At 57.0% G+C, this 56,074-nt stretch carries 53 protein-coding genes, 2 tRNA genes and 1 other RNA gene (1 of these 56 cut by a window edge); 31 read left to right on the top strand and 25 right to left on the bottom strand.

Annotated elements, in window-relative coordinates:
- From HMPREF2854_RS02815 to HMPREF2854_RS02800, 4 genes are all read left to right on the top strand, one after another.
- A protein-coding gene (locus tag HMPREF2854_RS02815; RefSeq protein WP_148130876.1) for a hypothetical protein crosses the window boundary here: on the top strand, positions 1–674 show its 3' portion. It extends 118 nt beyond the left edge of the window; 674 of the gene's 792 nt are visible here — the last part of the coding sequence; its start codon lies beyond the left edge, outside the window; it ends in the stop codon at positions 672–674.
- An 87-nt stretch (positions 675–761) separates the two neighbouring features.
- Positions 762–1,535, top strand: coding sequence for a hypothetical protein (locus HMPREF2854_RS02810; RefSeq protein WP_070665054.1), 774 nt, complete (start codon positions 762–764; stop codon positions 1,533–1,535).
- Positions 1,525–2,691 (top strand): TadA family conjugal transfer-associated ATPase, encoded by a 1,167-nt coding sequence (locus tag HMPREF2854_RS02805; RefSeq protein ID WP_070618678.1) that lies wholly within the window; start codon positions 1,525–1,527, stop codon positions 2,689–2,691. Before HMPREF2854_RS02810 ends, HMPREF2854_RS02805 begins: the two co-directional genes overlap by 11 nt.
- Positions 2,692–3,738: a type II secretion system F family protein gene (locus HMPREF2854_RS02800; RefSeq protein WP_070618675.1), complete on the top strand. Its 1,047-nt coding sequence runs from the start codon at positions 2,692–2,694 to the stop codon at positions 3,736–3,738.
- An 11-nt stretch (positions 3,739–3,749) separates the two neighbouring features.
- On the opposite strand, the gene HMPREF2854_RS02795 is transcribed toward HMPREF2854_RS02800, so the two are convergent.
- The 5 genes from HMPREF2854_RS02795 to HMPREF2854_RS02775 are packed head-to-tail and all read right to left on the bottom strand — an operon-like array spanning position 3,750 to position 8,705.
- Complete coding sequence (locus HMPREF2854_RS02795; protein ID WP_070618672.1) at positions 3,750–4,565, bottom strand: DeoR/GlpR family DNA-binding transcription regulator; 816 nt, start codon at positions 4,563–4,565, stop codon at positions 3,750–3,752.
- Between the two features lie 10 nt (positions 4,566–4,575).
- Positions 4,576–5,622: a zinc-dependent dehydrogenase gene (locus tag HMPREF2854_RS02790; protein WP_070618669.1), complete on the bottom strand. Its 1,047-nt coding sequence runs from the start codon at positions 5,620–5,622 to the stop codon at positions 4,576–4,578.
- Complete coding sequence (locus HMPREF2854_RS02785) at positions 5,619–6,410, bottom strand: class I fructose-bisphosphate aldolase (protein WP_070618666.1); 792 nt, start codon at positions 6,408–6,410, stop codon at positions 5,619–5,621. Before HMPREF2854_RS02785 ends, HMPREF2854_RS02790 begins: the two co-directional genes overlap by 4 nt.
- A gap of 8 nt (positions 6,411–6,418) precedes the next feature.
- Complete coding sequence (locus HMPREF2854_RS02780) at positions 6,419–7,213, bottom strand: aldo/keto reductase (protein ID WP_052038999.1); 795 nt, start codon at positions 7,211–7,213, stop codon at positions 6,419–6,421.
- 13 nt (positions 7,214–7,226) lie between these two features.
- Positions 7,227–8,705 (bottom strand): FGGY-family carbohydrate kinase, encoded by a 1,479-nt coding sequence (locus HMPREF2854_RS02775; RefSeq protein ID WP_070618663.1) that lies wholly within the window; start codon positions 8,703–8,705, stop codon positions 7,227–7,229.
- Positions 8,706–8,860: 155 nt separating this feature from the next.
- Between HMPREF2854_RS02775 and HMPREF2854_RS02770 the strand changes: the two genes are divergently transcribed.
- The 4 genes from HMPREF2854_RS02770 to HMPREF2854_RS02755 all read left to right on the top strand — a co-directional run bounded on the left by HMPREF2854_RS02770 (position 8,861) and on the right by HMPREF2854_RS02755 (position 10,980).
- On the top strand, positions 8,861–9,724 hold the full coding sequence (locus tag HMPREF2854_RS02770; protein WP_070618660.1) for a Cof-type HAD-IIB family hydrolase: 864 nt from the start codon (positions 8,861–8,863) through the stop codon (positions 9,722–9,724).
- 183 nt (positions 9,725–9,907) lie between these two features.
- On the top strand, positions 9,908–10,147 hold the full coding sequence (locus HMPREF2854_RS02765) for a DUF4244 domain-containing protein (RefSeq protein WP_102218256.1): 240 nt from the start codon (positions 9,908–9,910) through the stop codon (positions 10,145–10,147).
- Positions 10,140–10,484 (top strand): TadE family type IV pilus minor pilin, encoded by a 345-nt coding sequence (locus HMPREF2854_RS02760; RefSeq protein WP_146002528.1) that lies wholly within the window; start codon positions 10,140–10,142, stop codon positions 10,482–10,484. Before HMPREF2854_RS02765 ends, HMPREF2854_RS02760 begins: the two co-directional genes overlap by 8 nt.
- 19 nt (positions 10,485–10,503) lie before the next feature.
- Positions 10,504–10,980 carry an Rv3654c family TadE-like protein gene (locus tag HMPREF2854_RS02755; protein ID WP_070618654.1) on the top strand — a complete coding sequence of 159 codons (477 nt, stop codon included), beginning with the start codon at positions 10,504–10,506 and terminating at the stop codon, positions 10,978–10,980.
- 28 nt (positions 10,981–11,008) lie between these two features.
- Here HMPREF2854_RS02755 and HMPREF2854_RS02750 read toward each other — a convergent pair whose 3' ends face one another.
- Genes HMPREF2854_RS02750 through HMPREF2854_RS02740 form a run of 3 tightly spaced genes read right to left on the bottom strand, consistent with a single transcriptional unit; the run spans position 11,009 to position 14,447 of the window.
- Positions 11,009–13,471: a DEAD/DEAH box helicase gene (locus tag HMPREF2854_RS02750; protein WP_083309378.1), complete on the bottom strand. Its 2,463-nt coding sequence runs from the start codon at positions 13,469–13,471 to the stop codon at positions 11,009–11,011.
- 23 nt (positions 13,472–13,494) lie between these two features.
- Complete coding sequence (locus HMPREF2854_RS02745; RefSeq protein WP_070618649.1) at positions 13,495–13,965, bottom strand: YbjN domain-containing protein; 471 nt, start codon at positions 13,963–13,965, stop codon at positions 13,495–13,497.
- Positions 13,962–14,447: a YbjN domain-containing protein gene (locus tag HMPREF2854_RS02740; RefSeq protein ID WP_186822474.1), complete on the bottom strand. Its 486-nt coding sequence runs from the start codon at positions 14,445–14,447 to the stop codon at positions 13,962–13,964. Before HMPREF2854_RS02740 ends, HMPREF2854_RS02745 begins: the two co-directional genes overlap by 4 nt.
- Before the next feature lie 133 nt (positions 14,448–14,580).
- On the opposite strand from HMPREF2854_RS02740, the gene HMPREF2854_RS02735 reads away from it, so the two are divergent.
- Positions 14,581–15,471 (top strand): phosphatase PAP2 family protein, encoded by an 891-nt coding sequence (locus tag HMPREF2854_RS02735; protein ID WP_070618645.1) that lies wholly within the window; start codon positions 14,581–14,583, stop codon positions 15,469–15,471.
- 49 nt (positions 15,472–15,520) lie between these two features.
- Here the strand turns inward: HMPREF2854_RS02735 and mgrA are convergent, their stop codons facing one another.
- On the bottom strand, positions 15,521–16,606 hold the full coding sequence (mgrA, locus tag HMPREF2854_RS02730; RefSeq protein ID WP_070618642.1) for an L-glyceraldehyde 3-phosphate reductase: 1,086 nt from the start codon (positions 16,604–16,606) through the stop codon (positions 15,521–15,523).
- Positions 16,607–16,939: 333 nt separating this feature from the next.
- On the opposite strand from mgrA, the gene HMPREF2854_RS02725 reads away from it, so the two are divergent.
- The 3 genes from HMPREF2854_RS02725 to HMPREF2854_RS02715 all read left to right on the top strand — a co-directional run bounded on the left by HMPREF2854_RS02725 (position 16,940) and on the right by HMPREF2854_RS02715 (position 20,566).
- Complete coding sequence (locus HMPREF2854_RS02725) at positions 16,940–18,820, top strand: ribonucleoside triphosphate reductase (protein ID WP_070618639.1); 1,881 nt, start codon at positions 16,940–16,942, stop codon at positions 18,818–18,820.
- Positions 18,820–19,548 carry an anaerobic ribonucleoside-triphosphate reductase activating protein gene (locus HMPREF2854_RS02720; protein ID WP_083309333.1) on the top strand — a complete coding sequence of 243 codons (729 nt, stop codon included), beginning with the start codon at positions 18,820–18,822 and terminating at the stop codon, positions 19,546–19,548. The genes HMPREF2854_RS02725 and HMPREF2854_RS02720 overlap by 1 nt, the downstream gene beginning before the upstream one ends.
- Positions 19,549–19,615: 67 nt before the next feature.
- On the top strand, positions 19,616–20,566 hold the full coding sequence (locus HMPREF2854_RS02715) for a variant leucine-rich repeat-containing protein (protein ID WP_070618636.1): 951 nt from the start codon (positions 19,616–19,618) through the stop codon (positions 20,564–20,566).
- A gap of 11 nt (positions 20,567–20,577) precedes the next feature.
- Here HMPREF2854_RS02715 and HMPREF2854_RS02710 read toward each other — a convergent pair whose 3' ends face one another.
- Positions 20,578–21,441, bottom strand: a complete 864-nt coding sequence (locus HMPREF2854_RS02710) for an SIR2 family NAD-dependent protein deacylase (RefSeq protein WP_261666640.1) — start codon at positions 21,439–21,441, stop codon at positions 20,578–20,580.
- 213 nt (positions 21,442–21,654) lie between these two features.
- Here HMPREF2854_RS02710 and HMPREF2854_RS02705 point away from each other — a divergent pair, with 213 nt between their 5' ends.
- Positions 21,655–23,040 carry a uracil-xanthine permease family protein gene (locus HMPREF2854_RS02705; protein WP_070618632.1) on the top strand — a complete coding sequence of 462 codons (1,386 nt, stop codon included), beginning with the start codon at positions 21,655–21,657 and terminating at the stop codon, positions 23,038–23,040.
- Between the two features lie 63 nt (positions 23,041–23,103).
- Here HMPREF2854_RS02705 and HMPREF2854_RS02700 read toward each other — a convergent pair whose 3' ends face one another.
- On the bottom strand, positions 23,104–23,802 hold the full coding sequence (locus HMPREF2854_RS02700) for a LytR C-terminal domain-containing protein (RefSeq protein WP_070618629.1): 699 nt from the start codon (positions 23,800–23,802) through the stop codon (positions 23,104–23,106).
- 142 nt (positions 23,803–23,944) lie between these two features.
- Here HMPREF2854_RS02700 and HMPREF2854_RS02695 point away from each other — a divergent pair, with 142 nt between their 5' ends.
- Together HMPREF2854_RS02695 and HMPREF2854_RS02690 are read left to right on the top strand one after the other, a co-directional pair.
- Positions 23,945–25,090 (top strand): acyl-CoA dehydrogenase family protein, encoded by a 1,146-nt coding sequence (locus tag HMPREF2854_RS02695; RefSeq protein WP_070618624.1) that lies wholly within the window; start codon positions 23,945–23,947, stop codon positions 25,088–25,090.
- Between the two features lie 109 nt (positions 25,091–25,199).
- Complete coding sequence (locus HMPREF2854_RS02690; RefSeq protein ID WP_070618621.1) at positions 25,200–26,417, top strand: arginine deiminase; 1,218 nt, start codon at positions 25,200–25,202, stop codon at positions 26,415–26,417.
- A 24-nt stretch (positions 26,418–26,441) separates the two neighbouring features.
- Here the strand turns inward: HMPREF2854_RS02690 and HMPREF2854_RS02685 are convergent, their stop codons facing one another.
- Positions 26,442–27,761: an MFS transporter gene (locus HMPREF2854_RS02685; protein WP_261666639.1), complete on the bottom strand. Its 1,320-nt coding sequence runs from the start codon at positions 27,759–27,761 to the stop codon at positions 26,442–26,444.
- Positions 27,762–27,832: 71 nt separating this feature from the next.
- Here HMPREF2854_RS02685 and HMPREF2854_RS02680 point away from each other — a divergent pair, with 71 nt between their 5' ends.
- Together HMPREF2854_RS02680 and HMPREF2854_RS02675 are read left to right on the top strand one after the other, a co-directional pair.
- Positions 27,833–28,429: an ArsR/SmtB family transcription factor gene (locus HMPREF2854_RS02680; protein WP_070618615.1), complete on the top strand. Its 597-nt coding sequence runs from the start codon at positions 27,833–27,835 to the stop codon at positions 28,427–28,429.
- A 226-nt stretch (positions 28,430–28,655) separates the two neighbouring features.
- Entirely contained in the window at positions 28,656–29,948 is a 1,293-nt protein-coding gene (locus HMPREF2854_RS02675) for a Fic family protein (protein WP_070618612.1), read from the top strand.
- A gap of 131 nt (positions 29,949–30,079) precedes the next feature.
- On the opposite strand, the gene ffs is transcribed toward HMPREF2854_RS02675, so the two are convergent.
- The 4 genes from ffs to HMPREF2854_RS02655 all read right to left on the bottom strand — a co-directional run bounded on the left by ffs (position 30,080) and on the right by HMPREF2854_RS02655 (position 33,095).
- Positions 30,080–30,175: signal recognition particle sRNA small type (gene ffs, locus HMPREF2854_RS02670), an RNA gene on the bottom strand.
- 89 nt (positions 30,176–30,264) lie between these two features.
- Complete coding sequence (locus HMPREF2854_RS02665; RefSeq protein ID WP_070618609.1) at positions 30,265–31,056, bottom strand: ABC transporter ATP-binding protein; 792 nt, start codon at positions 31,054–31,056, stop codon at positions 30,265–30,267.
- A gap of 4 nt (positions 31,057–31,060) precedes the next feature.
- On the bottom strand, positions 31,061–32,050 hold the full coding sequence (locus HMPREF2854_RS02660; RefSeq protein ID WP_070619517.1) for an ABC transporter substrate-binding protein: 990 nt from the start codon (positions 32,048–32,050) through the stop codon (positions 31,061–31,063).
- 22 nt (positions 32,051–32,072) lie between these two features.
- The gene (locus tag HMPREF2854_RS02655; RefSeq protein ID WP_070618606.1) at positions 32,073–33,095 is read right to left on the bottom strand and encodes a FecCD family ABC transporter permease; all 1,023 of its coding nucleotides are present in this window, start codon (positions 33,093–33,095) and stop codon (positions 32,073–32,075) included.
- Between the two features lie 326 nt (positions 33,096–33,421).
- Here HMPREF2854_RS02655 and HMPREF2854_RS02645 point away from each other — a divergent pair, with 326 nt between their 5' ends.
- From HMPREF2854_RS02645 to HMPREF2854_RS02635, 3 genes are all read left to right on the top strand, one after another.
- Positions 33,422–35,152 carry an ABC transporter ATP-binding protein/permease gene (locus tag HMPREF2854_RS02645; RefSeq protein ID WP_261666638.1) on the top strand — a complete coding sequence of 577 codons (1,731 nt, stop codon included), beginning with the start codon at positions 33,422–33,424 and terminating at the stop codon, positions 35,150–35,152.
- A gap of 6 nt (positions 35,153–35,158) precedes the next feature.
- Positions 35,159–36,886: an ABC transporter ATP-binding protein gene (locus tag HMPREF2854_RS02640; RefSeq protein WP_070618597.1), complete on the top strand. Its 1,728-nt coding sequence runs from the start codon at positions 35,159–35,161 to the stop codon at positions 36,884–36,886.
- Positions 36,887–37,221: 335 nt separating this feature from the next.
- The gene (locus tag HMPREF2854_RS02635) at positions 37,222–38,229 is read left to right on the top strand and encodes an ADP-ribosylglycohydrolase family protein (RefSeq protein ID WP_070618594.1); all 1,008 of its coding nucleotides are present in this window, start codon (positions 37,222–37,224) and stop codon (positions 38,227–38,229) included.
- Positions 38,230–38,283: 54 nt separating this feature from the next.
- Here HMPREF2854_RS02635 and HMPREF2854_RS02630 read toward each other — a convergent pair whose 3' ends face one another.
- The 3 genes from HMPREF2854_RS02630 to HMPREF2854_RS08510 all read right to left on the bottom strand — a co-directional run bounded on the left by HMPREF2854_RS02630 (position 38,284) and on the right by HMPREF2854_RS08510 (position 41,513).
- Positions 38,284–39,201, bottom strand: a complete 918-nt coding sequence (locus HMPREF2854_RS02630) for an Abi family protein (RefSeq protein WP_070619514.1) — start codon at positions 39,199–39,201, stop codon at positions 38,284–38,286.
- A 328-nt stretch (positions 39,202–39,529) separates the two neighbouring features.
- Positions 39,530–39,682, bottom strand: coding sequence for a hypothetical protein (locus HMPREF2854_RS08715; protein ID WP_016444323.1), 153 nt, complete (start codon positions 39,680–39,682; stop codon positions 39,530–39,532).
- Between the two features lie 232 nt (positions 39,683–39,914).
- A complete protein-coding gene (locus HMPREF2854_RS08510; protein WP_261666637.1) occupies positions 39,915–41,513 on the bottom strand; it encodes a zinc-ribbon domain-containing protein in 1,599 nt (532 codons plus the stop codon).
- 623 nt (positions 41,514–42,136) lie between these two features.
- On the opposite strand from HMPREF2854_RS08510, the gene HMPREF2854_RS02615 reads away from it, so the two are divergent.
- Entirely contained in the window at positions 42,137–43,582 is a 1,446-nt protein-coding gene (locus HMPREF2854_RS02615; RefSeq protein WP_070618586.1) for an ATP-binding protein, read from the top strand.
- Positions 43,583–43,929: 347 nt separating this feature from the next.
- Here HMPREF2854_RS02615 and HMPREF2854_RS08505 read toward each other — a convergent pair whose 3' ends face one another.
- Positions 43,930–44,139: a helix-turn-helix transcriptional regulator gene (locus tag HMPREF2854_RS08505; protein WP_083309331.1), complete on the bottom strand. Its 210-nt coding sequence runs from the start codon at positions 44,137–44,139 to the stop codon at positions 43,930–43,932.
- 515 nt (positions 44,140–44,654) lie between these two features.
- Here HMPREF2854_RS08505 and HMPREF2854_RS02605 point away from each other — a divergent pair.
- Positions 44,655–44,921, top strand: coding sequence for a hypothetical protein (locus HMPREF2854_RS02605; RefSeq protein ID WP_148130875.1), 267 nt, complete (start codon positions 44,655–44,657; stop codon positions 44,919–44,921).
- Positions 44,922–45,242: 321 nt separating this feature from the next.
- Here HMPREF2854_RS02605 and HMPREF2854_RS02600 read toward each other — a convergent pair whose 3' ends face one another.
- From HMPREF2854_RS02600 to HMPREF2854_RS08710, 3 genes are all read right to left on the bottom strand, one after another.
- The gene (locus HMPREF2854_RS02600) at positions 45,243–45,641 is read right to left on the bottom strand and encodes an Aca2/YdiL-like domain-containing protein (RefSeq protein WP_070618577.1); all 399 of its coding nucleotides are present in this window, start codon (positions 45,639–45,641) and stop codon (positions 45,243–45,245) included.
- A gap of 209 nt (positions 45,642–45,850) precedes the next feature.
- Positions 45,851–46,060 (bottom strand): transcriptional regulator, encoded by a 210-nt coding sequence (locus HMPREF2854_RS08500; protein ID WP_083309330.1) that lies wholly within the window; start codon positions 46,058–46,060, stop codon positions 45,851–45,853.
- Positions 46,053–46,223 carry a hypothetical protein gene (locus HMPREF2854_RS08710; protein WP_158237819.1) on the bottom strand — a complete coding sequence of 57 codons (171 nt, stop codon included), beginning with the start codon at positions 46,221–46,223 and terminating at the stop codon, positions 46,053–46,055. Before HMPREF2854_RS08710 ends, HMPREF2854_RS08500 begins: the two co-directional genes overlap by 8 nt.
- A gap of 662 nt (positions 46,224–46,885) precedes the next feature.
- On the opposite strand from HMPREF2854_RS08710, the gene HMPREF2854_RS02595 reads away from it, so the two are divergent.
- Positions 46,886–47,098: a hypothetical protein gene (locus HMPREF2854_RS02595; RefSeq protein WP_146002530.1), complete on the top strand. Its 213-nt coding sequence runs from the start codon at positions 46,886–46,888 to the stop codon at positions 47,096–47,098.
- A gap of 212 nt (positions 47,099–47,310) precedes the next feature.
- On the opposite strand, the gene HMPREF2854_RS02590 is transcribed toward HMPREF2854_RS02595, so the two are convergent.
- Positions 47,311–47,395 (bottom strand) — tRNA-Ser (locus tag HMPREF2854_RS02590).
- A gap of 125 nt (positions 47,396–47,520) precedes the next feature.
- Here HMPREF2854_RS02590 and ybaK point away from each other — a divergent pair.
- The 6 genes from ybaK to trxA all read left to right on the top strand — a co-directional run bounded on the left by ybaK (position 47,521) and on the right by trxA (position 54,168).
- The gene (ybaK, locus tag HMPREF2854_RS02585; protein WP_083309377.1) at positions 47,521–48,012 is read left to right on the top strand and encodes a Cys-tRNA(Pro) deacylase; all 492 of its coding nucleotides are present in this window, start codon (positions 47,521–47,523) and stop codon (positions 48,010–48,012) included.
- Positions 48,013–48,079: 67 nt separating this feature from the next.
- On the top strand, positions 48,080–50,587 hold the full coding sequence (locus HMPREF2854_RS02580) for a DNA polymerase III subunit gamma and tau (protein ID WP_070618566.1): 2,508 nt from the start codon (positions 48,080–48,082) through the stop codon (positions 50,585–50,587).
- Positions 50,588–50,589: 2 nt separating this feature from the next.
- The gene (recR, locus tag HMPREF2854_RS02575) at positions 50,590–51,189 is read left to right on the top strand and encodes a recombination mediator RecR (RefSeq protein WP_016444312.1); all 600 of its coding nucleotides are present in this window, start codon (positions 50,590–50,592) and stop codon (positions 51,187–51,189) included.
- Between the two features lie 147 nt (positions 51,190–51,336).
- The gene (locus HMPREF2854_RS02570; RefSeq protein ID WP_070618563.1) at positions 51,337–52,653 is read left to right on the top strand and encodes an aspartate kinase; all 1,317 of its coding nucleotides are present in this window, start codon (positions 51,337–51,339) and stop codon (positions 52,651–52,653) included.
- A complete protein-coding gene (locus tag HMPREF2854_RS02565; RefSeq protein WP_070618558.1) occupies positions 52,650–53,705 on the top strand; it encodes an aspartate-semialdehyde dehydrogenase in 1,056 nt (351 codons plus the stop codon). Before HMPREF2854_RS02570 ends, HMPREF2854_RS02565 begins: the two co-directional genes overlap by 4 nt.
- Before the next feature lie 82 nt (positions 53,706–53,787).
- On the top strand, positions 53,788–54,168 hold the full coding sequence (trxA, locus tag HMPREF2854_RS02560; RefSeq protein WP_070618555.1) for a thioredoxin: 381 nt from the start codon (positions 53,788–53,790) through the stop codon (positions 54,166–54,168).
- Positions 54,169–54,258: 90 nt separating this feature from the next.
- Here the strand turns inward: trxA and HMPREF2854_RS02555 are convergent, their stop codons facing one another.
- On the bottom strand, positions 54,259–55,002 hold the full coding sequence (locus tag HMPREF2854_RS02555; RefSeq protein ID WP_070618552.1) for a TetR/AcrR family transcriptional regulator: 744 nt from the start codon (positions 55,000–55,002) through the stop codon (positions 54,259–54,261).
- Between the two features lie 61 nt (positions 55,003–55,063).
- On the opposite strand from HMPREF2854_RS02555, the gene HMPREF2854_RS02550 reads away from it, so the two are divergent.
- Both HMPREF2854_RS02550 and HMPREF2854_RS02545 read left to right on the top strand, forming a co-directional pair.
- Positions 55,064–55,519, top strand: coding sequence for a (deoxy)nucleoside triphosphate pyrophosphohydrolase (locus tag HMPREF2854_RS02550; RefSeq protein WP_070618549.1), 456 nt, complete (start codon positions 55,064–55,066; stop codon positions 55,517–55,519).
- A gap of 41 nt (positions 55,520–55,560) precedes the next feature.
- A tRNA-Gly gene (locus HMPREF2854_RS02545) sits at positions 55,561–55,634 on the top strand.
- The last annotated feature ends 440 nt before the right edge of the window (positions 55,635–56,074 follow it).

Raw genomic sequence — 56,074 nt, 5'->3', positions numbered from 1 at the left:
GCGGCTGGGAGGCCGCGCGGGCGGAGGCCGGTGTGCAGCTCGCCCACTATGAGGCGGCCCTGGTGGGCGCGCGCACGGATTTAGCGCAGTTACGTTTGGCCACAATGGGACGTGTATTGGCGGAGGATCCGGCGCTACTTGCGGCGCTCGATATTTGGAAGGCACACCGCCTGGCCCAGCAGGATTGGGCGCCGTTGAACTCGCGGCAGCCGGTAAAAACCGTGGGACACCCGCTACCGCAGGTTCTTACGGCAACGCACAAGGCTCTAACCGCGCGTCTTTGTAGCGCGGGCGTGATCGCTGAGGATGACGTTGCCACCCTTAGAGATCCGCGGGCGCTCACGGCCGTGCGGGCTGTGTTGGCGGCCAAGTTGCCGGCTCCTATGCGTGCGGGTCTGCTCATTTGGTTGTTTGTGAATCGGCCGCTGTTTGCTACTCATTCGGAGCAGCTCGGCCGCGTCCTTGCCCGCCATCACCTGGTGGTGAGCGGGTTTGAGCCCAGTGGCACGCTGTTGATTTCACGCCAGCTGATGGGGGACGCACAGGCGAGCCTCGCCCTCAATAATGAGGATGTGGAGCCCTGGCTGTACGCCTATTGTGAGGCTATGGCCGCGGCGATTGACCCCACGTTGGACATGATTAGGGGCATTCAGGCCGGAAAACTGCCGCAGTAGTTTCCACAGGTTCGGCGCAGCGCGTCTTACCCACAACACTGCGCAAGTGAGCCGGAAGCTTTCACGCCCCCGCATTTTCATGGCTCTATGCGCGTGTTTTTGAAAGTGGAAGACCAGGCCAACGAGGTTGTTCGCGTCCTGCAGTTGATGGGGCATACGTTCGAGTGGTTTGGCGAAAGCGTGCCGAAACCGGGCGATTTATTGATTGTTGAGGACGAATCGGGACCCACAGGGGTGCGGCCCGGCGTGAATGTGGTGCGCTTGGGCGTGGATGTTGTGCTGCCCGGGGGAGAAGCCCAGCTGATGAGGATCATTGACGCTGGTTTTGCCTCTGGCAGGTTTGCGACGGTCGTTTTTGCAGGGGTGCGCGGAGGGGTAGGAACAACAAGCGCGCTGGCCCGCACTGCAAAAGGGCTGAAGCATGAGTCGGTTTTTGTGCTGGATTTGGGTGATGATCCAACGCTACGCGTAGCTTTGGCTGATACGCGCGTGACGCTGCTGACGTGGGATGACGTGAATATTTGCGAGGACGTGGTGCTATCGCGCTTGCCCCGTGGAATCCTCGCAGTTGTGGGGGCTAATGGTTGCACCCCTCCTCAGATAGCGGAGGTGGCGCCGCTTGTACGCGCCTTGCGCCGCGTGGGTCCGGTTCTGATTGATGCGGGTAAATGGACCCGTCAGGCGGCCCAGTTTTGTGCGCGTGAGGACGCCCGCCCGGTGCTACTAGGTAAGGTCCGGGCCGCGCGCATTCAGGTTGAGGCTGCGCGGCAGCGCCTGGTTGATTTCGGCCTTGCAGACCGTGCGGTTTGGCTTCCAAAAAACCCGAAGCTAAAGGATTTGGAGGTGGCTTGTGCGCGCTAGGGATCTACAAAACCGGATTGCGCGCGGAGAAGTGCCTGCCAAAGCGGTTGGACAGGCGGCCTCCCCGCTGGCGGGGGCGAGCGCATTGGTTAGCTCCGCGTGGACCTTGGACGCAACTATCGCCGGGCCCGGCCCAGCTCTCATGGAGTTGATCTCGCAAGAGGGGGTTAGCGACGTCCTCGTGAATGGAACCTCGGTGTGGGTGGATCGGCGCGGACGTATGGAGCGGGCGCAGGTTGATTTCTCTTCTTCGGCGCAGGTGCGGGAGTTAGCGGTGCGCATGGCGGCAACTGCGGGCACGCGTTTGGATGAGGCCATGCCGATTGCGGATGGCACCCTGCCCGACGGCACGCGCTTGCACGCGGTTTTGTCTCCGCCCGCGGTTGGCGGGCCACTGATCTCTTTGCGCACAAAACGGCGCAAGTCTTTCACCTTGGAGGAGCTACGCCAGAACGGCACGTGCACGGGGCCAATGTTTGACGCGATTGTGGGGCTGGTTGAGGCGCGCGCAAACGTATTGCTGTCAGGCGCCACGGGCACGGGCAAAACAACGCTGCTGTCTGCGATCTTGTCGAAGGTGGATGCGGGCCAGCGCATCATTTGTATTGAGGAGGTGCCAGAGCTTTCTCCCACTCACCCGCACGCGGTAACGATGTGTCAGCGCGGGGCGAATGTGCAGGGTGAGGGCGAGGTGAGCCTGGCGGATTTGGTGCGCGCCGCGATGCGGATGAGGCCGGACCGGTTGGTGCTTGGCGAATGTCGCGGGGCAGAGGTGCGTGACGTCCTCACTGCTTTCAATACGGGCCACGAGGGCGGGTGGGCAACGATCCACGCGAATACTGCGGCGGATGTGCCAGCGCGCTTGGTGGCTCTTGGAGCGCTCGCAGGGATGACTGACTCAACCGTGCACGCCCAGGCGGCCGCCGCGCTAGATGCGATTATTCACGTGGAGCGCCGCGCTGATGGCAAGCGCGAGGTCGCTCAGATAGCGGTGGTGGAGCCTGGCACTCCACTGCGGGTGCTGCCGGCTTTAACCCTTGCGGGCAGGGGGTCGGGGTTCGCGGCTCTGCAGGCGCGTCTTCATGCCGGTGGAGTATCTGGTCTTGGATCAGTCCTTATGACGACGGATATGGCGACGCCCGGCGGAGTCGTTTAGATGAGTACGCTGGCCGCGTTGGCGTGGACGCTTTTGTTCGTGCTTTTTGCTTCATCGTTGGTGGTTCGCAGGCGTAGGGAGCAGCGAGCGTTCACCGCTTGGAAGGGCGCGAGGAAGGTGGAACGAAAGCTCGCGGCGGACGTATCTGCTGCGATGCTGCTTGCGGACGTGGTGGCGCGTTTGCGTTCGGGAGCGGGTGTAGAAGCGGCTTGGCGCGGCGCGATTCTAGACGCGGGTTTGCCGTGGGGCGGGATGGATAGTCGGGGCGTTCCACAGTTGCCAAAGCAGTTGCGCGGATCGGCTCCGTCGGTGGAGGCGGCGTGCCGGTTGACGCATCAGATTGGGGCGCCGCTGGCCCAGATTTTGGAGTCGATTTTGGAGACGATTGATGAGGTCGATACGGCGAATCGGGATCGGGAGGTGGCGCGGGCTGGCCCGGAAACCACGGCGAAGTTGCTGACCGCACTGCCTCTTTTAGGCGTGGTGGCGGGGTTTGCGGTGGGTGTGGATGTGGTGGGGCTTTGGTTTGCGGGCGGCGCGGCAACGGTTGGCCTGATTGTAGGGGCCGTGTTTTGGGTGGCGGGCGTGGTGTGGGCGAAGCGGTTGATTGCGGCGGCGTCCCAGGAGGGGGAGCAGATTGACCCGGTGGTGCTGGTGGATCTGCTGGTTGCCAGTTTGAGTTCGGGAGCATCTATTCCGCATTCGTTGGATGCGCTGGGGGTGGCTTGCGGGGAGTCTCAGTTTGAGCGTTGCGCAGCTTTGCTTCGTATTGGCGCGCCTTTTGATGCGTTGCAGGAGCAGGTTAGCGAGGATGCGCTACCTATCGTTGCGGCGTTGCGTCCGGCGTGGACTTTGGGGGCGTCGCCGATTCCAATGTTGCGGCTACTTGGCGGGCGGATTCGGGCGACGAGGGCAGCCAAGGCGCGCGGTGAGGCGCAGAGGCTAGCTGTGCGCCTGGTCCTTCCGCTTGGGTTGTGCCTGCTGCCCGCGTTCGTGGCAATCAGCGTGGTGCCGATAGTGGCGTCAATAACCCTGCCCGGATTTTAGGGAGGCTACCCCTACGCGTCGGCCGAATCGTCCTTGTCGTTTTGCTCGGCAGTTTGGGGCACGACGATCAGTTCGGTGTTGGATTCGCGGCAGATTTCCAGTACGGAACGCGATGGTTCAACGTCGGTAATCAGGTAGTCGAAGTCGCCAAGTTCAGCCGTTTTGCACAGTGCGCGGCGAGTGAACTTCGTGTGATCAGCCACCAGAATCCGAACCTGCGCGGCCTGCAGCATCGCCTGTTTCGTTTCCGCAACGTAATCGTACGGGTTGTACACCGCTCCGTCGGTGATGGCCGTGTCGGACATTAGGCAGAAGTCGGCACGGAACCGCTCCACCTCGGCAACTGTGCGCGCCCCATAAAACGAGTTTGACCACGACGAATAGCGTCCACCCAAGCAATGTAGCTCCACCATGGGGGCTCGCCCCACCGCCTGCACCACGGCCAGAGAATTTGTGATGACCGTAAGCGGAGAGCGCCCCGTCAGTTCGTGAAGCGCAGGCAGGCACGAGGAGGAATCGTCAATCAATAGGGATGAAGCACGCGGAATCAGTTCGCTAATCACCGGGGCAAACGATTCCTTAACCTCGGTCAAAATGCCGGATCGGAGCATGGAGGAAAGGTCTACAACCGTTGACTCCGCAGGCTCCACGTACCCGCGGCCCAGACTAACCAGTCCTTCGCTGACCAACTGGGAGACGTCGCGGTAGACGGTGACAACGGAGACGTCGAGGAGCTCTGCAAGCTCCTCGACGTCTAGGCCGCCAGCTTCGAGCACGGCGCCTACAAGCCGAGCTTTCCGGCGCTCTTGTGCACTTAGCTTTTTCAAACAGTCCTCATTACTTCTTGTGCGGGACTACCGCCACCTTGATTCCGGTGCCATTAGCCGCCACGGTAATAGCTTCATGAACGTCCGCAAGCTCAAACGTGTGAGTATGCAAAGACTTCACATCTATTTTACCCTCACCGATAAGGCGTAGCGCTTTTTCATGCGCTGCACGGCCCGCGTTGGACGCGCCGGTGATAACGAGTTCGCGATAGTGAATGAGGTTCGGATCGATCTGCGCTTTTGCGACCTTAGAGAAGCCCGCGAAAGCGTTTACGTGACCGCCCTTGCGCATGCACAAAAGCACGTCCTCAACAAGTTCAGGCCTGCCAATGCAGATCACGCCAATGTCTGCGCCTTCTCCGTCGGTCAGGTTTTTACAGAACTCAGCGAGGTCCGTCTGCGTGGGGTCCACAGTGTGCGTGGCACCCATCTTCTTGGCGAACTCGCGCCTCGACTCTGACGGGTCAGAAACAATGATGTTGCTGGCTCCTGCCAGGCGGCACACCTGAGTGTGTAGCAAACCGATCGGCCCAGCACCAGCAATGAGAACGGTGTCTCCAATGCCGGGCTGGTAGTTGTGCGCGCCATTAATCACGCAGCCAAGTGGTTCGGCCAAAGCAACCTCAACGGCACTTAGATGCGAGGGCGCTTTAAACACGCCACCTCGTTGCAGCGCCTCGGCGGGGATGCGAATGTATTCAGCCAGGCCGCCGTTAATCCCGTATCCGAAGATTTCAGAGTCGGTGCACAGGTGTTCCATTCCGCGGCGGCAGTAGTAGCACTGCCCACACGGCACGGTTGGGAGGACGCCTACCAGGTCTCCAACTTCGAAGCCTTCAACTTCGGAGCCAACCTCTTCAACGTACCCAGAGATTTCATGTCCGAGGACGATGCCAAGGTCGATGCCCGCGGTCTTCTCACCGCGGAGAATGCGCCCATCCGTGCCGCACACGGTGTTTGCTCCCACGCGGAGAACGAGGCCGTCGGTACCTGCGCTAGGCTTCTCAATTTCTCTTAGTTCGAGCTGTCCAGGTCCTGCAAAAACCGCGGCTTTCACTTGGCATCACCGTGAACAATCGCAGAGAGTTCCTTCATGACGCCAGCCATATCTTCTACCTGCCAGACGTTGCGGCCGTAGATCAGGCCGCGAGCGCCCGACTCGATGGCCTCGCCAGCTAGGCGGCTAACTTCACTGCGGTCAGCTGCGGAGCCGCCGAGAGTAAGAACAGGAATGTTACCAACCTCTTCAATCAAAGTGCGTTCAGCTTCAACATCGCCCACGTATTCGGTCTTGATAGCGTCAGCACCGATCTCAGCGGCAATGCGGCACATCTGGCGCAGGAGCTTGGGGTCCTTTTGGTCTTCGTTTTGCAGGCCCCACAGGGTTGCTTCAACAATCACGGGCAGGCCAATCTGGTGAGCTTCCGCGATGAAATGAGCAACTTCCTGCACGTTGTCGTAGAACATGCCGTCAGCAGCGGGGCGTCCGATCAGGTACATGCATACGGCGGTGGCGCCAAGTTCAAGGGCCTCTTGAGGAGTGGTGAGAACCCGGTAGGCCTCTCCCATCTCCTTCTTCATGTTCGGGTCCAGGGTGGTCCAGTCTACGCGCAGGATCGGTTCGGGGCCGCCGCGCCGGCCAAACAGGTGTGCTCCCTGCTCAAGCATTCCGCGGTTTAGGAGGATACCCTCGGGGTTGCCCTCAACGATTTTCTCTAGCAAATCTACGGGATTGCCCAGCCCGTCGGGGATTGGCAGAGACTGGCCGTGGTCGAATGCCACAATGAATGACCTGTTGGTATCGCTGTCAAAAATTCGTGATAGTCGAATGTTCTTGCCGGTCATGTTTTCTCCTAATATTCTTCGTCTACTTCGGGGTCTTTACCGAGTCGGCCAACTGCGATCTGATCGAGCGTGCGCATGTTGTTCTCGCTAAGTTTGATGCGCGGGGCCGAAAGATTGTCTTTCCATCTGTCTGGGTTTGCGGACTTAGCTACCGATGAGATTCCGCGGGCAGAAGCCCACGCGATGCACACTGCCGCGGGCGAGCAAGAGTGCTCAGCGGCAATCTTCTTGACGTCAGGGTGTTCAAGAAGGCCTTTGCCTCGTCCAATAACTCCCCAACCTTGCGGTGCAATGTCGTTTTCAAGGCAGAAATTCACGAGGTCGATTTGCGCAAACCCAGGGTGTACCTCGAACTGGTTCACTGCCGGGTATTCGCCGAACTCCTCGCGGATTTTTTGTAGGTGCGCGATGGGGAAGTTGCATACGCCAATGTTCTTGATGAAACCTTCTTCACGTAGCTGCATGAGCGCCTCGTAAGACTCGAGGTAGAGCCCTAGGCGCGGTAGGGGCCAGTGAATGTGGTACAGGTCGATGTAGTCCAGCCCAAGGTTTCGTAGCGTGGCAAAAAATGCGCGTCTAGCTTGCTCTAACCCTTGGTCGCCACCGCGCAGTTTCGAGGCAACAAGTACCTCTTCTCGCTCCACGCCGGAGTTTAGGACGCCTTGCCCTACTCCATATTCGTTGTGGTAGCGCTGCGCGGTGTCGACCATACGGTAGCCGTCGCCAATTGCACGTGCTACGCAAGTGGCTGCGTGCGCGTCATCTAGCTTCCATGTGCCATACGCAACGGCTGGAATTTTCATACGGGTTTTCTCCTTATCGACGCTGAATGTCGGCAAGCTTGTGGCTCATCGGAGCCGTTGCCGGGTACAGGTCGAGGTAGGTTTGGAACATTTCTGAGTAGAGCTCGAGGTTGTCCTCATTTGGCACGATTTCGCGCTCGGCTCGGTTCCAAACGGTGGTTTCATCTACGCATCCGGCTGCCATTGCGGCTAGTAGTGCGTCACCGTAGGAGGCGCCGATCGTTACCTCGGGGATGTACTGCTTAATGCCGATAATGTCGGACATGATTTGAGGCCAGAGCCCGCCGGTGGTTCCGCCGCCAACAGCCCAGTATTCGGTTGCTTGGCCGCCGCAGCCCCGGATCGTTTCCAGCAGGTGGCGAGAACCAAATCCGGTAGCTTCAAGCGCGGAGCGGTAAATGTCGCCCTGCTTGTGTGTAAGGTTCAGGCCGGCCAGAAGGCCGCGCGCGTCCGGATCTGCAATAGGTGTGCGTTCGCCCGAGAAGTAAGGCAACATGATCAGGCCGTTCGATCCGGGTTTGGACTGCGCGGCCATCTCGGAAAGCTCGTCATATCCGAGGCCGGTGAGTTCGCTGATCCACGTGGTGAGAGAGCCGGTGGTTGACATGCCGCCCGATAGGTTCGAGGTGCCTTCGAGCAGGCCTGCGCAAGACCACAGCGACGGGCCCTCGAGAGCACGGTCCGAGATCTGTACTGCCACCATGGTGGAGCCGTACATCAGCATGACTTGACCCGGCTGGCGCACGCCTACCGACAGTGCTTCAACGAAGGCGTCAACGGAGCCTACGGCCACGGGTGTTCCGGGGCGGAGGCCGGTGATGCGAGCAGCGTTATCGGTGATGCGGCCGGCAATCTCGTTAGACCACATCAGGCGCGGCATTGGAAGATCGCCGCAAATGTCCTCGACCCACTCATCTACCCAGTCGTTGGTAAACGGCGAGTAGAGAGGCTCGCACATGGATGCGGCCAGGTGGTCTAGTACGTATTCGCCCGTCAGGTGGAACACGCAGTAGGTGTGTGCCATCAGGAAGCGGCGAGTCTTGGCCCAAACCTCGGGCTCGTTGCGCTTAACCCATTCGATCTTCGGACCCACGGACTGGGACGTCATGCCGTTGCCACACTTCTTCAGCACGGCCTCTTCGCCGTAGCGTTCGGTGAGCTCGTCAATTTCCTTAGAGGAGCGGGTGTCAACGCCGTAGAGGATTGCGTTGCGCAGCGGCGTGCCGCGCTCATCAGCGGCGAGGAACACGGGGCCGATGCCCGAAATACAAAGACCTGCTACGTCGCCCTTCGCGCGGGTTGCGAGTTCGCGGCAAATTTTAACAACGTCGGACCACCACACTGCGTCCGCATCGTGTTCTGCCCATCCGGGCTTGGGGAATGAGGTTTCGTGCCTAACTACTTCCGAGTAGAGCACGTTGCCCTTGGTGTCTGAAAGCACGCCTTTAGTGGAACCGGTGCCAATATCAATGCCTATAACTAGATCTGCCATGGCTTTAATCTCCTTTGACCTTGCCAGCCATCGTTGATCGCTTGTTGCATTCAACGCCACTAAGTTATCAAGAAAATGATATATGCGATACTACTTTTGAGAAAAAGCTTTAGAACTTTCCAATTCGTTGCCAAATTTCACCTATACTCGGCGCTATGAAGCCTGATACCCCATTTGTTGGATCCGACCTAGACTCTCTGATTCGTCTGGCCCGCGCCATGGGGCGCGTGGACGCGATGGCATTTGACGTGGACGGCACGCTTGCAGACGCAAGCTCGTACGTTCCAAAAAGCACGATCAGCGCGCTGGCCCGCCTCGCAAATGCCGGTGTTCAGCCAGTAATCATCACCGGACGCGTGTACCCGGCCGCCTCGGAGATTCTTCATGACGCGCACTGCCCGGGCATTGTCGTAGCCTCAAACGGGGCGGTAGTGGGCGACTGCGAAACAGATGAAATCTTGTACCAGCACCCTATGGAGCCGGAGTTTTCGCGCGGCCTCATAGATCTTGGCCGTAAGCACGACCTGTCGATCACGCTGTTCCTGTTCGATTCCATGGTTTCTGATCGCGACGACTTTTCTGCCCGGTTCTTGAAGGATGCGAATGAGGGGTTGGCCGTGCGGATTGAGGACATCGATCAGATTGATCCGGACCTCATTTTGAAAATCATGTACGCCCATCCCGATCCGCAGGTGCTTGACCAGCTGACTCCGGAGCTTCTTGAGCGTTTCCCGGATTTGCAGCGGTCTTTGAATAACTACTTTGAGATTGTTTCGCCCGGCGAAGGCAAGAAGAAGGCGCTACACATTGTGGCGGACAAGCTGGGTTGGGACCTGGAGCGTGTTGCTGGATTTGGTGACGGCGGCAATGACGTGCATTGGATGCCTGAAACCGGCTGGCCCATCGCGATGGAGAACGCGCGCGATGAGGTGAAGGCGATCGCTCGCGGCGTCATTGGCCACCACAACCACGGGGGCGTTGAAAACTTCATTGACGCCTACCTGCACGTGCACGGCTAAACGTAGTTTTGATTGTTGAGGCCGCCTCGAGCATCTGCCGGGGCGGCCTTGCCGTGTCCCTAGGTTGAAAGCTACCCACAGGTCCGGCAAACCGGGGCGTGTCCACAGCGCCTACAAGGTGGCCTCGAATCCGGATTAAGGGTGCGAGAAAGTTCCGGTGACATATCGAGAAGGAGGGAAAATATGTCACCACAAAAACGAATTTCCATGCGGATGTTCGCGCCCTATTGGCAGGGTCGTTCTATGCGCGGAGACATTGATGGCGCGCGGCGTGATTTTGATGAGGGTGGTTTTGTTACCGCGGAATACGCGGTGGGTATTTTGGCAGCGGTCGCGTTCGCTGGAGTTTTGCTGGCGGTACTGAAGTCCGGGGCAATCAAGTCGATGCTCACGTCAATCATCCAGTCGGCGCTCAGTGTCTAGGTTGAAGGGCGAGGCGGGGATGGTGACGGCTGAAACCGCGGTTACTATCCCCGCACTTCTCGCAGTTTTTGCTCTGATGATTGCAGGAGTGTCAGCCGCTACTAGCCAGGGTCAGGCATGCCACGCGGCGCGAACAGCTGCTCGGGCAGTGTCCGTTGGCATGAGTGACGCGCAAGCGTCCAGCTTGGCAGTCCAGTCGGTTTCACGCGAAGCAAGCGTGTCGATCGCGCACGCGGGAGCCGGCGCCACGGTAACCGCGGCGATGTCTGCGGGCACCCTAGCAGTGCCGGTTCGGTGTGAGGTTTCCGTGCAAAAAGAGGCCAGCTTTGCACCGTGATGAGCAGGGAGGGGCGGCTATGAAAGCGGCGAACACGGCTGCGCTCACACGGGGCGGTAGCCAGCGTGTGGCCCGCGGATTACCTGCTGCGGCGCAACATTGGGCTTCTAAAAGGCGTGCGCACAGCGAGGCGGGCAACGCCACTGTGAGGGCGATTGCGGTTGTGACAGCTCTGGTAATGATTGCGGCCGTGGCGGCACTTGCACTTGACGTTTTGGCCGCAAAAACTAGGGCGCAGGCGGCTCTAGACCTAGCCACGTTAGCTGGCGCGTCGGCATTGATCGATTCAGTTGGCGCTACCTACGGGGCTGATCCGTGCGCGGTGGTGAGCAAAGTGTGTGCAAGCAATGGCATCGCGCTGACCAGTTGCGTCGCTGACGGGCTCGACGTTGTTACCGCAGCCAGTGTGCGGGTGTCCTCGTGTGACGTACATGTGCGCTCGCGGGCGGGCCCCAAGAATCCGCAGGTGATTAGCCAAGTTCAGTTTGACCGTTGATGATGCGGCTTAGGCAACGCGGGACCGGCTAGGTGGGGCAGTGCTCGATCAGATAGCGCAAGAGGGTGCGGGCTCCTGATTTAGACAGGGGTTCGTTGCGGTTGCCGCACTTGGGTGATTGCACGCAGGAGGGGCAGCCGTCCTCGCAGGGGCAAGCCTCAATCACGTTGAGGGTTGCCCGCACCCACTCGTAGGCATTCTTCCAAGCGTGCTCGGCAAAACCAGCGCCCCCGGGGTAGGCGTCGTGTACAAAAACCGTGGGCATGCCCGTTTGTTCGTGGTCGGCCGCCGATAGGCCGCCTAAATCCCAGCGGTCACACGTGGCTAGCAACGGCAAAATACCGATAGAGGCGTGCTCTGCCGCATGCAGAGCGCCGGGCAGGTCCGCGGCTGACACTCCGAGCTTCGCGGCCACGGCCTCGTCGATCTGCCACCACACGGACATGGTCAGGAGCTTTTGTACCGGCATGTCCAACTTGGTGTTCGAGATGAACTGCAGGCCGGGCAGACGCAGCGTGTCAAAGTCGGTGACTTGGGAAGACACTTCCACTTCACCAAAACTCCACGTAACCGCACCATCGCTCCAGGTATCCGCGGCGTTCAGGATCTGCACGCGCGACTGCACGGTTGGGCGAGTGCGCAAGTCGGTCACCACCGGGCGCACCAAAGCCACGCGGGTGCCGCCCGTAGCTGCGCTGGTTGCGCCCGAACCAGTGCCGCGCAAAGTACCACCCGCAACTGCGGGCTGCGAAGTCAGCTCGGTGACTTGGAAGGTGCGGCCTTGATGCACGTAAATCGCCCCCGGATGCACTTGCGCGCTAGCCTGGTCTGATGCAACGGTGCCAATCACGGTGCCCGTAGCTTCTTCCACCACCTGCACCTCCATTGCGCTGCCGCGCAATTCCGTCAGGTCGTGAGCGCGCATCGGTAGCGCCACGTTCCAATACCATCCGCTTGGGCGCCTACGCAGGTAACCCTGCTCCGCCAGCGCGTCAAAAACCGTTGTCGACTCCAGCCCAAACAGTTGCAAATCCGCCTCGGTTAGCGGTAGTTCGCTCGCTGCCGCGCACAGGTGCGGTGTCAACACGTACGGGTTTGCCGGGTCAAACGTGGTGGCCTCGGCTGCCTCTAAAATCAGGTTGGGATTGTGGATGATGAATGAATCAAGCGGATTATCCGAGGCAATCAGCACCGATACTCCGTGTGCGCCGGCCCTGCCCGCACGCCCCACCTGTTGCCACAGCGATGCGCGCGTGCCCGGCCAACCGGCCGTGATCGTCGCGTCCAGGCCAGAAACGTCAACGCCGAGCTCCAGCGCGTTAGTGGTTGCCAGCCCGGCCACCGCGCCCGTGCGAAGCGAGGTTTCTAAAGCGCGACGCTCCTCGGGCAAATATCCGCCGCGATAAGACGCCACTTTAGACATCAACTGCGGCGCCCGCGTTGACAGTACATCCCGCGCCTTAGCCGCAACAGATTCCGCGGCCGCCCGCGAGCGCACAAACGTCAGCAGTTTTGCGCCGCGTTGCACCATTTCGGCCATCAAGATAGCGGCCTCCGAGGTAGCAGACCGGCGCTGCATGCCCGCTAAGAGCACGCGGGTTTCCTCCCCCTCGGCCTCGATGGCAGCAAGGAAGTCTTCAATCGGAACATCTTTCGGGGCCATGAATGCCGGCTGCCAGAGCACCAGGTCTTTCGGGCCGGACGGTGAACCGTCTTCCGTCACCCACACGACCTCGCCCTCGTGAACTCCAATCAGGTTCGCGGCAGTGCGTTCGGCCTCGGACACGGTTGCCGAAAGCATGATCACAGTTGGATCCGCGCCAAGGTGGCGGGCAATGCGTAGCAGGCGGCGCAGAACGAGGGCGATGTGGGCTCCGGTAACGCCGCGCCAATAGTGCATTTCGTCGATCACTATGAACCGCAGACCAGAAAGCAGGCGCGTCCACCGCTCGTGACCGGGCAGGAGGACGTGGTGCAAATAGTCCGGGTTTGTGAGGATTACGTCGGCAAACCCGCGGGCCCAATCCTTCGCTTCGCGAGGCGTGTCCCCGTCTGCCGTGCCGATGCGCACCGAAAGAGGCTCCTCGCCACCTGCAATCACGGCCTGCAAATGCTGCAACTGGTCCGCTGCCAGCGCCTTCGTTGGCGCCAAGTACAGGGCGGTCGGTCGGTGTCGCATCTGCGAAAGCCGGGTGCCAGAGCCCTCCTCGATGGCCGAAATAATCGGTAGCCAAGCGGCAAGTGACTTGCCCGAGCCCGTGCCCGTAGAAATCACGGTATGCCAGCCCTCGTAGGCGGCTGTGGCGGCCTGTGCCTGGTGCGACCACGGCCGCCTAATTCCCATCCGCTCATAACTGGCCACCACGCGCGGATGCGCCCACTCGGGCCAATCAGTTAGACGCTCCTCGCGCCCCGGTACGGTCAGGGTGGAAACCAGGCGGTCGCTGTTGCCCGCAATCGAAGACAGTGCGCCCAGCAGGCGCTGCGCCATTGACTCCGCCTGCCCGCCCATCACTAATTCGCTAACTGCGTTGCAACGCCCCTAGCTATCGACTGCATGAAGTTGATGCCATCCATTCCAGAGGCCACGCCAGCGGAAATGTTATCCACCAGTTGCTCCTCGTTCATGCCCGCATCCACCGAGCAAATGTAATCCGCACAAACCTCAATCATGCCGTCGTTTACAAGCGTGTAAATCGTGGGGAAGTAGCGCTCCCGGTTCCACTGGTCCGTAGCCGTGAACAGCGTTGCCATCGCCTGCATCGACATTGGCAGATCCGTCTTCCACAAAATCCGAACCGACAAGAACTTACCCGCGGTGGTGAAAGCAAACTGGAACGGGAAGCCCGAGAAGTTCGCCAGGCCAAAGCCCTCCTCCTCGAACACTTCAAACGAGGTGCCCATCGACTCAACCGCGTGCCCGATGCGCTCAAACGTTACCGGTGAGGGAACCTTCGGGTCATCTGATACCACGTGCAAAGTCATCGGCCTACCTCCTCTTCATCGCGCGGTACATCAACGAGGTGAGGAAGCGCTTTTTCTAAATCCTGGAAATAGCCGAGCACCATGGTCAGCGCCGTCTCGTAAAAATCTGTCAGTTGCGCCTTTGTGGCACCCTTAGAAATCACGAGGCTGGCCTCTGCTCCCACGCTGAACTCGGCGGCCTCCTTTATAGGAACCAGATAGGCTTTTGGGCCAGAACGCTGCACGTTACACGCGTGCACCTGCTGAGTTAGTAGCCCAAAATCGTCCTCGGACTTTGAAACGCCGCGCCAAAGTCCGCGAATCTGCAGGATTGACGGCGACGAGAAGTTTACAAAAATGAGGCCCGTCTGCGCCGCAAACACGAACTCGTGCTCACCATTTTTGTGAATGTCGAACCCATCTTCTGAGTTATCAAGCTCGCACAGGAAATGTCGGACGCGTTCTGGTGTCACTAGCGATGGGATTTCCGCCGTCACTGCCACTCTCCTCGTATAAGCCTCAAACTCTTTGATCTGATAACAGGTTAGGTGAGGTGGATCGCTCGCGCGCGTCGAATCGAATCAAATGGGGCGGGATGAGATTATTATTCACTGGTAACACGTGGAGGGAACAAGAGTGAGCGACCAGGGGCAAACCCCGATATTCACAGCGAATAGTCGGCGCACACTACGCGTCGTACTCACTTTTGGTGCGCTCTTAGCGCTACTTCTGCTGGCCATCGGGGGCTTATATACGAGCACGGGCCAACTTCTGGATCAGGCGGCTTTGGACGTTGCGATGCAGCGCGCCTCCAGCTTCGACTGGGTTAACGGCATACTGACCAACTCGATCTCGCTGTACACCGTCGCGATTGCCGCGGGCGTAATCATGCTGATTGCGGCCGTGCGAGGACGCTTCGCACTCGCGCTGCGTGCCGGCGTGATGATACTCGGCGCAAACCTAATGACACAGGTGCTGAAAACCTACCTGCTACACCGCCCCTACCTGGGGATAGGTTTTGACCTGCCCAACTCGTTCCCATCGGGACACACCACACTCCTGGTGTCACTAGCGTTGGCGCTCGCGGTCGTGCTGCCGCGCGAAATCCGCTCAATCACGGGGTTCGTACTGTCGTTTGTTGTGGCCGGCCTGGTCATTTCAATAGTTATCCTCGGCTGGCATAGGCCCCTCGACGTCATCGGAGGCATCCTGGTGGCGTTCATGTGGGCGATGGCGCTTGCGCCGCAGGAGGAACCCAGCCCGCCCTCGGACCGCCTAAATACCGGGGCAATCATCGGTTCTTTGGTAGTCCTCGTTCTGTTGATTACCGCGTTTGTGATTAAGCGCGATCAGTTGGCGGCAACTCTTACGCACGTCTCGCAGGGCGTGCCGGTAGAGGCGTTAGCCGCTGGATCTCGCGCGCTTGCCCACATTTACACCGCCGGCACGTGCGCGATACTTGCCGCCCTGGTTGTATTAGCCATTAACCTCGTGGTCTACCTTCAAACCGGGCGCAAACGCGCATAAAACGAGGCCGGGACGCGCCCGGCCTCGCTCATGTTATCTGGATCAACTGCTACTTCTTGGTTGAATCTGTAGCGCCGCGCCAAATGTTGATGCCGGCTTCAACCGCGTACTGGTCGATCTGCTCGATTTCTTCGTCGCTGAACTCCAGGTTTTCGGTGGCCTTGAGGTTTTCCTCCAGCTGTTTCACCGAAGAAGCACCAATCAGGGCTGAATCCACGCTGTAGCCATTCTGGTCGCGGAGCACCCAAGAGATCGCCATCTGGGCCATCGTCTGGCCGCGCCGCTCGGCGATCTTTGACAGTTTGCGTACATGATCCAGGTTCTCTTCGCGAAGCATGTCGCGGCTGAGCGATTTGCCTGCCGCCGCCCTCGAATCCGCAGGAATGCCGTGCAGGTAGCGGCCAGTAAGCAGGCCCTGCGCCAGCGGGCTGAACACGATCATGCCCATGCCTTCGCGCGCGCACGTCTCGATCAGGTTCGGCTCGCCCTCCTCAACCCACCTGTTCAACATCGAGTAGGACGGCTGGTGAATAGCCAGCGGCGTGCCCAGGTCACGCATGATTGCCTGCGCCCGCATCGTATCTTCTGGCGAGTATGAAGAAATGCCCACGTATAGTGCTTTGCCAGCTTTGACCGCGCTATGGAGTGCAAGCATGGTTTCTTCAAGGTCGGTGTCGGCGTCGGGGCGGTGAGAATAGAAAATATCCACGTAGTCCAGGCCCATGCGCTGTAAAGACTGATCCAGCGAGGCCGTCAGGTACTTACGCGAACCGCCGTTGCCGTAGGGGCCGGGCCACATGTCCCAGCCGGCTTTGGAAGAAATGATGAGTTCGTCGCGATAGGGAAGCAGGTCTTCGTGCAGGATGCGACCAAAGTTCTTCTCTGCGCTACCAAATGGAGGTCCGTAGTTGTTGGCGAGGTCGAAGTGGTTAACCCCCAGGTCGAATGCGCGGCGAACGATGTCGCGCTGGGTTTGTAGCGGCTTGTCGTCGCCGAAGTTGTGCCAAAAGCCAAGTGAGACGGGAGGAAGTCGCAGACCGGTCTTGGCCAGGCGACGGTATTCCACGTTGTTGTAGCGGTCCGAAGCTGGCGCGTACTCGTCGATGCCGTAGTTTGGGATTCTGGAATTCCTCATGTGTCCCTCTCTGCGCGTTTTTGTGATGCATTGCACATGCGCGCGACGCAGAAAATAACGAATGTGTCCTCATTAATCGTACCCAGGGATCGAATGGATTTTGGGCGGGGCCGAGAATTGCCTGAAATGTTAGGAAAAGTAGCGCCTGCCTCGCCTCGAAAATCGGTTTAGAGTCCGCGCCACGCCGAAACGATATACAAATTGACACCCTATCTAGTAGTTGCAATAGTGTAACTACACAACATGTAGGGGTTGTGGTGCGTTTTCGATCTCATGCGCCAACTCTTACGTAACGATGCGAAACCCCAACCCAAAAGGAAGCAGTGAGCGAGTATGCACTCAGAAAATGGCGCTGTGCCGGTTTACAACGTGGACGCAATCTCCACCATCGACGAGTACCTGGATCAGTCTGACTGGCGTGTAAACGCGAACGCGAACCAGGATTACTCCGTGGGCGGCCTCATTCTCAATACGGCTGGGAAAATGGTTGCAAACTACTGGCTCACGCGTGTTTTCAGTGCCGAGGCCGGCGCTGCGCACCGCGAGGGTGACATTCACATTCACGACCTCGACATGCTGTCGGGCTACTGCGCCGGATGGTCCCTCAAACAACTCTTGCAAGAGGGTTTCAACGGGGTTCCGGGTGCCATCGCATCCGCGCCGCCCAAGCACTTCTCGTCCGCCTGCGGCCAGATTGTGAACTTCCTGGGCACCTTGCAGAACGAGTGGGCCGGAGCGCAAGCGTTCTCCTCGTTTGACACCTACATGGCGCCTTTCGTGCGCCTGGACAACATGAGGTACGAGGACATCTTGCAAAATATGCAAGAGCTTATCTACAACCTGAACGTTCCCTCGCGCTGGGGTTCGCAGTGCCCGTTTACGAACCTGACGTTTGATTGGACCTGCCCGGAGGATCTGAAGAACGAAACGCCCCTCATTGGCGATGAGCTGTGCGACTTCACCTACGGTGACCTGCAGGCGGAAATGGACATGATTAACCGCGCGTTCATGGAGGTCATGACGGGCGGTGACGCGGACGGTCGCGTGTTCACGTTCCCGATCCCTACCTACAACATCACGCCCGATTTTGATTGGGAGGGCGAGAACACAGATCTGCTGTTTGAGATGACCGCGAAGTATGGCCTGCCCTACTTCCAGAACTTCTTGAACTCGGACCTTGATCCGGGCATGATCCGTTCGATGTGCTGCAGGCTCCAGTTGGATCTGCGCGAACTGCTCAAGCGCGGCAACGGCCTGTTTGGATCGGCAGAACAGACCGGTTCGATTGGCGTTGTAACGATCAACATGGCCCGCCTCGGATACCTGTTTGCGGGTGATGAGGACGGCTTGTACAAGCGTTTGGACCAGCTGATCGACATTGCCTCTGACACGCTGGAGAAGCGCCGCAAGGTTGTGCAGCACTACATGGATAACGGATTGTTCCCCTACACCAAGCGCTACCTGGGCACGTTGGATAACCACTTCACCACTATCGGCGTGAACGGCATGAACGAGATGGTTCGCAACTTCACGCTGGATGAACATGACATTACGAGCGAGTATGGCCACGACATGGCGGCGCGCATCCTCGATCACGTGAATGAGCGCATGGTTCATCTTCAGGAGAGCACGGGCAACCTGTACAACCTGGAGGCCACGCCCGCGGAGGGCACCACTTACCGCCTGGCGCGCGAGGACCAAAAGCGCTTCCCCACCATCATTCAGGCGGGCACACCGGACGCGCCCTACTACACCAACTCTTCGCAGCTACCGGCCGGTTACACGGATGATCCGTTCGAGGCCCTCGAAATGCAGGAGGAGTTGCAGGGCAAGTACACGGGCGGAACGGTGCTGCACCTGTACATGGGCGAGCGAGTCTCTTCCGCTAAGGCTTGCAAGGAACTGGTGCGCCGCTCGCTGGCCGCGTTCAAGGTTCCCTACATTACGATCACTCCGACCTTCTCGATCTGCCCAACGCACGGTTATCTCGCGGGAGAGCACTTCGATTGCCCCAAGTGTGCGGATCGCGGACGCGAGCAGGCATGCGAGGTGTGGACCAGGGTTATGGGCTACTTCCGCCCCGTAACTTCGTTTAATACCGGCAAGCAGTCGGAGTACAAGGAACGCCAGATGTTTACTGAGCAGGCGGCAAGCGAGCACGGCCCGCTGCGCTCTCGCGTTGCACAAAAGGCGCAGCTGGAGGCGCAAGCATAGTGTTTGAGGCGGATGCGCGGGACCTGCAGATTGCGGGTCTCGCGCCCATGTCTACCGTGGATTGGCCAGGAAAACTCGTTGCCACGGTGTTTACGCAGGGGTGCCCGTGGGCGTGCGGGTACTGCCACAATCACGCGATCATTGACACGCGTGTGCCCGGCGTTGTTGCGTGGGACGAGGTGGTTGCTTTGATGCGCCGCCGCCAAGGCCTGCTCGATGGCGTGGTGTTTTCCGGGGGAGAAGCCACGCGCCAGCGCGCCCTGTTTGCCGCCGCGGCTGAGGTGAAACAGATGGGTTTCGAGGTGGGCCTGCACACTGCCGGGCCGTACCCGAAGCTGCTTGATGAACTGCTTGGCACCGGCCTGGTTGATTGGGTGGGCATGGATGTTAAAGCCACCGCGCAGAACTATCCTCGCGTTGTGGGGCGGCCCAACTCGGGTGAGAAGGCGTGGGAGTCACTGGGCATCCTGCTTCGCCGCGCCCGCGAGCAGGATTTTGACTACGAAGTGCGCTTAACGGCGTTCCCCGCCTCGTCTGGTGACGAGCTGGACGTGGCGCGCGGATGTTTGGAGGCAGGCGTGAAATCGTTCGCTCTCCAGCAGGCTAGGGCAGAAGGGGCGCCCGATAATTTCCAGGCGGATCTGCCCGGATGGCAGGATCAGTTCGACGCGCTCGCTCGCGATATTGGCTCTCTTGGCTTTGAATCCTTCATTGTTCGCCCCGCTTAAAGTCTGGAAATGCGCTAGGTTCATGGAATACTAGCCACGTCAGATATTTGCCTATAAGGGGACTTCCATGAACACGGATCCGACTGCTTCACCGCAAAGACCGGATTTAGCGCAGATTGCCGCCAACCCGGCAACGAACCTGGAAGTTTTACGCACGCTCGCTTTTGAATACCCAAAGTTGCGTCCGGTGATTGCGCTGAACCCGTCCACCTATCCGGGGCTTTTGGAGTGGCTGGGCGAATTTGATGACGAGGCCCTAAAAGCTGCCCTGAAGCAGCGTGAGGAATCCGGCCCGGTCTACCCCTCTGATTCGGCGGGTGCGCCGCTCGCGGCCGGCGCCGCAACTGGGGCGGGGTCGCAGGAGCCGGTGCGTAACTCTGCACAGACTGCGGACGCAGGCGAGGAAGACTCGCAGCAGCATTCGAATAAGACGGGTCTGATCGCCCTGATTATCCTGCTTGTTATTGCGATCCCATTGGTGTTTGTGGCTGCGAAACTGCTTGTTGGCACTCCCACGGCTCCCCGGCCGGAACCTTCTACTACTGTTTCCGCAGAGTCGGAGGCCACCGCTACCCCCTCGGATACGGGGGCGTCGGAGGAGGCCACTACGGCTACGGAAATCAAGTTCCCGGCTCCTGGGGAGGCCGTGGATTTGGAGCTGGTTGCGGCTCCCTCGGGAAATATTCTTTGCAAACTGGCAGACGGGTCGGTGGCATGCACGGTTTTGCAAACCCAACAAGGTATGCGTGGCGGGGCATGTGATGACGGATCTGTAACGGTTGTGGCAACCGCGGAGGGTGTGAAGCGCGATTGTTCGCTGCGCGTGAATGCGCAGGGCGCAACCAAGGTGGATTACGGCCAGTTCGGCAAGTTCGGGGACGTTGCGTGCGGGTCTCAGTACAACGGGATTTCGTGCTGGAACGTGAAGACGGGCCAGGGATTTGCCGTATCACGACAGGGCTGGGCTACAACCGATAAGGGATTCTTGCCCGAAGACCAGTTCCCCTGGGTCCAATAGGTCTGCGAGCGCTAAACCTCCACGCCAAGCTTTTCGGCAACGGCGGTGAGGATTTGCGAGGCCCCTCCCTCTATCCGTAGATCGGCGTAGGCATCTACCTGGGTGGGGCCGCGGTTAATCACGACGAGTTTAGTATCAGGATTGCGCAGCCCCTCTTGAGCTACCCAAACTCCTGTTCCAACGATCATCGAGGAGCCAACTACCAGTAGCACGCCTGCCTCGCGCGCGTATTGGAACGCCAGGTCCATGGCGTCTGCGGGTAGCATCTGGCCGAAAAATACCACCGAGGGTTTTAGCGGACCGCCGCACTTTGGGCACGGTGCAACCTTGAAGGTTGAAGCGTTAGCGCCAGCCTCGTCCACGTTGGCGAGGATTGCCACGTGCGCCGGATCAGGGTCATCCACCACGTCGGGGTTTAGTTTGCGCAGCCACTGGTCAACCTCGCTGCGCGGATAGTTGGCGCCGCACATGACGCAGTCCGCGGTATCGAAGGTTCCGTGTAGCAGGGCGGGGCGGTCAATGCCGGCTCGCACGTCGAGCCCGTCCACGTTTTGCGTGGCAATGCCATTTACGTATCCAGCTTTTTGTAGGGCGGCAACGGCCAGGTGTGCGGGGGTGGGGGATAGGCCGGCAACGGTCTTCCAGGTTTCTTGGTTGCGCTGCCACACCCAGCGCTGCCACTTTGGGTCTGACATGAATAGGTCGAAGTCCACGGTTTGGCCGCCAGAGGATCCCGTGCCGCGGTAGTCGGGGATTCCCGCGTCAGTGGACATGCCTGCTCCCGCGATGATGGCGGTGGTGTGTCCGCGCATCATGCCCGCAAGCGCATCAACTTTTGCCTGGTTCGTTTCGCTAAGTTGCGTGTAATTAGTCACTTCAGATCACCCTATTTCCCATTGTAGGCGCGAAAAACCGCAAAATGTCGCGGCTAAGTGAGGGTCTATTAATTTCCGAGGACTCCGGCCCGAGCCCTGGGCGGCCACGGGTTGGACACGAGTTTGGCGGATTGGGGGCAGGGCGATACCGTGGAATTCCGGTCGGGCTAAGCGTTTGTTTAGCCGTGGTGACAAAACACAGATCGGAATTCCATGAGCACATCTGCTTCGGGGCGCAGGTCCCAGCTTCAAAAGTTCTTTTCGTGGCGACTTCACGGGGATGGCAAGTCGATTTCTCCCGGTGAGGTAGTGATGCCGTATGAGCGTCTGACTTGGCCTCGCACTATTGGTATTGGCGCGCAGCACGTTGTTGCAATGTTTGGTGCAACGTTCCTGGTGCCGTTGCTGACGGGTTTCCCGCCTAACACGACGCTGTTCTTTACGGCGATTGGCACCCTCCTCTTCCTTGCGATTACTGCCGGGCGCCTTCCGTCTTATCTTGGTTCTTCGTTTGCGTTGATCGTTCCGATCGTGGCCGTGTCCGAGTCTTTGGGCCCGGCTTTTGCTTTAGGTGGCATTATTGCAACGGGTGCAACGCTGGCGACGGTTGGCGTGATTGTGCATTTTGCGGGCGCGCGTTGGATTGACGTGGTTATGCCGCCGATTGTTACGGGCACAATCGTTGCGCTGATTGGTTTTAACCTTGCGCCGGCCGCGTGGAACTGGGTGCAGCAGGCTCCGGTCACGTCGGTGATTACGATTGTTGCGATCTTGTTGACCACGGTTTTGTTTAAGGGCATTATTGGCCGCTTGTCGATTCTGGTGGGCGTGCTGATTGGTTATGCGGCCGCGGCGATTCAGAACGAGGTGGATTATTCCGCTATTGGTGAGGCCGCATGGTTTGGTTTGCCGCAGTTCCACGCGCCGCAGTTTGCCTGGTCTACGCTGGGCCTGTTTGTTCCGGTGGTGTTCGTGCTGGTTGCGGAGAACGTGGGTCACGTTAAGTCGGTTGCCGCTATGACGGGACAAAATCTTGATGATATTACGGGCCGCGCCCTGTTTGCTGATGGCCTGTCCACGATGATTGCGGGCTCTGGTGGCGGTTCGGGTACCACTACTTACGCGGAGAATATTGGTGTTATGGCTGCTACCCGCGTGTACTCGACGGCTGCGTACGTGGTTGCCGCACTGTTCGCACTGGCACTGTCTTTGTTGCCTAAGTTTGGTGCGATCATTTCAACGATTCCCGCGGGCGTGCTGGGCGGTGCGGCCACGGTGCTGTACGGCATGATCGGCATGCTGGGCGTGCGTATTTGGGTGCAGAACCAGGTTGATTTTGCTGATCCGGTGAACTTGAATACCGCGGCAGTGGCAATGATTATTGCGATCGCAAACTTCACGTGGGTTCCGGCTGGCATGGAGTTTGGTGGTATTGCGCTGGGCTCTGCGGCAGCGATTGGCGTGTACCACTTGATGAGGTGGATTTCGAAGGTGCGGGGCACAAACCTAGAGGCGGCTTCGCCGGCCTCGGCGCCCGCTGGTACCGATCTTGAGTGGGAGGGCTACGCGTCCCGTCACAAGGGTACGGGCCAGCAGTAACAACCGGCAGAGAATGTTAGCGGCTTCCCGTAGTGGGGAAGCCGCTAACTTTATGTGTTTGAGTTACTCGCTCGGTTCAGGTTCTGTGACCGGTTCAGTTCCGGTTTCACTGGGCGAGGTTTCCTCTTCGGCAGGCTGCTCGGTTTTGTCTTTGTCTGGAATCACCTTGCAGTTTTCTACCTGTTTCAACGGCTCAGTGTTTGAGAGCAACGCCGCGACTTCCTCGCTACTTGGCAAGTCGGTGAAGCGTTCGCCCAGAATAATGGTGACGCTTGCAGGGTCGGACGGCGCGTAGCGGACCGTGGAATCGGTGAACGCGCGTGCCAGAGTGTAGGCGGCTACCACTTGGGAGCGCCCGGCGGTCAGTTTCACCGTCCCGTAGAACTGGCCTTCATAGTTGCCTGTCGCGTCAACTGTTACACCCTGTGCTTCTAAAGATTCTGCGATCGAGTGGGCCAGGCCGGGCCGGCCGGTAGCGTTCAGCACGGTTGCGTGAATGCCGTCGAGGCTGGCGGGCTTTGAACCTTCGGGGAAGCACGGCACCTCACCGGCTCTCACTTCTTCTTTGCCTTCCGAAAATTCGTTGAAGAACGGGGCTGGCAAAATGCCCGTGAACACAAGCAGGGAAAGTAGAGAAAGGGCAGCCATGATTGAGACGATCACGGAGAACGCAAGATTCTGACGCCGCTGCCGGGCCTCTCGAAACTGCAGGCGAGGGCTGGTTTTGCGCGGCTCTACGGGCTGTGGCGAGGTGGGATTCACCCTGTTAACTCTAGTCTAATTGGGCGTTATTGTGCACTAACCGGGGCTGGGCGGCGCGCCAATTGTGTGAAGCGCTGGGCGAGCGTGTAAATCTTAGGGGAACGCATTCGCGTGACGGACAAACTAGTGCAAGGAGTTCAAATTGGGTTTCCTCAATGAGGATTTGCTAGAGCGCATTCATTCGCGTGCTGATCGGTATGATCGCGAGAACACGTTTCCGTTTGAAGACTATGAAGAGTTGAAAGAGGCCGGCTACTACGCTGCATTTGTGCCGAAGGAGTATGGTGGCGCTGGTCTTACGCTTGCGGAAATCGCGAAGGAGCAGACGCGCCTAGCGAAGGCCGCTCCGGGCACGGCTCTGGGCATTAACATGCATCAGATTATTGTGGGTTTGGCGCGTCACATGGTTTCGCGCGGCAACATGAAGGGCGAGCAGATTCTTCGCGGAGCGGCCGCAGGCGAGCTGTATGGCTTCGGTATTTCAGAGCCGGCTAATGACCGCGTGCTACTCGGTTCGCTAACCGAGGCGCGCCCTGATGCCCAGGGTGGCTACTCGTTTTATGGCAAGAAGGTGTTCACCTCGCTGTCGCCGGCGTGGACCAAGCTGATGACGTTTGGTCGTGATTCCGCTTCAGAGGATGGCCCAAAGTCGGTGTTCGCATTGTTGTCGCGCGAGGGCGGTGGCTTCCAGATTCTGGATGACTGGGACACGCTGGGTATGCGGGCCACGCAGTCTAACTCCACAGTGCTTGAGGGCGCTCACGCGGATGAGGACGCGGTACTTGCGCGCATTGACGAGGGGCCGTCGCTCGACCCGGTATTCCTCGGCATTTACGCGAACTTTGAGATTTTGCTGGCTGCAACCTACGCGGGTATTGGCGATCGCGCGGTTGAGGTTGCGGTAGAGACGGTGAAGAAGCGTCGTTCGGTTATGAACGATGCGCCGTATTCGGATGATCCTGATATTCGCCGCATCATTGCCACGGCGGCGGTGGAGATGGACGGCATTCACCCGCATATCGAGCACATTTCTAACGCTTTTGAGGCATTCGAGGATCGCGGTTTCTTGTGGTTGTCGCAGCTTTCTGCAGTTAAGCACCGCGCTGTTGAGGCCGCGTTGTTCTCAGTGCAGCAGGCTGTGCGCGCATGTGGTGGTTCGTCTTACTACAACTCCAGGGAGCTTTCGCGCCTCTATCGTGATGTGGTTGCGGGCTTGTTCCAGCCCTCGGATGCCGAGTCCGTGTATTCGGGTTGGGCAGCGATGCTACTGGGGCCCAAGTCTAAGTAGCTTCCGCTTGTTGAGGGGACCGGGTGCCTGCCCGGTCCCCTCTTTTGTTTACATGCGGTGCGGGGGCGCGGTTTTTGCGCAAAGATAGAGGAAGCCGAAGGAGTTAGTGATGTCGCTAGGTGTTTATTCTGAGGTTGGGCAGTTACACGAGGTAATCGTGTACCGGCCGGGTAAAGAGATGGACCGGCTGACGCCCTCGAATATTGAACAACTGTTGTTCGATGACGTGTTGTGGTTGTCGCAAGCGAGGCGCGATCACAACGCGTTTGTGCAAACGCTTGCTGGTCAGGGCGTGAAAACCCTGTATTTGAATGACTTGTTGAAAGAGGCGCTGCGCAATGAGGAGGCCCGAAAGTACGCGGTAGATGCGGCATTCTTGGATGACTATTTCGGGGTGAGTGCGGCCAGTGCGCTGCGTGAATACGCGTCGGGGTTGAGCAGTGATGACCTGGCGGATTTGCTGATAGATGGGCTAACTAAGCGGGAGCTTGAAGACGAACTTGGCCACGTTGAATCAACGTATTTTCACCGTTTCCACGGCGATGATTTGGTGGCGCCGTGTTTGCCGAACTTGTATTTCACGCGCGATACGTCGATGTGGATGTACGGCGGCGTATCGGTTAATGCGATGCAGATGAGGGCGCGCCGGCGTGAAACGATTATTTACAACGCGGTGTATGGCTGGAATCCGCGGTTTGTGGGCGAGAATTTCAAGTTTTGGGCGCGGTGGAGCGTTCGTGACGCAACGGTAGAGGGCGGCGACGTGTTGGTGCCCGGCAGGGGCGTTCTGCTTGTGGGGTTGTCGGAGCGCACAACACCGGCTGGTTTGGAGGGTTTGGCGCAGGCTGTGTTCGCGGATCCGGATGTGCATACGGTTGTGGGCGTGATGATGCAGCGGGAGCGCGCTCAGATGCATTTGGATACGGTGATGACGATGGTTTCGCCGGACACTTTCATGGTGTACAAGCATTTGGGACTGCTGGATACGGTTGTGATTCGCCGGGGTGCACGCGGTGGTTTGGATGTGCGCGTGGAGGATGCGGCGAATATGCATGGCGTGTTTGCGAAGGCATTGGGGGAGCCGGATTTGCGGTTTATTTCGACGCCGGAGACGGGGCCAAATGCGGAGCGGGGCCAGTGGAATGATTCGTGTAATCTGCTGGCGGTTCGCCCCGGGGTGGTGCTTGCGTATGACAGGAACGAGGCTGCCAACGAGTTCCTTTCGGCACAGGGCGTTGAGGTTTTGACGGTTCCCGGCGGGGAGCTTGGCCGTGGCCGAGGAGGCCCGCGCTGCATGTCTTGCCCAATATCGCGCGACCCGGCCTAGTGCGCCGGGCCGCGGAATCCAGTGTTATCGCCCTGTAATCCCCCACTCGGAAGGGATCCCAACCCTACGAAATTCGGGCAGGAGCGCGGTTGCGCAACCGGCTAGCAAGTTCAAGGCAATGAACATCGCCAATGTGGCGGTGTATCCGAATGCGTCAAGTCCAACTCCAGCCATAATCGGTGCAAGAGGTAGAAGCCCGGCGTTGATGAGGCCGGCTGCTGCCCCGATGGATCCGATTTGATCTTCTGGAATTTGCGCGATGGACCACCCCGATGCGGCGGAATTAAATAGGGGCACACTCAGCGCTGCGATCGCTACAAAAATGAGAACCACGTAGAAGTTGTCGATCACAAGCAGGGGAGTGAGTGCCACGCCCTCAAAAATTAGGGAGGCGATGGCTAGTTTTCCCGTGGGTATGCGGCTAGTTATTCGCCCTGCTATTAGCGATCCGATGATCATTCCAACAGCAATAGCTGTGGATACAAGTCCAATCCGGGCCTCGTTTGCCCCACTTGCGGCAAGACTCAAGATAAGCGTTTGAATGGTTCCGTTGAGTGCAGCTGCGGTAATGGCAACGAGTACGGTCAAAGTGGTGATGGTCGGGTGGTGTTTCAGCCATCTGAAGCCTCCCGTAATCTGATCGCGCACGCGAAGTGCCTCGGCGGTAGCGTCGACGTCTTCTTCTGATAAGGACGCTGTATTTGAGGCTTGTGCTCTGCCCGGTCTCAGGTCGGCTTTGATAGTGCGCGAGAAAAACCATGCAATGCCGTGTCCGATGGTTTGCGCTGCGAATGGGGCCCAGACTGAGAGGGCCACGAGAAATCCTCCCACCGGGCCTGAAGCCATCTGTATGGCTCCGTCTCGCGCTTGATTGGCAGCGAGGGCGCGCGGTAGTTGCTCGCCCGGTACGAGTTGGCGCAGTGCGGGAATCGATACCCCGCCAAAGAATCCGCCGCGTAGGCCGGAGAGTGCTGCGAGTGTGAATAGCGCGACCGTGTTGAGGTTGCCGGTCAGGTAGGCAACGATGGCGCTTGCCCAAATGAAGACGCCGAGCCCATGCCCAACCACAAGCAGTTTCTTTCGATCAACACGGTCGGCTACAACTCCTCCAGGCAAGTACATGAGCAAGGAGCTGATCATTGAAACTCCACCTATAGCTCCGGCAAGGCTAAGCGATCCGGTGATTGCAAGCCCGATAAGGGGCATAGCAAAAGCTCTTATCGCATTCCCAGCGTCTGCCGCGACGTCTGAAACGAACCATTTAAGGTAGTCCGCATTGCGGTGTAAAGGTTTCGCTGCCGCGGTGTTCTCTATTTTTGCGTAGGTTGCTTCGTTGATGCTCATGACAACAACCATAGATCAGCAAATAAGTTTGCGCAAGGGAACTTGCGCAAAATATTCTGTATTGTTTATTTATGGCGACTAACGGCGAAGTTTTGTTAAAAACGCTGGCAAATCCAAAGCGAATGGATATTTTGTACCAGCTTGCGTTTCATGATGAGGGCGCTCGTGTAAGTGATCTGGCGCAAGCGTTAGGAGAGGCGCCAAACTCGGTGTCTTATCATGTTCGTGAACTGGCTAAAGCGGGAATTGTCGAAAAGTTTGACGCTCCGGGTGGCGACGCGCGTGAGACTTGGTACCGCGTTGCGGGAGGAGGCATCAAAGTTGATTCTTCCACTGAGGCTGGTGGTCGGGATCTGGGTGCTGTTATCGAGCAGCTTTATGATTCGGTTGGTAATTCGTCGGTAGTTGGCCGCTATCGTGCAGCAGCTGCAAATGCTCCGGGCGGAGATGATGTTGTCTTTGGTTTTCAAAATGTGCTCCGTCTAACCGAAGAGCAAAAGAACGAGCTTTTTGCAGGGTTGCGCAGTGTTTTGGAACGTGCGATGAACCAAAATGAAGAGCATAAGGAGCGTCTTGCCGATGCGAGCGAACGCGAAGAAACGCTGCAAAACACCGAACGTGTATATGTGAGTATTGATTACTTCCCGGTGATAGAGCAGGGCGAGTAGGCGGATTCCTTTTATGTTCGAGGCCCCGGCTTGGTGTCGAGTTGGTCGCGTGCGGGTTTGATGGGTAGTCGGATTTGGTTGCGCTCGTTAGGGCGTAAAGGTGAATGTGCGGATCCGCTGTTCATGTTTAATCGCTAAAAGTGCAGAAAATCGGTTTCTATTCATGTTTAACCCTTAAAGGTGATAATCTGGCGACTCTGTTAATGGATAAGCGGAAAGGGTGAACATGGGTATCTTCACTGAAGCTAAATGGGAAGCTGACCCCACCCTCCCGGGACGAGCTAACAGGCGCGGCGGATCGTACTGGTATTACTTGCCTGACCGGTTAACAACGCTTCAAGTCTCGATCAGTCCTCAGCTTAGCGAGGAGATCGCTGCTGTGGAGCGCCGCGTCCTCGCCCTAGCGCAGGCAGATGGCATCACAGAGCTTGAAGATTTGTCCCGCTTCTTGTTGCGTTCCGAAGCCATCGCATCCTCGCAAATCGAAGGAATCGTGCCCGCGGCAAAACAGGTCGCTTTGGCAGAGATAGGTGAAGCAGAGGATATTCGAGGAATCTCGGATGCGGCGAAGCTCGTCGCCCGGAATATGACTGTGGTTCGAGAGGCATCGGATCGCCTTGCTCGATCGCAGGGTGTTGCTATCACCGATTTAGAGCAGCTGCAAAGAGCGTTACTGGGAGCTGATCATCCGGCAGTTGGGATCCGAACGGTACAAAACTGGGTGGGAACGTCGAACTATCATCCAATCGGCGCGGAATATGTGCCGCCGGCGCCACGCCTTGTTCCCGACTTATTGGAAGACCTACTGTCTTATCTGAATGGTGCGACGCACGGTCCACTTGTGCAGGCTGCCCTCGTTCATGCGCAGTTTGAATCTATTCACCCATTTGTTGATGGCAATGGGCGTGTTGGGCGTGCGCTGATCCATACGGTTTTGACTCGCCGCGGCCTCACTTCAAGTCGCCTGCTGCCGGTTAGCCTCGTGCTGGCAACATTTCGAGAACAGTATGTAGCCGCTTTGAACGATCTTCGTTTTGAAGGATCGCCTGAAGCGCCCGAGAATGCTAGGCGGATCGCTGAGTGGATAAGAATATTTTCGAGGGCGGTGGACGAGGCTGTGACGCAGGCTGAGGACCTGCGGGCACAGCTGTTGCTACTGGCTGAGCAGTGGCGCGGGCAGCTCGAGGCTTTCCGAGCGGCTAATAATTACACGCGCGCGTTGCGTTCAGATTCGGGCGTGGCGCGTATTTTGGGGCGGCTTGCGGGCACTCCGGTTTTGACGGTTAAGACGGCAAGTCAGATTTATGGCTTGTCGGTTCAGAATGCTTCAGAGGCGTTAACTCAGTTAGCTGATGCGGGTATCTTTTCTACTCGTTCGATTGCGCGTGGAACTACGGCGTTTATTGCGAATGAGGTTTTAGATCTTGTAACGCTTAGCGAGCGTAAGCTTGCATCAACTCAGTTTGATACGCGAGTAAGCAAACCTGTGAGGCAGGTTCCTAGGCTCCCTCGCAGTTGAGCACGATACAGGGGCTCCCTCGTAGTTGAGCACGATAGTTATCGGACGGAGGCGCGCCCGCCTCGTGGGCTGATTTGAACTCGTTGGCGGGCTTGAACTCGAGGTCTGGTTGAGCTCCCGCGCTGGTGAATATAAAGGATCCCTCACGTACCCGGCAGAGCTACCGTATCCTTGCTGCCTTCCGGCCCTGGGGAGGTTCGGGTGATACCGTCACGCGAGGGATCACGCCCAGTTTACTAAACCGCGCGGCGATTACAAAAGGTGGAGGCTTGCCGGCTGTTCGGTGAGGAGAAAGTGAGTGCCTGCCTGCAGGTTATCAACGGTTGAGGTGCAGCGGTTCCTGCAATGGCTTGAAGCTGAATTGTTTAGTGCCCGCATCGTTTACTTCGGTGGCGCTGACGCCGTAGACTTCGCGGATAAGTTGCGGCGTTAGGATTTCCGCCGGGTTGCCCTTGGTATGCAGGTGTCCGTTTTTGAGGATGATGGCGTTGTCGCAGTAGCGTGCAACGAGGTTGAGGTCGTGCAGGATAATAACGGCGGTGTCGCTGACTTTCCTGATGACACTGAGAATTTGGTGTTGGTATTTGACGTCCAGATGATTAGTGGGCTCATCAAGAAGGATGCATTTGCATTGTTGAGCGAGTGAGCGGGCGATGAGGACGCGTTGGCGTTCTCCTCCAGAAAGGGTGTGAACGTATCGGTCTTGGGCATAGCTCATTCCGACGGCTTCGAGGGCTTCGCGCGCAATTTTATGGTCGGTGGCGTTGTAGCCTTGGATGTCTTTGCGGTGGGGTGCTCGTCCAAGTAGCACGATGTCAATGACGCGGGTTTGGTCCATGTCTTGTTCGAATTGTGAAACGACCGCGATGCGTCTGGCAACTTGGCCTGGGCTGAGTGTGCTCAGTGGGTCACCGTTGATGGTGATTCTCCCCTCGGATAGTTTTTGCGCAGCGAATAGGGATCTCATGAGGGTGGTTTTTCCAGAGCCATTAGGCCCGGCAATTCCAAGGATTTGTCCTCGAGGTACCTCAAAAGAGACGTTGGTAAGGACTTGGGTGTTCCCAAACCGGACGCTAGCGTTTTCTATCTTGAGGGGAGAATCGCTCATCGGTTTATTTCCCTAGTTCCTTCAACTGCTTGGCTAGCTCAAGGGTGCCGTGTATTGCCGTGGGCGAGGCGTAGGCAGCAGCTGATTCGGCGTAGACGATGTTGCCATTCTTCACGGCTTTCATGTCGTTGTAGCCGGGAATTTTCGCAAGGCGTTCTAGGGAGCTTTCTTTTGTAGCCCCGCCCATGCCGGTGAGCACGATGACGACGTCGGGGTCTGATTTGACGAAAGCTTCAGGAGCAATGGGGCCTTGGTGTGGGTGGTAGTTCGGGTCAATTGCGGTTTCTAGGTTGAGGGTTTTGTTGATTTCTCCCACCACGCCCTGGTTGCCGTAGCTGAACAGCTCAGGATCTTCCCCGTAGTAGTAGGCGTAGGAAACTTTGCGTCCTTTACCGATTTTTTCGCTTCTGACTTGCTCAAGTTGGGCTTTGAGATCAGCAACCGTGGCGTCGGCTTTGTCTGACGTGCCCATGAGCTTGCCGAGCTGGGTCACTTCTGCCAAGATCGCGTCGAAGGACTCGTTTTCTGGTTGATCCGGGTAGAAGTAGGAGCATTCTGGTGCGTCAACGATGGCAGGGATGCCTTTCGCCGCGACTGCCTCAGGGCTTGAGTTTTCAGAGCTGAACCCGCCACCGTAGGCCAGGTCGGGCTCTAGTTTCAGCAGCGCTTCCATTGAGATGGACTCGTTGGAAAGCACGTCGATACTGTCTGCTTTTGAGCCAATCCACGCTGGTGGTTCTTCGCCCCATTCGTTGGCGCGGCCGATGATGGAGTCCTGCGCGCCAGCGGCGAACAGGTAAGCCAAGCCGGTTACACCCATCGAAACGGTTTTCTTCGGGTGAGTGTTGAAGGTTGTTTCTACTCCGCAGTTGTTGATGGTAATAGCGTCGTTTTCAGCGTTGGTGTTGGGATTATCAGTTTCTGAGCAGGCGGTTAGCGCGCCAGCGGCGAGCATAACGCCGAGAGTGCCGGCGATGATTTGTTTCTTCATCATCACGGGTTTTCCTTTCTGTTTTCTATTTGGAATATCTTTTGATTAGGGCCATTAGCATCGGAGTTCCTACAAGCGCGGTAAGGATGCCAATAGGTATTTCGGCGGGTCGGATTATGATGCGAGTGCAGGTGTCGGCTATGACAACTAGGAGTGCGCCGCACAAGGCGGCGATGGGTAGTGCGGCCCGCGTTGTGGAGCCAACCAGTTGTTTGGTGATGTGGGGAACCACAAGGCCAACGAAGCCGATTGCTCCGGTGAGGGACACGAGGACGGCAACGGTTAAGGCTACGACGAGGAACAGTAGGTTGCGGTAGAGGCGGGGGCTTGTCCCTAGTGAGATTGCGGTATCGTCACCAAGGTTCAGTATGTCTACCCTCCTGCCCCACATTGCGAAGCAGGCGAGGGCGACAATGACCACCGCGGTGGCAAGTGCGGTGTCACCCCAAGTGGCATTGGATAGAGAGCCGAGCGTCCAGAACATGACTGATTTGGTTCCGGCAGCGTTTTTTGCCATGAGTGTGATCAGGCTGGTCAGCGCTGAAAATAGGTAGGTGGTTGCCATGCCCGCAAAAATGATGCGCGTGGGAGTGATTTTCCCGCCGGCTGAGGCCAGAAGGGTGACGAGGATGATGGCTGCTAGTGCCCCAAGGAAAGCGCCGATGGTGACGCCCAGTGCGGATAGTACACTGCTGGAGGCGCCCAGGACGATGACGGCGGCCGCGCCGGCAGATGCACCCGACGAGATGCCGAGGATGTAGGGGTCTCCTAATGGGTTGCGCAAAAGTGATTGGGTTATGAGGCCGCATATGCCAAGGCCGGCACCAACTATTGCTCCAAGAACAGCGCGGGGGAATCGGACCTGCCCGATGATTTGGGTGTCAACGTCATTGGTGGGCGTGTGTAATAGGGTGGTTTTGATGCCTTCGAGCGCTGCGTATAGGGAGATGTCAGTGGCTCCTACGATTACCGCAACAACAAGGGCGCACACCAGCAGGATGGATAACGCGGCGGCTAGGACAAGGCGTTGATAGCGCTTAGTTAACATGGTGCGCTCATGCCTTTCATACTCGCACTACCTGTCGCAACATAACCCCCATGGATTTGCGTGGTCAGAGCAGTTCCGCCACTGACGTGGAGCAGATTTCCCTCAGATAAGCGGATCTGTTCTAGAAGCTGGGCATTGCCCGCGCATACCTCATTGCGCTGCAAAATCTGCGGGTTCACAAGCCCTCCTGGCTGGTGTGATAAAGCTGTGCGCTCTTGTCATGCTGAGAGAAACATGCCAAACTGCACTTAGGTAAGCCTAACCTAAGGTTAGTTTTGTGGCTAGTCCTGCTTTCTTCAGACACGCGAAGGTGGATAACCATGTTCATGAAGCAGCGTTTAGTGATGCGCGCAGCCGGGCTATCCGTGAGGATGTTGACTCCCGCCGTTTTAGTGGGCGTCCTCGTCTCTGGCTTGTTCATCGCCACTGCGGTATGTAACGCGATCCTGTTTAATGAACTACTCACTACCCGCCACATGCCTACAGTGATGGGCCTGATCGTAACTATCGTCATCTTGCTTTTGGTTCGCCCACTAGTGCAGGTGGGCGGGCAACTGTTACAAAACCGTGCCGGACTGGTGGTGAAAAGCCGGTTGCGCCGTGCCCTCCTTGAACAAATCGACGCTCGCGGTCCCATGCGGGCGGGGTTTGGCCGTTCTGGGCAAATCCAGTCGGTTGTGACTGATGGGGTCGAGGCAGTGGAGCCCTACTTCGTTAAGTACTTCACCCAGCTGGCGGTCACTGTTATTACCGCTACAGGGTTGACGATAGCTATCGGAGCAATCAGCCCGTTGATTGCGGGAGCGCTATTGATCTGTGGCGTCGCTATTATCGCTATCCCACGGCTATGGGACAAAGCCCTTTCCGATCGGGGGCAGTCCCACTGGATCGCGTATGAGGATCTCAACGCGGACTTTGTTGACGCCATGATGGGAATGGCAACGCTGAAATCGTTTGGGGCCGCCCAAAATCACGGTGAGAAACTAGCTAAGCAATCACGCCAATTGTTGTCAGCAACAATGGGCCAGCTTCGCCTTTCGCTGGGGGAAACCGGCCTGTCCAGCATGATGAAGGTGCTTGGTCCTGCTCTTGGCCTGGTTATTGCTATCAGCTTGATACGGGCCGGCGATATGCCGATGAACCACTTGTTCATCATCACTTTGTTATCGATTGAGCTGTTTCGCCCATTCACTGCATTGTCAACGTGTTGGCATGAGGCATTCTTCGGGATTTCTGCTCTGCCAGCAATGAGTGAACTATTCGATCAAGAGGGTGTCCAAACCAAACCCTCCGCAACGGTTGAACGTCACCATGATGGCACCGGGGTGTCCTTCATTGATACCAGCTACACGTATTTGGGTGCGACGAAGCCCGCGCTTTCAAACGTTACGTTCGACGCGCTGCCAGGGAAGACAACTGCTCTGGTTGGCCTGTCCGGGTCAGGTAAATCCACAGCATTAGGGCTACTGATGGGTTTTGACCATCCCAATAGTGGAACGATCACGGTTGGTGGCGTGCCAGCAGGCCAACTGAACATTGCGCAGGTAGCTACCCTGGTTCCGCAAGATCCCATTATTTTCCCTGGAACTATCAGATCCATATTGGCTGAAGCTAACCCGAAAGCCGATGACGAGGCAATGATGAACGCCTTAACTTTGGCCTGCGCTAACGATTTGCACCAGGATGTCAGCGGTCAAGCAGGAAATGACAGTGTGCTTGACTTGGTGATTGAGGAGCATGCCCACAATCTTTCTGGCGGGCAGAAACAGCGGTTAGCGATTGCGCGTGCTCTGATTCGCCAGTGTCCACTGCTGATCCTCGACGAATCTACGTCAGCGTTAGATACCCAGACGGAAACCGCTGTGCTTTCCAATATTCGCCGTGCTTATCCGGATCTCACGCTTATTCTGGTCACCCACCGCACGGATGCCGCTGCGCAAACAGATCACGTTGTGGTGATGGGAGATGGCCGCGTGCTCTGCGCTGGTGCACCCCAGATTCTGGCTGGTGAAGACAACGCGTGGTCACAGCTTATCGACGCACAGTTAGGAGCCTGATCCGCCATGTTTTCTACGTTTAAAGACTTCACTGCGCTGATGAAACGGCTACGCGAATGTGTTCCCCTTTTCGTTTCCTCCACGATCGTTACCGCTTTGGCGCAAATCAGTGTTGTGGGTGTGTCGGTTACGTCCGTGTGGGTTTCAACCCGGTTCATTCTTGACCCGGCTCATGACCTCACGCCGCTGGTGACTTTGCTGTTCACTTTGGTGGTGGTTCATGCGGCCAGTACCCTGTTTGAAGTGTGGTGGTCGCACGAAGTTGCCTATCGAATTTTGCACACTTTGCGAGTGCACATCTATGGGGCTATCGAACGAATCGCACCACTCGGGCTCCACGGGAAACGCACTGGCGATGTGGCGTCAGCGGCCATGAATGATGCGGAACAGCTTGAGTGGTTTTATGCGCACACTGCGTCTACCGCAATCTGCGCGGTGTTCTCGCCAGTAGTGTTCACTGGTGTTCTTGTTAGCTTTGTGGGGCCGCTGGGGCTGATCATGCTAGTTCCCACTATCGCTATGATCGTATTCCCCTTCATTCTCATGCCCATTCAGCGTATGCAGGGCACACAGATGCGTAGTCAGCTAGCCGGGTTGCGGGTTGCGGTGTTGGACTCCATTCAGGGGCAACGTGAGTTGCGTTCCCTCGGAATGGTTGAGAAACAAAATCAGCTTATTCTTGACTTGACACGTCAAGTGCAGGCCACAAAAAATGCGCAAACCATGCGGCAAGCGTGGGAGTCAGCGTTCGCGATGATCGTTACCACGATCGGATCTACCATTTTGTTAATTATCCTCACTGGACGTGTGCTTGACGGCAGTTTGGATGCGGCGATACTTCCCGTTGCTGTGGTTTTGGCGGGGCTTGTACCCACGCCGGCCACCACGTTGGTGGGAATGCTTGGGCGCGTTGGAGAGATCGGTGCCTGTGCACACCGGATCAATACGATTCTTCACGTGAAAGACCCGATTCCTGCTGTACCTGAACCTCACCACACCGCCTATGACGGGGAGGAGAACTGTCTTGTTGTTGATAACGCGGTGTTTGCCTACCAGCTGGAGCTTCCGGTTATCAACAAAGTCAGCCTTACTGCTACTCCGCAACGTTCTGTGGCGATAGTTGGTAAGTCTGGGGCGGGTAAAACTACTTTGGCTAATCTCGCTATGCGCTATTTGGATCCGCGGTCGGGGCAGCTGCGTTTCGATGGGAAGAATTTGCGTGGCTATGAGCCGAACCGCTACCGAGACAGACTGGCCCTGGTGCCTCAGGACTGTCATATTTTTGCTGGAACTGTGCGCGATAATCTTATTTTGGCGAACCCTAATGCTTCTGATGAGGATATTTGGCGGGCTCTTGCTGATGCGGACATTAGCGAGTTGGTGACTTCGCTTGGCGGGCTTGACGCGAGGGTGGGTGATAGAGGAACCACGCTTTCTGGAGGGGAGCGCCAGCGCGTTGGGATTGCGCGTGCATTCTTGCGCAACCCGGATATGCTCATCCTTGACGAGCCGTTAGCTAATATCGATCCGTTCCTTGAAACGTCTATTGCTAAGAACATTCGCCGCGCGCGGGCTGATCGCACGACGGTTGTTATTGCTCACCGGCTTGCTTCTATCCGGATTGCTGACCACATTATTGTTCTTGAGGATGGGCGCATTGTTGCTGACGGGGCCCACGAGCAGCTCAAAAACAACCCCACTTACGCTTCTCTTCTTGGGAGCCAAATAAACTAGTTGGTTGACAGCTTGTTTCCACCCGTTGGCTTTTGCACCTTGAATTCGACACACCGGGAAACCTTATATTGGTTCCGCATCCGGCAATGCTCGTGGGTTGTGGCAACGCTGGGTCTCATACGCTGGCTCACGTAACCTCGCGGGTGGGTATCGTAAGCTGGAGCTACGCAAAGCCCAAGAAGGGGAGCTATACCTCGTCGATAATTTCCGGTACTCGATCGTCGAGTTTTCGACACGAAACTAAATTGGAAGACGTTATCAAACGCGAACCGTATTGGAAGCGCGTGCTTTTAGCTCGGTAGCAGGGTCTTAATGACAACTAGGATGAGGCAGTCATGGGCGAGTTAGATAAACGAAATGAACTCTCTGCAGCTCAGGTCGAAGCGATGCTGCTGGGGGCTGCTACTGGTGATGCTTTCGGAGTTCCTTTCGAGTTCCTCTTGGCAGATGAAATAGCGCAGTATTCATTGGACGCGATGCGTGGTTCTGGTGATGATATTCCGGTTAACTCCCATTGGGGGCAGAAAATTCCTGCCGGAGCCTGGAGTGACGATACTTCAATGGCCGTGGCTACGATGGAATCCATTATCCGCACTGGTGGCGAACTGGATTTTACTGACCTGATGAATCAGTTTGTGGCGTGGTGGGAAAAAGGAGAATATAGCGCGCTCGATCATTCTTTCGGTCTAGGCGGCACTGTTGGTATGGCGATTGGTCGCTTTGAGAATGGTGTGCCGGCGCTTGAATGTGGTGGAACTCGTGAGCGCGATAATGGCAATGGCGCGCTTATGCGTATCTTCCCTGTGGTGCTCTACCTGTTAGCGAAGCAAGCTGGCCGTGAAGAGAGGTGGGAGACCATTAGTAAGGCTTCTCGTGTTACTCATGGTCATGCTATTTCTCAGCTTTCCTGCATCATCTATGGTGAGTTTCTTGGCGCAATTCTTCGCGGAGACGATGTAGAGCAGGCGTATCGAGCGGCTATCGATCTTCCTTACCAGGACTGGTTGCCGGGTGACCAAGAGTGGCAGACAGCTTTGGCGGCACATAGGCGGATCTTGAGTGCAGAGCTAATCGGGCTTACGCCAAGTGATTTCAATGCGACTGGCTACGTGGTCGATACTTTGGAAATTGTCTTTTATTCTCTCCTTCATGCCGATACGTACCGTGAGGCGATGCAGATTGCAGTGAGCTTTGGCTTCGATACTGATACTTACGCGGCAATCGCTGGAGCGGCTTGTACCAAGGTGAACGCGATACCGCCGCAGTGGTTAGCGCCTCTTAAACGCCGCGACTATCTTGAAGACTTAGCGCAACGCTTTTCCCAAGTCCTGGAGCTGAACTAGATAAGGGAACCCAATTCGTGGCGATGGCTACGAATGCGACTACTACCGCAAGGATTAGACGCGCCAAAGAGGCAACTCGCGCCAGTTGTCAGGTGCGCCTATGCGAGAAAACGGCACGATGGGATTGTGCGGGTAAGTGTCGAACAGCTTCGGTAGTCGGTCGGCTGGAGACAAGTCCAGTTGGCGGTGCAAGTATTGGATAAGGGAGAGCTGCCCGAACACGCGATTCATCCCTCTAGCTACCGGAGCCAGCCTGACGTCATTGTTCAGCTTCGGTTTGATGTCGTAAACACGGTTGAACATTCTTGCATGATGAGCTGCATAATTACGCAGAATATTCAAGGATTTCATCCATGATTCAAGCTGAGGACCGGTTAGGCCGCAGGGCTCGGCAATCCGTTTGCGCACGATATTGGGTGACATGCCGTACAGGTACGACAGCATCCCCCAATCCATGATTTCGACAGCTGCCCAGATGGGTAGAGTCCCGCCATATTTGGATTTGTGGTGGGCGACGAAGTCCTCCTTCGACGCTTTCAATGCCGACTGGTACTTTCTCAACCACACCTCGTGCACGCTACGCCCGTCTTTGTTTCGCTGCCGTGCCCGGGCACTCAAACGCTGGGGATCCAAATAGATCAGCGGGTCAAGGCGACCCAGTTCGTGACCGAGCTTGGTTCGAATAGCCAACTCCACGCGATCAAGCTCGATGAACACGCTGTGGCGCAATTGTTCATCAAACCCATAGAGGGCTACCACCAGGTCAAACGATGCTCCCTCAACGAATTCATCTCGGGCAGTGCCGTTGCCTTGGGAGAAACGACGCATCGGGTACCAGTATCCGGACAAGCGGTAGTAGTTCAATCGCGCCAGCAACGTCTCAGCATGCTGGGGATCATTCACTCGCATCCCACGCTGACGAAGCAATTCGACCTGTTCACCGTAGGTCTTGAACTGCTTCACCTGCTCCACGCGCACCCCTGTTTGATACGAAAAACGAAGACCGGCCCTGGACTCCCACCGAGGCGGGCAGCGGAACCGGTCATGTTGGTTACAAGGTTACCCGGTTGATGGCGCCGAAGCAATAGCACGGGGCACGGAGCCATCGGTACATTCACACACCAGTGTGCCCTCTGACCCGCCCGGATTCGCCGGGCCTCGGGAACGTACGGGCGAGAGCATTCCTCACACCGTGTCCAGTTTCCGTGCCTGCCGTGACTGTCAGGTGAGAGCATGGCGCATCCCACGCCCGCGATTGTCTACCCGACTCTCAGACAAGGAGCCGATCATGGCTACCGCGCTACTTGCGTTCACCTACCACGAGTTCGACACGATCCGAACCCTCACCTCGGGCGGATAGATCCTGTTGTGTGGCAAGGACGTGGCTACCGCCCTCCGCTACGCCAATACGAAAGATGAACTGGCGCGTCACTGCAAGGGAATCGTCACTCACTACCACCTTGAGACGACTGGGCTCACGATCTTGAACTGCCAATCAAATACTTCAACCACGATTTTCAGGAGGTCACCCCGTGAATACCCCCTTTCCCCTGCATGCCGCCACCCTCAGCGGCATGCAGGGCAACACAGCCCATTCCGCTGGTACACCCTCCTCAACCGCACAGAGGTCACTGAGAGGGCGACCTACTTTGTGTTTCGAGCTGGGCGGTCCCAGACTAATTCGCTCATTCCCTGACTAGATCAGCAATCCGTGCCACGTCACTATCTGGATCCTGGGCGGTCGTGTAGACGGTCACTTCGTAGTAGTTCGGATGCGAGATCTTCAATGACGACAGTGGTGCTTCTCTTAGACGAACGAGTATGAATCCCTCAGCTAGCAGATCCATGCTCTTGTTGTGGTCGATGTCGGCTTTGTCTCGGTGCCAGTAGCAGCCGTCATATTCGATGATGAGGCGTTTGCCTGAAGGAAGGCTGACCAAAATGTCAACGGTCCAAGATGAGTGCGTTTTGAAGTTCTTTGAATGGATTCGCGGCCCCGATTTAGCATTTCCCCAGTGCGCTAGAGCCGACGAATAGTATTCAAGCTCGATTTGTGATTTTCCGTTTTCGAGACATTCCGGGCATCGTGACCCGTTTACTCGTGCGCTTGGCATAGCACGCCAGACATGGCTTGCTTCGTTCCTGCAAACCCAAAGTGGGACTACTTCTAATTGCGTTGTGTTTGGTCGAATCATCCATGGAGATAGTTGATTCTCCGGTGACCATTCCTCGGCCAGCTCCGGATAGTGATATGCCAGTGAGTCAAGGATCGTACGGCAGATCGGGCACCGCCATCTTTCGTACTTGTCGCGTTCACGTGGCGTGGCTTGAAACTCGTGACCGCACACAGGGTCTTGCCACCAGACTGTACGACGAGACTCCGGCGAAATTTCTGCGAGTCGAAGGTTGCCGTTTCTCGTCGGGTGCCATTGACTGCTGATTTCGGGCGTCAAACGGCTTGACGATGGATCTGCATCCGCAGCTTTCGCGTTAGCTTTGCGCGTCTCAATCGCCTTGCACACAGAACAGCCGCCGAAGAAGTAGCTGCGCGGGTCCCGTGTGTTGCGGTGCCCGGCCGGGCATCGAAATTTATAGCCGGGGCCCCAGTGGTTCTGGATTACTGGCACCGTATCCGGCGGGGTATCTTCATCCCATGCCGATAAAAGTACAGGCACGTCCGCGATAGTCTTTCCAGTGAGCGCGGCAATCGCCCTTTCATGAGCAGCTTGGCTAAGCGAGTCGCACTGGGGACAGGAGGAATGCTTGTTTGTAACGTCAAGGATGCGAGCCTGAAATGAGTGCCCTTCAGGGCAGATCCACCATGCTTGCTGCCGCCCTTTTAGTTTCGCAGTTTTCCACAATGATTCTTCGTTGCGTTGATGATCCCACCAGCTAACTGCTCGATTGTCTGAGTTCTTCAACAGGTTTGCGCCTCGGGCTTTCTTAGTCCCTGCCGTAGCTGTTTTGGAGTTACGTCGGCAGAGACAACCCCAACCAATATCTTCGCTTCGCAGTGCTGCGATCCGCCCACAAGAGTTGCAACGAGTGGCGTGCGGATCGTATGCCAAACTGGGGTTCGTTAGAGGGCCAAGATAGGTGTACCCATTCTCTTCAGCCTTCTCCTGGATGGCGGAAATATTCACCGGGTCATCGGTGATACCAGGCAGGGCACGTGCATTCTTTGCCCAAGCACGCCAGTAACACGCTCGGCAAACTGCCTCGCCAGCACCAAGCCGGCCAAGGACGTATTCAAAGCGATAGTGCGCTTCGAATCCACATTGCATACACCTAGTAAGTAAGGAGGCAGATGGCTTGGTGAAATCCTCCAGCAGTGTCAGGCCTCCTTCACCATAGATTTCGCGAAGATGAACGAGGCACCACGTCGGTTTGGTTCTCGTGACAAACGCTCCAGGACGGCTACACCCATCTACGTTGCAAGGCCTCATTGCTATATCTCACCTCATTCGGTTCCAACCGACGTTGGTTGAACCAATCAAGCGGCTAAATCGTATTTCACGCGCGTTTACATCCGGCGTGTCATGAAGGTTTCCATGACCTGGAGCTACCCGATCGCGTCGCGCAGTTTCGCATACTTTTTACAGCGCCTGCGGATCTCATCGAGTGAAAGTGCGGTAGCCACATTGCCTCCCTAAGTGTCTAACGCAATATTAGCCGGGGCCCCGGACAATAATTTGGAAGCGGAGCGAGCCAGGTGCGTCCTCGCTCTGAAACAATCTTCTGGTATCGACTATTAGCTGCACTTTCCTACTGATTCGCGGCAGACGCGCTAAAACCGTGCCATTCCAACCTTCGCGCGCGATTTCAAGAACTTCCCACAAGCTTCCCACTCAACTTCCCAAAGTGGTATGTTAAGCGGGAAGTTAAGTGGGAAGTTAGTGAGCACTCGATGGACACCGAACGCTTAGAGCCAATCATCCACACATTGCGCCTGATCGGAACAGACAAGCAACCGATCGAAGTCAAGAGCAATGTTGGAAAATCAATTCGCGAAACACTCAGCGCATTCGCGAACGCCAACGGAGGCCTCATTATCGTCGGGCTAGATGAAGCAAACGGCTTCCTGCCCGTGGACGGCTTCGATGCAGCAAAAGCTCGGGACGCACTAGAAACTCGATGCGCCCAAACCACGCCCCCTGTACGCCCCCTCATCGACACAGTTCCCTTTGAGAACTCGTTGGTTGTTGTAGCGGAAATCAATGAAATGACTTCCGAAGATAAACCCTGCTACGTAACTGACCAGGGAAAATATGGCGGCAGCTACATTCGGGTTAGTGACGGCGACATCCGCCTCACACAATACGAAGTCGACCGCCTCATTGAGGAGCGGGCCCAACCCAAATGGGACGAACAGCCGGTAACAGAAGCACAACTTGAAGACCTGCATTCAGACACCGTGAATGCCTACATGACTGTTCAACGCAAACGTCGCCCCAAAACCTTTAATGACGGCACCGAAACCGCGATGAAACGTCTACGCATCCTCAAGGACGGACACCCAACCCTGGCGTCCTTGCTTGTCATGGGTGAGTATCCGCAAGAATTTTATCCGCGCCTCACCGTGACATTTGCGAGCTTCCCGGGTACAACGAAGGGCTCTGTCACTGAAGGAGTTCGGCTCCTAGACAGTAAAACCCTCACCGGAACCATTCCAGAGCTCGTTGATGAAGGAATCGAAGTAGTCAAAAACAACATGCGCACTGCCGCTCTCATTGGCGAAAAGTACCGCTCAGATTTGCCGGACTATCCTCCTGTCGCAGTGCGCGAAGCGCTCGTAAACGCCCTCATGCATCGCGATTACTCGCCGCACGCGCAAGGCAGCCAAGTGCAAATAAACATGTTCGTTGACCGCCTCGAAATCACAAGCCCGGGAGGTCTGTATGGAGGCGTTACCGTACGAAACCTAGGAAAGCCAGGCGTGAGTTCAACCAGAAACCAACGCCTATCTTCTTTTCTTGAAGACGTGAAGTTTCACGCCGATGGGGGAGCGGAAGGTGTTGTGGCTGAAAATAGGGGCACGGGCATCGCGGTCATTCAACGCTCGCTCGCCGATGCCCTAATGCCGCCACCTGAGTACATCAACCGGCTAGACAGCTTTACCATTATTTTCCGCCGGCGAAGAGTGGCCGAGAAAGAACGCTATGCAAGCGCCTTTGACCAAGTACTTACCGCATTAAAAGGGCAGGCGTCTGCCTCCACAACTGAACTCGTCAAGAGTACAAAACTGAGCCGGACAGCAGTGCAAAATGCAGTGAACGAGCTTATTGCCGAAGGCATCGTCGAGCGCACTGAGCCGCTAAGAAGCCCTCGGCAACGCTACCGCATCAAGACGTAGCCACACACCAGAAGCCCCCGGCGCTGTCGAACTTCCCACAAGCTTCCCACTCGACTTCCCAAAGTGGTATGTTAAGTGGGAAGTTAAGTGGGAAGCTGGAAAACACGCCCCGGTTAGAGCTTTCTTCCTCGCTGAACGCTCGAGACCTCCGGTCAAACGAGGTTGTTGTAGATGATCGAGCTGGCCGACGCGCCCTTGCAAACTTACAAACCAAGCTTGAAAGTGAGAAACAAACTTACACTAAACTTACAAATTTGTAAGTTTGAGAATTTGTAACTTTTAAATATTTAAAGTGTTAGTTACTTTCTTACTTTCCTGTGGTTGCGGGTGGATTTTTCTAAATATGCCTACCGGCTTTTCCAGTTACCCCGCCCTGGCCGGTTCGCCTGCCACTCGTCGATAGTTTCGGGCAGCCAGCCGATGCGGCGGCCTGCGTCTTGACCTATTTGGGTGTCAGGCTCTGGTAGGTGGCCGTCGTTGTAGTACTTCTTGACTGTGTGCGGGGAAAGGCCTAGACGGTCAGCAACGCCAGCCATTGATAGGAAAACGGTAGTCATTTCCGGGTCCTTAGCACGCTGGTTAGGCTGAGCGCACCGAAGACAAGGGCGACGACGCCGAGACTGAGTTTCAAGAATGGACCAACTGGTGCGAATACGGCGATAGCGCCAGTGATTATGGCGGTCAGCGCGGTTTTTCTGTGTTCATTATGGTTGTAATGGTTTACGCTGGAGGGGGTGAGGTTCGAGATACTTTGTCTATCTCGAACCCCTGCCCGCTAGTTGGTCTTGTTGTCCTTGCGTCTTAGCTCTTTGATGAGCTTAGCTAAGCCGCCGAGTAGGACTCCCAGACCGGCTAGGATTTCTCCAACGTTTCCCCCTGCTCTCTGTTTCCTCGTTGTCATACCCCGTGATGTAAGTATGTCAGAGATCCCTCTAATCGAATCGAGGGAAACGAAAGAAAGCTCGAGCCTACTATAGGGGTACGTCGAATCAGCGCTCATACCTCTACTTCGCGCGGAACAGGACGTGTTGCCACAAGTTTCATAGTTGATTGATGAAAAGGACTAGTGTTGATGGAATCCGATTATGAAGAGCTTGCTCAAGGGTTATTTGCGCTGGCAGATCAAGTCCGAGATGCCGGAGAATTGACCCTTGAAGACTTTCAAGAAGTCTATGAAGCTGATGGCGGCGCTGCCTTGGCGCTGGCTTCTTCAATTCTTATCAACCATGAGGTGAAGTTACCCCCTCACCTGTACGAGTTATACAAAAAGTTTGGAGAGCCTGGCGACTACCTAGACGAATATTTTGCTGATATTGAAGAAATTTACCTGCGTAAGTAGTTAAACTCTCCCAACTACTAACCCACCCCATACTGGGCTAACCCCCAAAAATGGCTGGTAACACGTAACTCGGTAACCCCGATAATTCAGCGTGAACACGCGAAAACCCTGGTATTTCAAGGAAATGTTGGGGCTCACGCCGCGCTTTCAGCACGAAAAGAGCCCCGCGCCGTGTTGCGCCAGGCCGTTTGCGGAGGATGGGTCTGTGGAGCTAAGGGGACTCGAACTGCTGGTTTTGCCCGTTACAACAACGAAGCTCTAGGGGGAAACCCGATGTTCTACATCCTGAAAGACACGGGCGATGTCACATAAAAGTCCGGCTTATGCCTCCGCGTCTACGATCTCGACAACTTGGCCCGTCTGCGCAGCGATGAAGTAAGCACACTGTGCGGCGGCTGAGCGGTGTAGGGATGCGGGTAGCATCTTCGCCTGGGCCTGCTCATTGTTGCGCCAAAAGGCTTCATCACTTATATACGTTCCCAGCTCCACGCGCGGCGCATCCTGTGCCTTCACAAAAGCGCACATCGCATCAAAAATGTCATTATGAAAACTAGCCAGAACGCGCATCTCTTCAATCACGTTGTCTGGATCGCGCGGCTCTCGCACGCCCTGCTCCCATCTTGACCAAGTTGCTTGCCTTACATCCACCAATCGGGCAGCTTCATACTGTGCAAGTCCGAGGGTTTCCCGATACGCCCTAAGTGTCAAAGCAAAACTCATTTCAGCTCTCCTCTAGGACTTCTCGTAGTCGTTATGTTTCCTCTCAAATCTACATGTCTAAATGAGCTTCTACACGAGCGTTTGTGTGACCGCGAAGTTGAAGGCTACTGATCGAAGTGTTGTTTGTCAGTGTGTGGGTACGTGTTGCTGACAATGATCGTCTCTCGTCGTTATCGGATTGGGCTGGCTCTCGTTTTTGTTTGGGCTAGTTAGCTTTGGCTTTTCCAGTTGCCTCGCCCTGGCCGGTTTGCCTGCCACTCGTCGATAGTTTCAGGTAGCCAGCCGTATTGTACTGATGGAGGCTCGCCGATAACCGCGTCAGGCTCTGGGAGCCTACCGTCACGCCTGTAAGTAGTTGCCGTACTGGCTGCAATACCTACCCGTTTAGCTAGTCCGGACAGTGACAGGTATTTAATCATCTTGCCTCGCCTCTATTTTGACGCGGCGAGCGGCGGCGCTGATCGCGACGGCGGCCAGCGTGAGGACGCCGCATATGGCTCCTGCGACGAGGTGGCCTCGCAAGAGGCAAAGGCCGCTAGCCGCTGCGGCGGCGATGATGTACCAGGTTGTGTCTATTTTCATTGCGTATAATGATGGCTAGGCCCGGGGACGAAGGTACTAAGTCTACTTTCGGTCCCGTCGCCTTACTTCTTCTTTCGCTTTGGCTTTCTAGCCTTTTGGGCTTTACTTACCGCTGTGATCAGTCCGGCTGTAACTTTGATTACCGCGGCGGTTCCGATCAGGTAAGCCGGGGAATTGTTTCGCCACCATTCCTCCCTTCTTGATAGCGACAATACCTTGACGAACTGCATTATGGGAGTTTGTTATGGCCTTAATCGGTCATATGACAGAACAACATCAAGCGTCCTGTGGCCACGTTATCGCGGTGAATCAGCTCGGAATTGCCTCTTAAATTGTCTCAAGCCTCTAACTGTAAATGTTTCTGCTAAATCCAAGCTGGCTTTAGGTTCTGGCCGGGTTCTGCAAAAACTATCTTTATTAGCCGCCGTAGGTAGCATTTGCGACGGTGCGCGCCAGGGAAGGAATCTAGCTTTTGAAAGTCGTATTAGTCTCGATGGAGAGCTTCAGAACTAATCTTGCATCTTAGTTTCGAAAGATCTGGTTAAGAATCAGATTCGTCGATTGTGTTTTCGGAGAGGAGGGAGACTGCTTTGTTCGGCAACGCTAAAGAGTATTCATACCATTTCAAGACGCAGGTCGATAAAGAACAGGTAGCGCCACTGTTGAGTGATGTTGAATGGTATCTCAAGGTGTCGTGTTACCCGGACTATGGAACACAGATTTATGTGGAAGATTCTCACGACATGGATGAAATGCTGGAAGCTTTTCGTTCCGTAGGCTTATCTCCTGTTCCGGAAACTATTACGGACGAGCCGTGGGTGTATCGGCCGGATGAAGAAACTATTGAAGAATACGTGGCTAGATGCGGTCTGTAAGCTAATCGGCTAACTAGTTCTGCTCATCCCAACCGTAGGGTTTCATTACCCCCAAAATTACCCCCAAGCCGTCTAACTGTAAACGTTTTTATTTTATCCGGTTTGGTTTTGTTTGGCGTTTGGCTGGTATTGGTTTTCCGCGTGATTTCGGGGCTTGTGGTGTGTTTTGCGCATGAAATAAGGCCCCGCGCCATGTTGCGCGAGGCCGTTTGCGGAGGATGGGGGATTCGAACCCCCGAGGGCTTGCACCCAACCCGCTTTCCAAGCGAGCGCACTAGGCCACTATGCGAATCCTCCTGTGGGTTTCCACGCGTGAGCGCGGTAACGCTTCGATAGTCTACCGAATGACGGGCGCATTAGTCGAGTTAGCATGAGTGTGACACCTGTCAGATAGGCAACATTTGGGCGTTCAGGATGGGGGCGTGGTGGATCAGTCAGTTTCTACTCCAGCAGTCGCGTACTTGTTGGAGGCGGGAGTCCCGTTCTCGCAGCTAACCTACGAACATTCCAGCGAGTTCGACCACGGGTTAGGCGTTGAGGCGGCGCAAAAGCTCGGTTTCGATCCCGCGGAGGTGTTCAAAACCCTCCTCGTTGACGCTGACGGCGAAATCGTGTGCGTAGTTGTGCCGGTAGACCACCGAATGTCGCTCAAGAAAGTGGCGCGAGCGGCGGGCGCTAAGAAGGCGCAGATGCTCCCTCCTGAAGTGGCGCAGCGCCGCACGGGCTATGTTGTGGGCGGGATTTCTCCGTTTGGGCAAAAGCAGCAGGCGCCCGTCATCATTGACCAAAGCTGTCTGAATCAAGACTCAATTGTTGTGTCTGGAGGCCGGCGCGGTTTCTCCCTTCGCATGGATGTGCTGGATTTTGTGGACGCCGCGAAGGCGCTGGTGGAGGACGTGGTTGCGGCCTCATAAACGGGCGATTCCGCCCGGTTTGCTCTCCTTCAAAACTTTTGTCCGTGCTTAACGATAGAGTTCACTTGTGACCATAGCTTTGTATCGCCGCTACAGGCCCGACACGTTTGATGACGTGATCGGGCAAGACCACGTGACCGAACCCCTGAAGGCAGCGCTTCGGTCTAACCGCATCACGCACGCCTACCTGTTCTCCGGGCCGCGAGGATGTGGCAAAACCACGTCCGCTCGTATCCTCGCGCGTTGTCTGAACTGCGCGGAAGGCCCCACGGACACGCCCTGCGGCAAGTGCGAGTCATGCGTGGAGCTTGCCAGCGGCGGCACTGGCTCTTTGGACGTTGTTGAGATTGACGCGGCCTCGCACAACGGTGTGGATGATGCCCGTGAGCTACGTGAACGCGCGTCTTTCGCGCCCGTTCGAGACCGCTACAAGGTGTTCATCCTTGACGAGGCCCACATGGTCACAACCCAGGGCTTCAACGCGCTACTAAAACTGGTGGAAGAACCACCCGAGCACGTGAAGTTCATCTTCGCCACAACCGAGCCGGAGCGCGTGATCGGCACAATTCGTTCCCGCACGCACCACTATCCGTTCCGTCTAGTGCCCGGTGACGTCCTGCTGCCGTATTTAGCAAACCTTTGCGAGTCTGAAGGCATTGAGGTTGGCGAGGGCGTGCTACCCCTCGTTATTCGCGCGGGCGGCGGCTCGGTTCGCGATTCCCTTTCGGTGCTTGACCAGCTGATGGCTGGAAGCATTGACTCGAAGATCCCGTATGACCTCGCTGTCGCTCTGCTTGGATACACGGACACGAATCTGCTTGACACCGCGGTTGAACAGCTCGCCAAGCGCGACGGGGCGGGCCTGTTCGCAACGATTGAGCAAATGGTTGAATCCGGCCATGATCCGCGTCGGTTTGTGGAGGACTTCCTGCAACGCCTCCGCGATCTACTGATCATCGCGGTAGCGGGCGAGCAAGCCAAAGACATTTTGGGACAGCTTCCCGCGGAACAACGCGAACGCATGTTTGCGCAAGCAAAACAGTGGGGCGCCCCCGCGCTTTCGATGGCCGCAGACCTAACCGATGAGGCGCTGCGCTCCATGGTTGGTGCCACCTCACCCAGGTTGCAACTAGAGCTGATGATTGGCCGCATTCTCGTTGAGCTAAGCGGCGCGCGAGTCCGGCCCAGCAGTGGTGAGATCGAGGCCGGCTCGGCAGGTCACTCAGCTGCGCCCTCGTTTGGTGGAGGCAGTGGCTTTAATGGGCCTGCGCAAGATGGGCCGCAAATCCTAGGCGAGGACGGCAAGCCACTGACCGGAGCCGCGCTTGCCCGCGAACAGCTAAGGCGCTCGCGGGCGCAAGACCAGGCGAATAAGCCCGCCCAGGCCGCTCCCGGCACAAGTGCCCCTGCGCACCAGCAGGCCCCGAAACAGCAGGCGCCACAAAGAGCAGGAGGAGCGCAGGCACAAGCTCCCCAACAAACATCGGCCCCACAGGGACAGGCTCCGCAACGGCCAGAACCTGCACAAACTCCTGCACCCGCCCCAACCGCGCAATCTGCGCCAGTGCCGGAGTCTAAGCCCGAGTCTCAATCGCAGTCGAAGCCTGAAGCGGCACCTGCCGATCAGAAGCAAGCCACGTCCTCGCCCGCACCGGGCAACGTGACCGCAAACCTGCACGGCAAGTGGGACCAGTTCGTAGAAGCCGTGCGCGTAATCATGCCCTCCTCCGCCTTCCTGATTGGGGAGCACGCCAAACTAATCTCAGAAGACTCCGCAACCGTTATTCTCGGGTTCGCAAACCAAGGGCTTGCGAACGTGTTCCTCAACCGACACCAAGACACCGCACTAAAAGCCATCCAAGTAATAACCGGCGTATCAAAAACCATCCATGTTCAAGTGGGTGGCCAGCCGGCGTCTTCGATTCCTGCGCAGCCGCCACACGGTAACCAGGAACCTGCTAACGCCAATAACGCGCACAGCCGCAATCAGACAAGTAGCCGGCCGGGTTTCAACCAGGTAAATAATGGGCGCGAACACGCGGCAAACCGCGCTACTCAAAACGAGCCAGCTTCAGACGACAACGAGGACACGGCGTGGCCCACGGTCCGCGCAGTACCCAACGCCCAGCCGCGCACTCCAGAACAGCAGGCCGCCACGGCAAGTCCGAATGCTGACGGCCAACTAAACAGCCAGGCTCGTGAACAGGGTGCGCACGCTGAACAGGTCCGGTCCAGCGCTGCAGAGCCTGACCAGCCTCCGCGCCCACACGTCCTCACAGAACCGTCACAGCAGAGCGCGCGCTCGCAGGAGACCGCTGGCCCTCAAGAGTCCTCGCGTCCACAGGAATCCTCGCGCCCGCACAGCCCAACAGCTGCACACCCACAAGCCGTCCCCGAACCGCCACAGGAAACTGCGCCAACCTCGCAGCCCGAAGAGTCGGAGTACGACTTCGACACTGGCGGGGCTAATATGGACGACGCCGACGCTGAAAACTCAAACCTCGTGGGACTCCCACTAGTTGAAAAGATGTTCGGCGCAACAATCATCGAAGACACGAGTGAAGGAAACAAATAGCCTTGTACGAAGGTGCAGTCCAAGACCTCATCGATGAACTCGGGGCGCTCCCCGGCATCGGCCCAAAATCCGCCCAACGCATAGCGTTCCACATTCTTGGAACCGACCGTGAAGACGTAATGCGCCTGGCACGCGCACTCCAAGTAGTCAAAGAAAAAGTCCGATTTTGCACCATCTGCGGCAACATCGCAGAAGAAGAAACGTGCAACATCTGCCGCGACGCACGCCGCGACCAAACCATCATTTGCGTAGTTGAAGAAGCCAAAGACGTTGAAGTCATCGAACGCACCGGGTCCTACCGCGGTCTCTACCACGTGCTTGGCGGCGCCATCGATCCAATCCGTGGCATCGGGCCTGACCAGCTGCGTATCCGCGGCCTCATGAGCCGCCTATCCTCCAACCAAATCAACGAAATCATCATCGCCACCGACCCCAACATTGAAGGCGAGGCCACCGCAACCTACCTCGCCAGAATGCTAGACACCATGGGAGTGCCCGCATCACGCCTCGCTCTTGGCCTGCCAGTTGGTGGAGACCTCGAATACGCAGATGAAGTCACCCTGGGCCGCGCCTTCGAAGGCCGCCGCACCATCGGAAGCTAACCAAAACCCCCTCTAGAAGCGTAAAAAAGGTCACAATTTTGGCCAAAATGTTCGCAAGGTGGATCCAACAAACACGCCTCCCCCTACCGCGCCTACACTGATCACAACATCAGTGGCAATGCCACCCACAACATAGAAGAGGTCGACGTGGCGCTAATAGTGCAAAAATACGGCGGGTCATCCGTATCAGACGCGGAAGCAATGAAACGCGTTGCCAAACGTATTTGCGACACCCACCATGCGGGCCACAAACTCGTAGTAGTCGTATCCGCAATGGGAGACACAACTGACGACCTACTCGACCTGGCCGGCCAGCTAACCGAAGAGGCCCCCCAGCGCGAAATGGACATGCTCCTATCCGCAGGTGAACGTATCTCAATGTCGCTACTCGCCATGGCCATCAACCAAATGGGTGTGCCCGCAGTGTCATACACGGGCGCGCAGGCAGGCGTCCTCACCGACAGCCACTTTGGAAAGGCCCAAATCACAGGCATGGTGCCAGAACGCGTTGCCCGTTCCATTCGCGAAGGCCAGGTTGCCATCGTTGCTGGATTCCAAGGAGTGTCCTCCGATGATGACGTCACCACGCTCGGTCGCGGCGGATCCGACACCACGGCAGTTGCCCTCGCAGCCGCCCTCCACGCCGATGTTTGCGAAATCTACACGGACGTTGACGGCCTCTACACCGCAGACCCGCGCATCGTGCCAACCGCAAGGCGCGTGCGCAGGCTCCGCCAAGAAGAAACCCTCGAGCTTGCGGCCCACGGCGCTAAAATCCTTCACCTTCGCGCGGTCGAGTTTGCGCGCAGATACAACGTTCCCCTTCACGTGCGCTCGTCGTTTTCCAATAAAGATGGAACGTGGATCGCGAACGCTGACGCGCACCCCGAACTTGTTGGCCTCGTGCCTGATGCAGCCCTAAAAACCCTAGAGGAGGATCAAGTGGAAGCTCCCGTTATTTCCGGTATCGCGCATGATCGCAGCCAAGATAAGATCACGATCGTTGGAATCGCGGACGCGCCGGGCATGGCGGCGCGCCTGTTCCAAATCGTTGCGGCAGCCGGCGCGAATATCGACATGATCGTGCAGAACATTCCCACGTCGGGCACGGGCCGGGCGAATATTTCGTTCACGCTTCCCGGAGATGACGCCGAGCGCACTATCGCCGCGATCGAGGCGGCCAAAGATGAGCTGGACTACCAGGATCTGCGCTATAGCCCCGGCGTCGGCATCCTTTCGCTCGTGGGCGCAGGAATGAGGACCAATCCGGGTGTTTCCGCCAAACTGTTCGGCTCCCTGTCAGACGCGGGGATCAACATTGACATGATTACGACGTCCGAGATTCGCATCTCGGTTGTCACCAAACTTGAAGACTTGGATCGGGCTGTGCGCGCCGTGCACTCGGCGTTTGGCCTTGATTCCACTGAATCCGAAGCCGTTGTTTATGGAGGTACGGGACGATGAAAGAACTAACTCTCGCTGTTGTTGGCGCCACCGGCCAGGTGGGCCACGTGATGCGCCAGATCCTAACCGAACGCGATTTCCCGGCCACAAAGGTGCGTTTCTTCTCCTCGTCGCGCTCGGCGGGCACAAAACTCCAGTACTGCGGTGAAGAAATCGTGGTCGAGGACGTCGCTACCGCTGATTACTCCGGCATCGACATCGCGATTTTCTCTGCTGGGGGAGCCGCTTCGCGCGAGTACGCACCAAAGTTTGCCGAGGCCGGAGCAGTGGTTGTAGACAACTCGTCCGCGTGGCGTAAGAACCCGGATGTGCCGCTGGTGGTCAGCGAGGTCAACCCGCAGGCTATGAAGTCGCGCCCTCTGGGCATTATTGCGAATCCGAACTGCACGACGATGGCGGCAATGCCTTCGCTGAAGGTTCTTCACGAAGAGGCCGGTTTGAAGCGCCTCATGGCGTCCTCCTACCAGGCCGTATCAGGTTCGGGTCTGGCGGGCGTGCGTGAGCTCATCGACCAGGTTGAGGCTGGCGTGAAGCAGGACTTGCAGGCGCTCACCACTGACGGCAAGGCAGTTAAGTTGCCCGAACCAAAAACGTACGTGGCGCCTATCGCGTTCAATGTGGTGCCACTAGCAGGTGGCCTCGTTGATGATGGTTCTTTGGAAACGGATGAGGAGCAAAAGCTTCGCGACGAATCGCGCAAGATTCTAGGCATTCCAACGCTTGCGGCCTCCGCAACTTGTGTGCGCGTGCCGGTGTTTACGGGTCACACGCTCACGGTTCACGCCGAGTTTGAAAAGCCGATCAGCGTGGAGCGCGCTAGGGAACTTTTGCAGGAGGCTCCTGGCGTTCAGCTTGTGGATGTACCTACTCCGCTGGCGGCCGCTGGCATGGATGGAACGCTGGTGGGCAGGATCCGCCAGGATCAGGCAGTTCCGGATGGGCGCGGCCTGGTGTTTGTGGTTGCGGGTGACAATCTGCGAAAGGGCGCCGCGCTTAATGCGGTGCAGGTTGCGGAGCTTGTTGCCAAGGAGCTTTCCGGCTCGGTTGCCTAGATCACTCACTGCTACGGAATACATTCGTAGCGCTTGTGGTTTAGGGTGTTAGCAACGCAAATAACTTTTGGAGGGTTACCTAATGGCAACTGTTGATGTGGACTTCGAGAAGTTCGGTAAGACCATTGAGGAAAACGATATTGTCCTAGTGGACTTCTGGGCAGCGTGGTGCGGTCCGTGCCGCATGTTCGGTCCGATCTACGAGGAGGCTTCGAACCGTCACGAAGACGTAGTTTTCGCGAAGGTTGATACGGAGGCCGAGCAACAGCTGGCCGTTGCCGCGCAGATCCAGTCGATTCCAACTCTGATGGCGTTCCGCGAGGGGCTCGCAGTGTTCCGCCACTCTGGCGTGCTACAAGGCGAGGCTCTGGATGACATCATCCGTCAGATTAAGGAGCTGGATATGGACGAGGTCCGCAAGCAGATCCAGCAGGCTGATGGTGAAGGCACGGAAGGCAACTAACGCCAAAGTGTGAAAGGTTCAGGCACGCGATATGCGTGCCTGAACCTTTTTACGTGCCCGAACCCTTTTGTAGTGTCTGTGAGCGCGGGGTTAGCGCGCGGTTTTGTAATGCATGGCTCCGGTCACGGGGCAACGAGCCTGCGCGCTCTGTTTGGCAAGGTCAAGCTGGTTGGCATCGTCGTCGCGATTGTTGAGGATGGAGAAGTTGAACCTCAAGTTCGCGACAGCTGGATCAATGTGGTTGATATCGGATTCGGCTGCCCCGAGGCCTCGCAAAATGAATGCCTCAGTGCAGGCCATGACGTTGCTACGCTCTTGCGGATTGGCGGGCAGGTCAATGTTGGACAGGCAGGAGAGCACCAGGCGCACCGTGCTAGCGTCCGGGTTTTGAGTGATTTTGCCGGCCTCGTATGCGCCGTTCAAAAGCTGGTAGATGATGTGCTGGATTGTGCGGGCGTGCTGTTTGAGTTGCTGTTGTGGAACCGCTGAAGTGATGCGCAGCGGGTAGCTGAAGTGGTTTTGGTTTCGAAGTTCTAGCTGGGCACGGATGTAGACGCGCAGCTGTTGAATCGGATCATCGATGATGCTGAGAGTTTCGCCGAGCGCCCTGGTGAAGCGCTTTGTGGTCTCAAGAGTGAGCGCCACCAGTAGACTTTCTTTGTCTTCGTAGTGGTTGTAAAAAACGGTTCGGCCAATGCCTGCGCGCCGCGAGATTTGGGCGATCGAGATTTGGTCGAAGGAGTACTCGCGCATGAGCGACGCGAGCGCGACAAACAGGGCATCGCGGGTATTTTCGCGGTGTTCGGCAAGGTTTGTCCCAGAGATTTTCGGCATAGATGTATTGTGACATTTTTACGGTAAGTGTCGCAAAATCGTTTTGGGTAGACTCGAGGGCGTGAAGAAACTTGTAGTGGCAGCAGCTTTCATGCGCGGTGAAGGTGCAAAAGCGCAGGTGTTCGCGGCCGCGCGGGCATATCCTCAAGAGCTTCGCGGCTTGTATGAGCTGCCGGGCGGCAAGGTCGAACCGGAGGAGCGGCCCAGCGATGCCCTCGTTCGTGAAATCCGCGAGGAGCTAGGGTGCGACATCGAGCTTGGCCAACCGGTTTTGTCAAAGGACGAGGACGAAGCATGGCCGGTGCTGGGCGGACGGCGAATGCTGGTGTGGCTGGCTCGCCCGATTGGATCCCCGCAGGTGGGTGACGGTCACTTGGAGGCACGATGGGTGGCTGCCAGCGACCTGCATGAGATCACGTGGATAGAGCCGGATGTGCCGATTGTGGAGGCCGCTTTCAAACTGTATGCGCACGGGCTAGATAGTTTTGGCGCGTGCGAGGGACCGGCTATATACTGATCGGGCAACTAGACGCCAGATATGCCTGGTTTCTGGTGCTTGCGGGTGTAGTTCAATGGTAGAACATCAGCTTCCCAAGCTGAGAACGCGGGTTCGATTCCCGTCACCCGCTCCAACATGACGTCGAAAATGATAAGTAGGCGTTTGCGTTAGTGCGTACGCCCCAAGGGGGTCAAGAAAATCGCCTGCGTTAGCGGATTTGGGTTTTCCGTTACCTAGTATCCTGTTTTCCCTGTTCAGGTAGGGTGTCGGGGTTCAACTCGCTAACGGAGATGAAAAATGCGCCTCTGTGACCCGGCGTTAACGGTGGATCAGTGGTGTTGGTTCTAGGTTAGTAAACTTAGAATGATATTGTCTTATTTTCGGGCATTAGCCCGAATACCGCGTTATCGAAAGTGCTTTTAAAGCAAGCGCCTAAAACTGAATTTTGCTCTGTTGCCAGAGAGGGCCTATTGGCATCCTAAGTACGTCTAAGGCCTTGGAGTACACGCCTCCAAGGCCTTAGAGTCAGCGATTTAAAGGGCAAAAATCCCCACGGCTTTAACCGTCAATTTG

It is taken from the genome of Actinomyces sp. HMSC075B09 (genome assembly GCF_001812395.1).
Classification (GTDB): domain Bacteria; phylum Actinomycetota; class Actinomycetes; order Actinomycetales; family Actinomycetaceae; genus Gleimia; species Gleimia europaea.
This window is presented reverse-complemented; position numbering and strand designations above follow the sequence as displayed.

Bases quoted from the DNA above. Each gene is read 5' to 3' on its own strand.
- HMPREF2854_RS02810 (WP_070665054.1), top strand. From the start codon at position 762: ATGCGCGTGTTTTTGAAAGTGGAAGACCAGGCCAACGAGGTTGTTCGC.
- HMPREF2854_RS02800 (WP_070618675.1), top strand. From the start codon at position 2,692: ATGAGTACGCTGGCCGCGTTGGCGTGGACGCTTTTGTTCGTGCTTTTT.
- HMPREF2854_RS02785 (WP_070618666.1), bottom strand. From the start codon at position 6,410: ATGACCGGCAAGAACATTCGACTATCACGAATTTTTGACAGCGATACC.
- HMPREF2854_RS02780 (WP_052038999.1), bottom strand. From the start codon at position 7,213: ATGAAAATTCCAGCCGTTGCGTATGGCACATGGAAGCTAGATGACGCG.
- HMPREF2854_RS02775 (WP_070618663.1), bottom strand. From the start codon at position 8,705: ATGGCAGATCTAGTTATAGGCATTGATATTGGCACCGGTTCCACTAAA.
- HMPREF2854_RS02770 (WP_070618660.1), top strand. From the start codon at position 8,861: ATGAAGCCTGATACCCCATTTGTTGGATCCGACCTAGACTCTCTGATT.
- HMPREF2854_RS02765 (WP_102218256.1), top strand. From the start codon at position 9,908: ATGTCACCACAAAAACGAATTTCCATGCGGATGTTCGCGCCCTATTGG.
- HMPREF2854_RS02755 (WP_070618654.1), top strand. From the start codon at position 10,504: ATGAAAGCGGCGAACACGGCTGCGCTCACACGGGGCGGTAGCCAGCGT.
- HMPREF2854_RS02750 (WP_083309378.1), bottom strand. From the start codon at position 13,471: ATGGCGCAGCGCCTGCTGGGCGCACTGTCTTCGATTGCGGGCAACAGC.
- HMPREF2854_RS02745 (WP_070618649.1), bottom strand. From the start codon at position 13,965: ATGACTTTGCACGTGGTATCAGATGACCCGAAGGTTCCCTCACCGGTA.
- mgrA (WP_070618642.1), bottom strand. From the start codon at position 16,606: ATGAGGAATTCCAGAATCCCAAACTACGGCATCGACGAGTACGCGCCA.
- HMPREF2854_RS02725 (WP_070618639.1), top strand. From the start codon at position 16,940: ATGCACTCAGAAAATGGCGCTGTGCCGGTTTACAACGTGGACGCAATC.
- HMPREF2854_RS02715 (WP_070618636.1), top strand. From the start codon at position 19,616: ATGAACACGGATCCGACTGCTTCACCGCAAAGACCGGATTTAGCGCAG.
- HMPREF2854_RS02705 (WP_070618632.1), top strand. From the start codon at position 21,655: ATGAGCACATCTGCTTCGGGGCGCAGGTCCCAGCTTCAAAAGTTCTTT.
- HMPREF2854_RS02690 (WP_070618621.1), top strand. From the start codon at position 25,200: ATGTCGCTAGGTGTTTATTCTGAGGTTGGGCAGTTACACGAGGTAATC.
- HMPREF2854_RS02685 (WP_261666639.1), bottom strand. From the start codon at position 27,761: ATGAGCATCAACGAAGCAACCTACGCAAAAATAGAGAACACCGCGGCA.
- HMPREF2854_RS02680 (WP_070618615.1), top strand. From the start codon at position 27,833: ATGGCGACTAACGGCGAAGTTTTGTTAAAAACGCTGGCAAATCCAAAG.
- HMPREF2854_RS02675 (WP_070618612.1), top strand. From the start codon at position 28,656: ATGGGTATCTTCACTGAAGCTAAATGGGAAGCTGACCCCACCCTCCCG.
- HMPREF2854_RS02665 (WP_070618609.1), bottom strand. From the start codon at position 31,056: ATGAGCGATTCTCCCCTCAAGATAGAAAACGCTAGCGTCCGGTTTGGG.
- HMPREF2854_RS02660 (WP_070619517.1), bottom strand. From the start codon at position 32,050: ATGATGAAGAAACAAATCATCGCCGGCACTCTCGGCGTTATGCTCGCC.
- HMPREF2854_RS02655 (WP_070618606.1), bottom strand. From the start codon at position 33,095: ATGTTAACTAAGCGCTATCAACGCCTTGTCCTAGCCGCCGCGTTATCC.
- HMPREF2854_RS02645 (WP_261666638.1), top strand. From the start codon at position 33,422: ATGAAGCAGCGTTTAGTGATGCGCGCAGCCGGGCTATCCGTGAGGATG.
- HMPREF2854_RS02640 (WP_070618597.1), top strand. From the start codon at position 35,159: ATGTTTTCTACGTTTAAAGACTTCACTGCGCTGATGAAACGGCTACGC.
- HMPREF2854_RS02635 (WP_070618594.1), top strand. From the start codon at position 37,222: ATGGGCGAGTTAGATAAACGAAATGAACTCTCTGCAGCTCAGGTCGAA.
- HMPREF2854_RS08510 (WP_261666637.1), bottom strand. From the start codon at position 41,513: ATGCAATGTGGATTCGAAGCGCACTATCGCTTTGAATACGTCCTTGGC.
- HMPREF2854_RS02615 (WP_070618586.1), top strand. From the start codon at position 42,137: ATGGACACCGAACGCTTAGAGCCAATCATCCACACATTGCGCCTGATC.
- HMPREF2854_RS08505 (WP_083309331.1), bottom strand. From the start codon at position 44,139: ATGACTACCGTTTTCCTATCAATGGCTGGCGTTGCTGACCGTCTAGGC.
- HMPREF2854_RS02605 (WP_148130875.1), top strand. From the start codon at position 44,655: ATGGAATCCGATTATGAAGAGCTTGCTCAAGGGTTATTTGCGCTGGCA.
- HMPREF2854_RS02600 (WP_070618577.1), bottom strand. From the start codon at position 45,641: ATGAGTTTTGCTTTGACACTTAGGGCGTATCGGGAAACCCTCGGACTT.
- HMPREF2854_RS08500 (WP_083309330.1), bottom strand. From the start codon at position 46,060: ATGATTAAATACCTGTCACTGTCCGGACTAGCTAAACGGGTAGGTATT.
- HMPREF2854_RS08710 (WP_158237819.1), bottom strand. From the start codon at position 46,223: ATGAAAATAGACACAACCTGGTACATCATCGCCGCCGCAGCGGCTAGC.
- HMPREF2854_RS02565 (WP_070618558.1), top strand. From the start codon at position 52,650: ATGAAAGAACTAACTCTCGCTGTTGTTGGCGCCACCGGCCAGGTGGGC.
- trxA (WP_070618555.1), top strand. From the start codon at position 53,788: ATGGCAACTGTTGATGTGGACTTCGAGAAGTTCGGTAAGACCATTGAG.
- HMPREF2854_RS02555 (WP_070618552.1), bottom strand. From the start codon at position 55,002: ATGCCGAAAATCTCTGGGACAAACCTTGCCGAACACCGCGAAAATACC.